The sequence below is a fragment of the Amycolatopsis sp. PS_44_ISF1 genome (assembly GCF_032335455.1).
Classification (GTDB): domain Bacteria; phylum Actinomycetota; class Actinomycetes; order Mycobacteriales; family Pseudonocardiaceae; genus Amycolatopsis.
On sequence record NZ_JANUXO010000003.1, the window covers coordinates 1 to 56,404 of the forward strand.

Consider the following 56,404-nt stretch of genomic DNA (forward strand, 5'->3'; position numbering starts at 1 on the left):
GTGAGAGTGTGGCAGTGAGACGGCGGGGGATAAGCTTCGTCGTCGAGAGGGAAACAGCCCAGAACACCAGCTAAGGCCCCTAAGTGTGTGCTCAGTGGGAAAGGATGTGGGATTGCCCAGACAACCAGGAGGTTGGCTTAGAAGCAGCCACCCTTGAAAGAGTGCGTAATAGCTCACTGGTCAAGTGGTCCTGCGCCGACAATGTAGCGGGGCTTAAGCACACCGCCGAAGCTGTGTCATTGACACAGGAGATCCGCGACCTTCCTTGAGGGGGTTGTGTAGTCGTGTTGATGGGTAGGGGAGCGTCCTGCATCCAGGGAAGCGGCCGTGTGAACGAGTCGTGGAGGGTGTGGGAGTGAGAATGCAGGCATGAGTAGCGAATGCAGAGTGAGAAACTCTGCCGCCGGATGACCAAGGGTTCCTGGGCCAGGCTAATCCGCCCAGGGTAAGTCGGGACCTAAGGCGAGGCCGACAGGCGTAGTCGATGGACAACGGGTTGATATTCCCGTACCCGAGCATGTGCGCCCATGACGAGGCGTTTGATACTAACCACCCGAAGCCGGCGCTGATGTCTTCGGACGGAGGTGTCGTGTGGAGCGTGGGACCTGATTTCGTAGTAGTCAAGCGATGGGGTGACGCAGGAAGGTAGCTCCGCCAGGCGTTGGTTGTCCTGGTGTAAGCGTGTAGGAGAAAGCATAGGCAAATCCGTGCTTTAGATACTCTGAGACGTGATGCGTAGCCGTTTGAGGTGAAGTAGAGTGATCCTATGCTGCCGAGAAAAGCCTCTAGTGAGTGCATGCACGGCCCGTACCCCAAACCAACACAGGTGGTCAGGTAGAGAATACTAAGGCGATCGGGTGAACTGTGGTTAAGGAACTCGGCAAAATGCCCCCGTAACTTCGGGAGAAGGGGGGCCAAACATCCTGAAGCTCTTGACGGGCTAGGGGTGGGTGGCCGCAGAGACCAGCGGAAAGCGACTGTTTACTAAAAACACAGGTCCATGCGAAGTCGCAAGACGATGTATATGGACTGACGCCTGCCCGGTGCTGGAACGTTAAGAGGACCGGTTAACTCCTTTCGGGGGGTGAAGCTGAGAATTTAAGCGCCAGTAAACGGCGGTGGTAACTATAACCATCCTAAGGTAGCGAAATTCCTTGTCGGGTAAGTTCCGACCTGCACGAATGGCGTAACGACTTTCCGGCTGTCTCAACCACAGGCCCGGCGAAATTGCACTACGAGTAAAGATGCTCGTTACGCGCGGCAGGACGGAAAGACCCCGGGACCTTTACTATAGTTTGGTATTGGTTTTCGGTTCGGCTTGTGTAGGATAGGTGGGAGACTGTGAAGCTGTCACGCTAGTGGTGGTGGAGTCGTTGTTGAAATACCACTCTGGTCGAATTGGGAATCTCAACCTCGGACCATGATCTGGTTCAGGGACAGTGCCTGATGGGTAGTTTAACTGGGGCGGTTGCCTCCTAAAGAGTAACGGAGGCGCCCAAAGGTTCCCTCAGCCTGGTTGGCAATCAGGTGTTGAGTGCAAGTGCACAAGGGAGCTTGACTGTGAGACAGACATGTCGAGCAGGGACGAAAGTCGGGACTAGTGATCCGGCACCACCTGGTGGAAGGGGTGTCGCTCAACGGATAAAAGGTACCCCGGGGATAACAGGCTGATCTTGCCCAAGAGTCCATATCGACGGCATGGTTTGGCACCTCGATGTCGGCTCGTCGCATCCTGGGGCCGGAGTAGGTCCCAAGGGTTGGGCTGTTCGCCCATTAAAGCGGCACGCGAGCTGGGTTTAGAACGTCGTGAGACAGTTCGGTCCCTATCCGCCGCGCGCGTAGGATACTTGAGGAAGGCTGTCCCTAGTACGAGAGGACCGGGACGGACGAACCTCTGGTGTGCCAGTTGTCCCGCCAGGGGCATGGCTGGTTGGCCACGTTCGGAAGGGATAACCGCTGAAGGCATCTAAGCGGGAAGCCTGTTCCAAGATGAGGTATCCCACCCCGTGTGGGTTAAGGCCCCCAACAGACCATTGGGTTGATAGGCCAGAAATGGAAGCACAGTAATGTGTTGTCGAGTTGACTGGTACTAATAGGCCGAGGACTTGCCCACGAAGATGTTACGCATCCACTCTACAGCTCTGAAACACCACACCCGACACCACCACACAACACGGTGGTGAGTGTGTGTTGTTTTACAGTGTTTCGGTGGTCATAGCCCCAGGGAAACGCCCGGTCCCATTCCGAACCCGGAAGCTAAGCCTGGAAGCGCCGATGGTACTGCAACCGAAGGGTTGTGGGAGAGTAGGACACCGCCGAACTCAACCAACCAGCAGGGCCCCGGTCGAGGACACCGTCCTCCCGGGGCCCTGCTGCCATTTCTGGACCCTCCCGCGAAACCGGCTCAGGCCGGCCGCCGCAGGAGATAGGTGTCCATGATCCACCCGTGCCGTTCCCGCGCTTCCGCCCGCACCGAGCGGATCTCGGCCGCGAGCGCTTCGTCGAGCGGTCCGGAACGCAGGATCTCGTCCGGCGTCCCGACATACGCGCCCCAGTAGATCTCCAGACCCGCACCCGCGAACCGGTCGAACGTCGTGTGCGCGTCGAGCAGCACGAAAACGTCGTCGACCCCATCAGGCCAGCCCGAGGCCAGCCGCCGCCCGGTGGTCAGGTGCACGGCGCGGCCGATCTGGTTCATCGTGGTGCGGTGCCGGGCGACCAGCGCGGAGATGCTGCTCACCCCCGGCACCACCTCGTAGCCGAACGAGACGTTCCCGCGGGCGAGCACCGCCTCGATCAGCGCGATGGTGCTGTCGTACAGCGAAGGGTCACCCCAGACGAGGAACGCGCCCGTCTGATCGTCGGCCAGTTCATCGAGGATCAGGCGTTCGTAGACCTCGGCTCGCTGGCGGTGCCAGTCGGCGACCGCGGCCCGGTAGTCCTGAGGCGTGCGGTCGCGCTCCGGGTCTTTCGCACTCACCACGCGGTAGTCCGAGCCCGTCACGAAGCGGTCCAGGATCTCCTGACGGAGCCGCACCAGATCGGCCTTCGCGTCGCCCTTGTCGAGCACGAAGAAGACATCGACCCGGTTGAGCCGGTCGATGGCCTGGACGGTCAGGTGCTCGGGATCGCCGGCGCCGATCCCGATCGCGTAGATCTTCCGCATCCCCGCAGTCTGCCGGGGCGGGTAACCAGGCCCACAGCCGGGCCGGATGGTGAACCCCTACCCCGGAGGGGTATAAAGAAATCAGGGGGGCCGATCGAAGCCGAAGGAGCCGGACCGATGACCGAAGCGACCTACACCGTCGAGGGCATGACCTGCGCGCACTGCGTCGGAGCGGTGCGGGAAGAGGTCGGTGAGCTCGCCGGCGTGCACCAGGTTGACGTCGACCTGGAGTCGGGTCGCGTGAAGGTCACCAGTGAGACCCCGCTCGCCGCGGACGCCGTCTCGGCGGCCGTCACCGAGGCCGGCTACCGGCTCGTGGCGTAATCACCCGAGGCGTCGAGGAGGCAGTATGAGCACGGCAGCGCACACCGAAGCCCGGACGGTCGAACTCGTCATCGGCGGGATGACGTGCGCCTCGTGCGCGGCCCGGGTGGAGCGCAAGCTCAACAAGGTCGACGGGGTCACCGCAAGCGTCAACTACGCCACTGAGAAGGCCCACGTCGAGTTCCCGGGCACCGTCTCCGTGGACGAACTGGTCGGCGTGGTCGAGGCCACCGGTTACACCGCGCAGAAGCCCGAGCCGGTGAGTCCCGAAGCATCGCAGGACGAGACCCGCCCGCTGCGTGAGCGGCTGATCTACTCCGCCGTGCTCGCGGTCCCGGTGATCCTCCTGTCGATGATCCCGGCCCTGCAGTTCGACAACTGGCAGTGGCTCTGCCTCACCCTGGCCGCCCCGGTGGTCGTGTGGGGCGCCTGGCCGTTCCACCGCGCCGCCTGGACGAACCTGCGTCACGGGGCCGTGACGATGGACACGCTCGTCTCGCTCGGCGTGGCCGCGGCCACCCTGTGGTCGTTGTACGCGCTGTTCTTCGGCGCGGCCGGGATGACCGGGCTGCGGCACGGGTTCGAGTTCACGGTCACCCCGGGCTCGGGTACCGGCAACAGCTACCTCGAGGTCGCCGCCGGCGTCACCACGTTCATCCTGGCCGGTCGCTATTTCGAAGCTCGGTCGAAGCGTCGTTCGGGCGCCGCGCTGCGAGCGTTGTTCGAGCTGGGCGCGAAGGACGTCGCCGTGCTTCGTGACGGCCGGGAGGTCCGGGTACCGGTCGGTGAACTGCGGGTCGGCGATTCCTTCGTGGTGCGGCCCGGGGAAAAGATCGCCACCGACGGGGTGGTCGCCGAGGGCGGCTCAGCGGTCGACGTCAGCATGATCACCGGCGAGTCCGTGCCGGTCGAGGTCGCGGTGGGCGACGCGGTGACCGGGGCGACGGTGAACGTCGGCGGCCGGCTCGTGGTGCGGGCGAGCCGGATCGGCGCAGACACCCGGCTGGCGCAGCTGGCCCGGCTGGTCGAGGCGGCGCAGACCGGCAAGGCGGCCGTGCAGCGGCTCGCGGACCGCGTTTCGGCGGTGTTCGTGCCGATCGTGCTGGTGCTGTCCCTGGTCACGCTGCTCGCCTGGCTGGCGAGCGGGGCCGACGCGAACGAGTCGTTCACCGCGGCCGTGGCCGTGCTGATCATCGCCTGTCCCTGCGCGCTGGGGCTGGCCACACCGACCGCGCTGCTGGTCGGCACCGGTCGCGGCGCTCAGCTGGGCATCCTGATCAAGGGCCCCGAGGTGCTCGAGTCCACCCGCCGCGTCGACACCGTGGTGCTCGACAAGACCGGCACGGTCACGACCGGGCGGATGACCCTGATCGAGGTCCACGTCGGGAGCGGGACCACCGAAGCCGAGGTGCTGCGCTTCGCCGGCGCCGTGGAGCACTCCTCGGAGCACCCCATCGCCAGGGCCATCGCCGACGGCGCGCGGGAGCGGGCCGGTGAGCTACCGGGCGTCGAAGGGTTCCGGAACAGCGAAGGACTGGGCGTCACCGGCGTGGTCGAAGGCCGCGCCGTGCTGGCCGGGCGAGCGGCTTTCCTCGCCGGCTGGAGCGTGACCATCGACGAAACGCTGGCCGAGGCCAAGTCCGCGGCGGAAGCCCGGGGCGCGACGGCGGTGTTCGTCGCCTGGGACGGCGTGGCCCGAGCGGTGCTGGTGGTGGCGGACACGATCAAGCCGACCTCGGCCGGGGCCGTCGCCGGGCTGCGCGCCCTGGGCCTGCGCCCGGTCCTGCTGACCGGGGACAACGCGGGCGCCGCGCGGGCGATCGCCGACGCCGCGGGCATCACCGAGGTGGTGGCCGAGGTGCTGCCCGAGGAGAAGGTGGCCGTGGTCGAGCGGTTGCAGGGTGAGGGCCGGGTGGTCGCGATGGTCGGCGACGGGGTGAACGACGCCGCCGCGCTGGCCCAGGCCGACCTCGGGCTCTCGATGGGCACCGGCACCGACGCGGCCATCGAAGCTGGCGACCTCACGCTGGTGCGCGGGGACCTCCGCTCGGCCGTCGACGCGATCCGGCTGGCCCGGCGCACGCTCGGCACGATCAAGGGCAACCTGTTCTGGGCGTTCGCCTACAACGTGGCGGCGCTGCCGCTGGCGGCGTTCGGGCTGCTCAACCCGATGATCGCGGGCGCGGCGATGGCGGCCTCCTCGGTGTTCGTGGTGTCGAACAGCCTGCGCCTGCGTAGGTTCCGCACGGCTCGCTGAACGCACGCGAAGAGGGCCTTCCCGGCTGGGGGAAGGCCCTCTTCGCGTGGGCGGGCTAGGAGCGGACCAGCCGGGCGATCGCGTCGGAGGCCTCACGGACCTTCAGATCGGCTTCCTCACCGCCGGCCGCCGCGGCCTGGACCACGCAGGTGGCCAGGTGCTCGTCGAGCAGCTCCAGCGAGAAGGACTGGAGAGCCTTCGTCGCCGCGGACACCTGCGTCAGGATGTCGATGCAGTACTTGTCCTGCTCGACCATCCGCTGCAGTCCGCGGATCTGCCCCTCGATACGGCGCAGGCGCTTGAGGTAGGCATCCCGCTCACTCCCGTAGCCCGTCATCGCGCACCGTCCCCTTCGTGTTCGCCCTGTGCGGGCTCCACCATACCCTCCCGGTGTATCAGTTCCGGGCCACGGCGGCGCGGGCCGGCTCACCGGCTGAAGTGCCGCCAGGCGTGTGGCCGGCAGCGCGCGGCACCGGCTCGACCAGGGCGAGCACCGGCTGGAATAGCGGCTGTAGCTCTCGGAGCCCGGACTCAACCGCACCGAGACCGGCCCAGCGTTCGAGCGAGGCCGTGAAGGCGCTGTAGACCGGATGGGTCACGCGGTCGGCCAGCGTGGGACAGGCAACCGCCGCCGTCACACCTCTGGTGCTCGTCACCCGGTTCGCCGGGTCACGAGTTCGCGGGCTCCGCCGCGGTTCAGCCCGCCGGGGCCTCGGTCAGGGTGCGTTTCTGGCGCTGGAAGGGAACGGTGCCGGCATCGGGGTCGACCACCGGGTCGCCACCCGGGTCCAGCGCGGCGTTCGCCGTGGCCAGCAGCTCACGGCAGCCGGACAGACTGGCCTTGAGCCGGTCGTGGACCGCGGCCAGCTCGGCCACCCGGTGTTCGGCCTCGGTGGTGACCCGGGCGGCGTGCTGATCGGCTGCGGTCTTCACGCGGTCCGCGTGCTCGTCGGCCTGGGCGGTGACCCGGGCGGCGCGAGCGTCGGTTTGTTCCGTGAGCCGAGCGGCCTGGTCCCGAGCCTTCTCGGTGACCCGGCCGGCGTGCTGCTCGGCGTCGGTGATCACGCGGCTCGCGCGGGTCTCGGCTTCGGTGGCGAGCTGCGCGCCGCGCCGTTGGGCCTCGGTGGTGACACGGGTGGCCTGTTCGTTCGCCTCGGTCCTGACCCGGGTGACCCAGCGCTCGGTCTCGGCGGTGAGCTGGACGGCCTCGGTGGTCACCTGGGCCGCGTGCTCGTCGGCCGCGGTCCGGACCTGCTCGGCCCGCGACTTCGCCTCGGCGGTCACCCGTGCGGCGTGCTCGTCCGCCTCGGTCTTGACCCGTTCGGCCTGCGATTGGGCTTCGGCGGTCATCCGCTCGGCGTGCGCTTCGGCTTCGACGGTCAGCTTCTCCGCCCGCGCCTGGGCCTCGGTGGTCAGTTTCCGCGCGTGCTGCTCGGCCTCGGTGGTCACCTGGGCCGCGTGCTCTTCGGCGGCCTTCGTGACTTCGGCGGCGTGCCGGTCGGCTTCGGTGCGCAGGCGGGTGGACTCGGCGGTCGCGCACCGGACCAGCGCCTCGGCCTCGGCCTTGGCCTTGGCGGCCTGGTCGGCCAGCGTCTTCAGCGCCTGCGTGCGGCGGATGCTCAAGGCTCGGGTGAAGTCGTCCTCCAGCCGGTGGCGGCGCTCTTGCGCGGCGGCGTCCGCCTCGGCGCGCTCGGCGGCCGCGGCGCGCATGAAGTCCTCGTGCTCACGGCGCTGCTGCTCGCGCTCGGCCTTGCGCGCCGCGACGAGCGCGCGCCCTTCCTCGGTGAGGCGCTCGGCCTCGGCCACGGCGGCAGCCCGTGAGCGTTCCTCGTTCTCCTTGGCGCGCGTGGCGATCTCCGCGGCTTCTTCACGAGTCAGCTCGATCATCCGCCGTGAACGTTCCTGTAGCGCGTCCGGCTCGATCGGGACGCGGCTGATCCGGTCGACCTTCGCCCGCAGTTCGCGGTTCTGCTCGGCCAGCCGCGCCAGCCGCCGCTCCACTGCTTCGCGTTCGCCGGCCATCCGGTGGAGCTCGTCCTGCGCCCAGGTCACGAATTCCCCGACCTGGCCGCGGTGATAGCCGCGCCAGCTCGGGTCGAAGCTCGGCCGGACGGACGTCAGGTCCACCGCAGCGCCGGGGGCCATAGCCTCACCTCCCATTTGGATGGTTTCTCCCCGCCGCGTGAATCCATTGCGGTGCGGGGGTTTTCCGTGTGCCATCCATAGTGCCCCAAGATCGCGCGGTTGTGGGGCCCGGGAGCCCGATCAATCTTCGAGCGGGTCGTCCCCGCCCGTGGTGGTGCTCCGGACGCCGGGCAGCTCGGCCAGTTCCGCGGTCAGATCGGTGAGGTCGCCGCGGCCCTGCAGGCTCAGCGTGACGACCGCGATCCGTTGCCCCTCCTCGGAAACCGTCTCCCGGTCGACCGCGACCTGGTGCACCACCCAGCCCCGTCCGGTGCAGGCGGTGAGCACGTTCCGCAGAACTCCGTGACCATCGGCATAGCTCAACCGCAGAATGGGCAGCGAGCGCCGATGCCGGTCGATGAACCGCGAAAGCGGCGGAAAACCGCGGGTGATCACCATCAGCCCGATCGTCGTCGCGACGGCCAGCACCGGCAGCCCGGCCCCGCAGGCCATGCCGACCGCCGCGGCCAGCCACACCGTCGCGGCCGTGGTGAGCCCGCGCACGGCGTCGCGGCGGACGAAGATCAGCCCGCCGCCCACGAAGCCGATGCCGGAGACGATCTGCGCCGCGATCCTCGACGGGTCGAGCGCCACGTGGTCGGTGTGCAGCAGATCGGCGAACCCGTACTTCGACACGAGCATGATCACCGCGGCCCCGACGCCGACCAGGGTGTGCGTCCGCAGGCCCGCGGCCTTGTTGCCGACCTCGCGTTCCAGGCCGATGGCGGTGCTCAGCACCAGGGCGAGCAGGACCGGGGGCAGCAGCGACCACTGCGCTCCGGTCGACCAGAGTGCGTCCACGGGGAACCTCCTTCCCGCGTCACTGTGCCGCGCCGCCGCAGCGGCGGCCCTCCCGCCCCCCGCGCCGGTCGAGAGGATCACCCCTAAGCTCCCCAGCATGGCCCGGTACTTCGACTTGCACCCGCAGAACCCGCAGCGACGGTCACTGGGACAGGTGGTCGACCTGCTCCGCGAAGACGGCCTCATCGCGTACCCGACCGACTCCTGCTTCGCGCTCGGCTGCCGGCTGGGCAACCAGCGGGGCATGGAGCGGATCCGGGCGATCCGCAAGCTGGACCACCGGCACCACTTCACCCTGGTCTGCCAGGACTTCGCCCAGCTCGGGCAGTTCGTGATCGTGGACAACGCCGTGTTCCGCGCGATCAAGGCGACCACGCCGGGCCCGTACACCTTCATCCTGCCGGCCACCAAGGAGGTGCCCCGGCGGCTGATGCACGAGAAGAAGAAGACCGTCGGGGTGCGCATCCCGGACCACGTCGTGACGCAGGCGCTGGTCGCGGAGCTGGGGGAGCCGTTGCTGTCGAGCACCCTGCTGCTGCCCGACTCCGGCGCCCCGCTCACCCAGGGCTGGGAGATCAAGGAGGAGCTCGACCACGTCCTGGACGCCGTGCTCGACTCCGGTGACTGCGGGGTCGAGCCGACCACGGTGATCGACTTCTCCTCGGGTGAGGCCGAGGTCGTGCGCTACGGCGCCGGGGACGCCTCGCGGTTCGAGTGACCGGTCAGTCACCCGGCCGGTCCGGTCGCTCGGCACCGAAGCCCCTGGTGCCCTCCGACGACGCCTGAGGGCGTTGACCTCGGCCGGCCAGGTGGGGTCGCTCACGCGGGCCAGCCGGAGGCCGAGCGCTCGGCTTCGCCCGTCCACCGGTGCTCGTCCGGACCGGTCAGCAGGACGAGGCCAGATCCACAGTGGACACGAGGGCGGTGGTCGGGGCGGACGAGCCGAGCCAGGCGCCCGGCACCCGGGCCGGTCGGCGGGGTCGTAGTGGTCGACCGGGGCCGGTCCGCGGCCGTCCGGGACGAAGGCGCCCGCCTCGTACTGCACGCCGAACATCGCCGCCGTCGGGTCGAAGCGCGGGCGAGCTGCTCGACGGCATCGCCGACCGGTTGTGACGGTCCCTTCCGCTAGGTTGATCCGCGGTACCGGTGACACGGAGGAAAACGTGAAGTTCCTGCTGACGATGCACATGAATCCCGAGGTCTGGGCCGCGCTCTCCGAGGAGACCCGCGAGTCCGTGATGGCCGGGCACGGCGAATTCATCGCCAAGATCCGCGCCTCGGGCGAGATGATCAGCACCCAGGCGCTGGGCGCGCCGGCCGACAGCGCCGTGGTCCGCGTTCGCGGCGGGGTGCCGGTGGTGACGGACGGGCCGTACCTGGAGTCGAAGGAGTTCCTGGCCGGCTTCTACCTGGTCGAGTGCGAGAGCCGGGACCGGGCGCTGGAGGTCGCGGCGATGATCCCGGACGCGGGCGTCGAGGGCATGGGGATCGAGGTCCGCCCGGTGGTGTTCTTCGCCGGCGCCGAGCCCGGGACCGAACCCGGCTGATGACCGGCCCGGTGACGCCCGACGCCGTGGCCCAGCTGCTGCGGCCGCTGGTGCCCCGGGTGCTCGGCCCGCTCGTGCGCCGGTACGGGCAGTTCGAAGCATGTGAAGACGCGGTCCAGGAGGCGCTGCTCGCAGCCGTCGAGCAGTGGTCCGAGCTGCCGGACGACCCGAGGGCCTGGCTGCTCACCGTCGCGACCCGCAGGCTGACCGACCAGTGGCGCAGTGAGAGCGCGCGCCGTCGCCGGGAGGAGGCAGTGGCGGTCCGGGAGCCGGTGGGGATCGTGCCCGGACCGGGCGAGGACCGGCCGCCGGACCGGGACGACACCCTGGCGCTGCTGTTCCTCTGCTGTCACCCGGCCGTGACCCCGAGCTCCCAGGTCGCGCTGACGTTGCGCGCGGTTGGTGGCCTGAGCACGGCGGAGATCGCCAGCGCGTTCCTCGTGCCGGAGCCGACGATGACCCGGCGGATCACCCGCGCGAAGGAAAGCATCGCCGCGGCCGGTTCGACCTTCGGCGAGCCGTCCGCCGAGGACCGGCCCGAACGGCTGCGCGTAGTGCTGCACGTGCTGTACTTGATCTTCAACGAGGGTTACACGGCGTCTTCGGGTGAAAGGCTGCACCGCGTCGAGCTGACCGCTGAGGCGATCCGGCTGACCCGCGCGGTTCGGGCCCGGTTTCCGGCCGACGGTGAGATCGCGGGCCTGCTCGCGCTGATGCTGCTCACCGACGCCCGACGCCCGGCCCGCACCCGGCCCGACGGCGCGCTGGTACCGCTGGCCGAGCAGGACCGCCGCCGGTGGACGGTGCCGATGATCGCCGAAGGGGTGGAGCTGGTCAGCCGCGCGCTCGGCCGCGGACCGATCGGCCCGTACCAGGTGCAGGCCGCGATCGCCGCGTTGCACGACCAGGCGGCGAGTACCGGGAGCACGGACTGGCCGCAGATCCTCGAGCTGTACGGCGTGCTGGAGGAGCTGGCGCCGAGCCCGGTGGTGACGCTGAACCGCGCGATCGCCGTGGCCATGGTCCACGGCCCGGCCGCGGGCCTCGCGCTGCTGGCCACCGTCGAGGGGGACAGCCGGCTGCGGCGGGGTCACCGGCTCGACGCCGTCCGCGCGCACCTGCTGGAACTCGCCGGCGACCGGCCCGCGGCCTGCGAGCACTACCTGCGCGCGGCCCAGCGGACCACGAACCTGCCCGAACGCCGTTACCTCCAGGGCCGGGCCGCGAACTCCGCGCCCGCCGGGTGCGGTCCGGGATCAGCCGCCGAGCAGCGGCCGGACCTCGACCCCGCCGTCCAGCACCGGCACGAACCCGCCGATCTCCACCGCGTGGCCGAGGTCCCGGGCCTCGACCACGAGGAAACCGGCCATCGCCTGCTCGCCCGTCACGAACGGGCCGTCGGTGACGACCGGGCCACGCCGTGAGCGGGTCATCGAGTCCGGCTCGGTGGCGTAGCCCGCGATCAGCGTGCCGCCCGAGGCGGTGATGAGGGCTTCGACGCGACCGTGCGCCGCCAGCACCTCGGGCGGGAGGTCGGCCATACCGCCGGGGGTCTCGCGTTCGTAGATCAGGATCGCGTAGTGCGGCATGCCCTCTCCTTCGGGTTACTGCCGGGGCTCGAGCAGGAACACGCGGATGTCGCGGTGCGCGGCCCGGACCGCGTAACGGTCGTAGGCCGGCCAGTACGCGGCCACCGCGTCCCACATCTCCTGGCGTTCGGCGCCTTCGAGCCGCCGTCCTCGCACGAGCTCGGTGCCGCCGCCGACCGAGACCGTCGCGTCCGGCCGGGCGATCAGGTTCGCCGACCACGCGGGGTGCTGCTCGCCGCCCCAGTTCGAGGCGATGACGACGTAACCGCCGGCGCGCTCGAGGTAGAGCAGCGGCACCTGGCGCGGCTCGCCGCTGGTGCGGCCGATCGTGGTGAGCAGCAGCGTCCGCAGCCCCAGCGCCGTGCCGAGGCCGAACCGCCCGCCACTGACCCGCACCAGCACCCGGTCGGCCGGCACCAGCGCCCGGCCGATCACGGCGAACGCCCGGCTCCGGCCGAGTCCGGCGAACACCCTTCGCAGTTGCACGCGCCAGACCCTACGACGCCGCGGCCAGGACGGTCCGCAGAGCCGCGATGACCGCGGGCGCCTGCGCGGTCAGGTAGAAGTGGCCGCCCGGGTACGTCGTGAGGCTGAAGGCGCCGGTGGTGTGCGCGGACCAGTCGCGGGCCTCCTCGACGCTCACCCGCGGGTCCTCGACCCCGGTGTGCGCGTGGAGCGGCACGGTCAGCTTGGCGTCGGCGGCCGGCCGGTGCGTCTCGATCGCGGTGTAGTCGGCCCGCAGGGCGGGCAGGATCATCGCGCGCAGCTCCGGGTCGTTCAGCACGCGCGAGTCGGTGCCGTCCAGCCGCGCGACGTCGGTGAGCAGGCCGTCGTCGTCGCGCTGGTGCACGGTTTCCTCGCGATGGTGGGACGGCGCGCGCCGGCCGGAGACGACCACGGCGGCCGGCGGGGTGCCCCGGGCTTCCAGCCGCAGCCCGACCTCGAAGGCGAGCACCGCGCCCATGCTGTGGCCGAACAGCACCACGGGCCGGTCGAGCCAGGGCAGCAACGCTCGCGTGACCTCGTCGGCCAGCTCCGGCACCGACCGCAGCGGAGGTTCGCCCAGCCGGTCCTGCCGGCCCGGGTACTGCACCGCGAGCACGTCCGCGGCCGGGGCGAGCGCCTGGGAGACGGGGTGGAAGTAGGAGGCCGCGCCGCCCGCGTGCGGCAGGCACACCAGCCGGACCGGGGCGTTCTCCGCCGGGTGGTAGCGCCGGATCCACTGGTCTTCGGCCATCTGCCTCTTCCCCCTCCGTGGTGCTCACCCCCGATCCTGCCGGAGGGCGCTCCCGGGTGTTCGGCTGGGCGGGGATTGCCGCTCACCGAGACCGGCGGTCACCGGTGGGCGTGACGGTGATCACGGGGAGTCACCGCGGCCGCGAGGTACCGGGGCGTGGCTGGTGTTCCGGCACTCACGGGGTCGACCGGCTCAGCCGGGGCAGGAGCGTTTCGGCGTTGCCATGCATGATTCGCGCGTGCAGCTCGGGCCGGCCGGCGAAGTAGCTGTCCACGTTCTTCGTGTACCAGCCGGTCATTTCCGGACTGGCCGCGGGAAAATCGGTGCCGAACAGGATCTGCTCGGGCGGCACGAAGTCCTCCAGCGCGGTCAGGTTCGTGGTGAAACCGGAAAGCGCGGTCTCGAAGTAGAACGTGCGGAAATCCTCGAGGATCTCGTCCGGGCTCAGCTCGCAGCCGAGGTGGGGCGACAGCACGGCCACCCGCGCCGCGAGGAACGGGGTGCTCCCGCCGGAGTGCGAAAGGATGATCCGGGCGTGGGGGTACCGGCGTTTGCGCCCTCTGGTGACGAGGTCGGCCGCGCCCTTGTAGGTTTCGTTCGGCACCTCGCTGACCGGGGTCGGCAGGAACCGGTTCGGCCTCCGGTTGCGGCCTTGCGTCTGCTCGCCGTGCAGGAACACGAGCGCGCGACGGCGGTCGAGCTCGGCCCACAGCGGCTCGAAGACCTCGTCGCCGATGGAGAGGGCGTCTTCGCCTGTGCCGTAGACGTTCGTGAGGGTGACGCCGTCCGCGCCCAACTCGTCGAGGGCGTATCGGAGTTCGGCGAGCGCGGCATCGACGTCGGTCGGGCACGGCAGGTGCGCGAAGAAGCCGAACCGCCCGGGGTGGTCGAGGACGGCTTGGTGCGCCAGGTCGTTGACCTCGCGGGCGAAGGACTGGCGCTGCTCCGGGGCCAGGTCGTGCTCCAGGTCGTTCGGCAGGGACAGGACCGCGGTCCGGATGCCGTGCCCGTCCATGAACGCGAGGCTGGCCTCGGGCGTCCACCGGGGCGCGCCGCCGGGGAACTCCCAGCCGGTGGCGTCGACCAGCTTGCGCCGCAGCAGCGTGGCCTGCGCCCCGCCGGGGAACACGTGGTGGTGGAAGTCGACCCGGTCCGGGCCGGAGAGGGGGTTGATCATGGATCGAGGGAAAGCCGTTAATTGACTTCCGTCAATAGTTTCATCTTGATAGGTTGGGCGGCATGAGCGACCCGGGTCCTGCCCCTGAGCTGCGCCTGCTCGACGCCTTGTTCCGGCTGAACCGTTCGGTGCTGGCCGACGCCCGGACCCACGTCGCCGCCGCGGCCGACCTGGATCTGGCCGATTTCCTCACGCTGCGCAGCATCACCCTCGGCGCCACCACCCCGGGCGGCCTGGCCCGCGACCTGGGCCTGAATCCGGCCGTGGTGAGCCGCGCCCTGACCCGCCTGGCCCAGGCGGGCCTGATCGAGCGCCGCATCGACCCGGCGGACTCCCGCCGCTCCCTGGTCACCCTCACCACCGGGGGCGAACACGCCACGGAGGCGATCGCCGCCCGGGTGCGCCCCGGACTGGCGCAGCGTCTACGGAAGCTCACCCCGGAGCAGGCCGACGCTCTCCTGACCGCTTTGGAACTGCTGTGAGTCCTTTTCGGACTCTCGCTTTTCCGGGCGCCGGCAGTTAATGCCCGCTGTGGGACTGGTTGTGTCTGCACCCGGACTGTGGTGACGAGCTTGGGCCCGCGCGTGCGCTACGTCGACGAGGCGTTCGCCGGTCTGCCCGCGGCCAATTTTCGGCGAGGGACGCACTACTGGTGGTCGTCGGTGATCCGCTCGTCCGGCCATTCGGCCCTGGGACTTCCCCAGCGTCAGGCGGCCGCACGGAGCGACCGGCTAGCTCGGGGCCTGGCGCTACCCGGGGGAACGAGCCCGGGTGACCTGATCTTGACCTGAGCCGATGTGGCACCACCCGTCCCCGGCGGCGGCGGGCTGGCCGAAACTGAGCGGGCGGGAGCGCTCTCCCGGACGTACCGGAGCGGTCTCCGAACTGGTCTGACGTCGCCTGCTGTCAGCCGCTCAAGCGCTGGCCTCGTGGGGTGGGCTGAGCGGGCAGGAGGCGGACGCGCTGCCGAGTGGCTGTACGTCCCGGCTACCTGAGACTAAGTCGGCTCCGGGCGGGTGGTGATACCGCCGCTCCCGCCCCTGGACATGGCACCACCGCGCAGCCGGATCTCCTGCGCGGTGGGGTTTCGAGAGGTGGATCCTGGCCCGGCCCGGGTGGCCTGCGAAGCGCTACCCGGTACTGGTGGCCAGCCGGGAAGGCCTTCGCCCTCGAGGAGTGAAGGCCTTCCCGTTTTTCGCCAGTGGAATCAGATGGCGACGACGCGCTGAGCCTGCGGGCCCTTCTGGCCCTGGCCGATTTCGAACTCCACGCGCTGCCCCTCGTCCAGGGACTTGAAGCCGCTGCCCTGGATCTCGGAGTAGTGCACGAAGACGTCCGGTCCGCCGCCGTCCTGGGCGATGAAGCCGAAGCCCTTTTCGCCGTTGAACCACTTGACGCTGCCCTGAGCCATGCTTTTACCTGTTTTCTCATCTGTGAGCCGGGTGTCCCGTACGAACATCCCGGTCTCGGGGTCCATCTTGCCAGTCCTGTCCAGACGTGGCCCGCTTACCCGGCTTTTAGGGCCTGGTCAGGCCACCCGATGGGGTTGTCGCCGGCCGTTCCGCTCGCGCGTTTGAGGGCCTGGACCTGCGGGGTTTCCGATCCGGTTGGGCCAATGGAGTGATGATTGCGCCGCTCGTGTTCATTTCGTGACCTGTGCCGCCCTGTCGGGGCAGGTGTCCTGCCTCACATCTCGGCAGCTCCACGCTGTCATCGTTGTCAGGCCGCTTCCGCGTCTGATGTGGACTGCTCCGTCGCCGACGCAGCGGGAAAGTCGAAGGTCAGCTGCACGGGACCCTGCCGCCGGGAAGCCCTCCTCGACCGTCGCGAGGCCGTCGGGCCGGGCTCGACGCGCGTGTCGTCGCGGTCATCCGCCGACAGGTCGTGCCCGGCCGCCTGGGGATGGTCGGCGAGGTAACGGAGCTTCAGCGAGTGCCGTCGAACCAACCCAGCCCGCCGAGCTTCCTGAAAGACCGCCCGCGCGGCCTGATTGGCAGCGCGACGACGTGGTCTGGGCGGTCGTTGCTCCACGGTGGGGTCCTTCGCTCGGATGATCGTCAGGGGTGGTTGTCGTGGATGGGTCGGTCGGCGCCCAGTCCGTCTGTGCAAGCCCGGTCACAGCGGGCGGTGGCGGTGGTCGGGCCTGGGGCATCGGCGGGGGCCGGGCCGTTCGGACCGACGGGGCGCTGGGTGACGTGAAGGGCTGACAGTCCGTCTGCGGCGGCTGCATGGGCGTTCGGCGCGGTTGTGATGGCGGGCGGAGGCGACGGAACGGGGGCCGAAGGTGCCGGATGGCCGCCGGAGGTGGCGGGTCGGTTGGTAGCGGTTCATCGCCAGGCGGCAGCGGGCCGGCGGATGGCGGTCGGCGAGGACGCATCGAGTGGATGACCGGGCCGGTGGTGGCTCGGTGTGATCGAGCGGTCGCGCGCGGGTGATCATGGTGGCTGGACGGGCCTTCCGACCATGAGCGCCCGTGAGATAACAGAGTTGTCTCAAGTGGAACTCGGGCCGGGGTGATTGGACCATTCGGCCGCTTCGCCGGGCCGCGTTCCGGGACGGGTGCAGCGAACGGTCGTCCATTGTGGGCGGCCGCGAGCGCGGGCCGGGCTGGTGGCACGGCGCGGGACATCCGGCTGCGGGAACGCTGTGCGCACGGTCCGCGCACAGCGTTTTCCCTGGTGGTGCCCCCGGCAGGACTCGAACCTGCGACCTAGAGATTAGAAGGCTCTTGCTCTATCCAGCTGAGCTACGAGGGCCCGAGCGACGACGGTTGCCGATCTCCAGCACCGGCAGCTTAGTCATCACCATCCTCTCGATCGTTCGACGTCGCCGAATCGTTTCAGGACTTCGATGACGGATTTGCGGGGTTCCGGGGACGCCGCTGGCCGGGGCCGAACCTGCGACCTGAGGATCGGGCGGCTCGAGCTGTCCGGCACTGAGGCGGCGGTCGGGGGAGGCTCAGATCACAGGTTCGTCCCTGGTGTCGGAGTAGTGGCCGGGCGCCGGGTTCGAAGGGGGTGTCGGTTGGTTGGCGATGCGATGCACTGGTGTGACGGGCTCGAGGTGCTTGGGGGAGAGGGCAGTTGTGGGCCGGTACGAGGCGAGGGCGTCCGATCTGGGCTGCGGGCGAGTGGGAAGGGACCGTGGGACGGGTAGCTGGATGGGCCTGTCGAAGGCAGAGGTGGAGACGTAGTGGCTGGACCGAACGGTGGGACACCTGTCCTTGGGCTTGGGCTGGCGGGGAACGGCGCTCGGCCTGGAACGGTGTGGCGGGAGAAGCCGGGGCGGCCTGGTTTTCGGCGGGGTGACGATCTCAGGCTTGGTCTGGACTCGGGGGTGCTAAGGGGCTGGAGGTTCGGTCCGGTCGGCGGTGGGGAAGGGCTCCCGGGGCGGCTTGGCCGGTCAGGAGGGGGTGGCGCCGCAGGAGGGCCGGGGGTGCCGGGGACGGCGAAAGCCTTGGGGCGGGGGCGGGGGCGGGGGCGGGGTCGGCGGGTGGGGGAGCCCGTGGACGCACCGGGCGGGGGAACCCGTGGATGCACCGGGCGGGAGCCCGTGGACGCACCGGGTGCGGGTGCGTCCACGGGCCGGGGCCGCTGGGGGTGCGGCCCCTGGGTCCGTCGATCGGCAGCGAGTCGACTCGGCCCGGAGCTAGCCGGTTCGGCGGGCCCGGTCAGGGGGCTATTCCCAGATCTTGATGGCGCGCACCACGAACGGGGACCGCGGAACGTAAGTGCCATCGCCTGGATAGGTGCGGAAATCTGCTTCGGTCGAGCAATCTCCGCCCTGGTAGATGGTTACGTCGCGGGTCAGGTGATTGACGAAGGAATGCGACTCGAATCCCTCGGGCAGGGGAATGCAGTCGCTCGGGTTGGCTGTGCGGAGGTCGAAATGCCGGGTGCCGCCGGTGTAGGACTCCTGGGACCAGAGGCAGAATTCACCGGCGGTGCAGGACGATTCGGCTGGAGGAGCGCCGGTCGCCGAGGACGGTGCGGGCGCGGTCGGCCGGGAGAGGTGGGTGGCAGTGAGTGCGGTGCCGGAAGGGGTGGTGCCGGCAGAAGAAACTGCGCCAGCGGGTGCACCGTCGGTAAAGGACACTGTGGTGACCGAAGGCGTGCTGCCGCTGAGGTGAGCCGGGTCGGCTTGGGCACTGTGGACCGGGGCCACCGGAGTGGCGGCCTGGGCGATGCCCGAGCCCGCCAGTACCCCGGCCGCGGCCAGCAGCAGCACGCGGGGCAAGCGGGACGGCAGGTGCGGCCGGCGGGAAGGCAGCAGCGGCGTGAGTGCGCCCGGCGTGTTCGGCCGGGCCGGAAGCGTGGTCACCAATCGGCGGAACATCATGGGAAATCCCCCTCTTCGGGCGGCCCGGTGCGGGGCCGCCGTGGAATGTGTGGTTTCCACGATGGCGGGTGGTGGGGAATTTGTCTGCCCGCATTCCTACTTCTGTGGACAAGTAGTTCTGCGTCGCCCGAATGGGAGGCGGTTGTCCACAGATCGGTCAACGGTATTGCTCAAACAGGTGCGGTGCTGTCCCGGCGAATCAGTGAGACCGGTAGCTGCACGGGCGAGGGGCCACCATCTAAGCCGCCAGCGCCAGCAGGGCCATTCAGCAGACGCAGGACCAGCTCGCCCGCGATGCGGCCCTTGCCGGCCAGGTCCTGGCGGACCGTGGTGAGGGGCGGATCGGCCCAGGCCGCCTGCGGGATGTCGTCGAAACCCACCACCGAGACGTCTTCCGGCACGCGCAGGCCCAGCTGACGGGCCGCGGCGACGGCCGCCAGGGCCAGCTGGTCGGACATGCACAGCAGGGCCGTCGGCCGCGGCGAGCCGCGCAACAGCGACGCGGCGCTGGCTCCCGCGTTGTCCGGCGACAGCCACGGCGTCTCCGAGACGGCCACGTCCGTCACCCCGGCCTCGGCCAGCGTCTCCAGGTAGCCCGCCAGCCGTTCGCGCGTGCCGTGGAACGAGCTGGCCCGCGCGGCCTCCAATCCCGACAGCTCGCCGGAGGACAGCCGCGGTGCGGACAGGACCGCGAACCGGCGGTGGCCCAGCTCCAGCAGGTGGCGGGCGGCCAGCGCGGCACCGCCCCGGTCGTCGCAGCCCACGCGCGCCGTCGCGGGCAGCAGGGGCTGGTCGATCACCACCAGGGGCAGGCCACGGTCGTGCAAGGCGTCGAGCGCGGGGGTCCCGTCGGCCAGCGAATAGGCCACGGCGATGTCCGCCTGCGCCGCCAGCACCCGTTCGGCGGGCGGGCCGCTCTGGGCCTCGGCGCCGGGCAGGAGCAGCAGGGCGTGCCCGGCCGGGTCGACGGCCTTGGCCAGCGCGTCCAGGGTGACCGACAGGGCCGGGTCCGAGAACGCCGCCGAGAGCGAGGTGTCCAGCAGGAAGGCGATCGCGCCGGTCCGGCTGGTGGCGAGGCTGCGCGCCGTGGGGTTCGGACCCGGGTAGCCCAGTTCCTTGGCCGCGCGCAGCACCTGCTCCCGCAGCTGCGAGGAGAGCTGGTCGGGCCGGTTGTAGGCGTTGGACACGGTCGCGCGCGACACCCCGACCGCCTCCGCGACGTCGTCCAGCGTCGGCCGCCGTCGCCGGGTGCTCGTCATCGGCGGAGCATAGCGCGACCTGGACATTCTGAAGCGCTTAAGTCATTCTGGGCCAACGGCTCTCCGGCAGGAAGGACGACGTGGTGCGCGATCGCACGGCGGTGTTCGCGGTCTTCGCGCTCAACGGTGCCGCGCTCGGCTCCTGGGCCCCGCGCACGCCCGCTCTCGCCGAGCACGTGCACGCCCGGCCCGGGGTGTTCGGGCTCGCGCTGCTCGGCGCCAGCGTCGGAATGCTGTGCGGCGCTCCTCTGGCCGGCCGGCTGACCGAACGCCACGGCGCCCGCGCGGCCGTCGCGGGCAGCACCCTGGTCGCCGCCGCGGCCCTCGTCTTGGTCGGCTTCGCCCCGTCGGTCGTGCTGCTCGGCGGCGCGCTTTTCGTGTTGGGCGCGGGAGTCGGCGCGCTGGACGTCGCCATGAACATCGCCGGGGTGGCCGTGGAACGCCGTACCGGCAAGGCGGTGATGCCCACGCTGCACGCCGGGTTCAGCTTCGGCGCGCTCGCCGGCTCGCTGCTGGCCGGGCTGGCCGCCGGGCACGGCTGGTCGCCCGCACGGCACCTGAGCGTGGCCGCGGTCGGTGCGCTGGTGCTGCTGGCCGTGGTGCTCAAGGCGGTGCCGGGGGACCGGCCGCCGCGCGAGACCAGGGCGACGGCGCCGGTGAAAGCCCCGATCCGCCGTCCCGCGCTGTGGCTGCTCGCCGCCGTCGCGCTGTGCTCGGCGATCGCCGAGGGCGGCAGTTCCGACTGGTCCGCTCTGCTGATGGTCACCGCTCACGGCGTCGGCCAGGGCGCGGCCGCGTTGGCCTTCTCGGGTTTCTCGCTGGCTATGGCCCTCGCCCGGCTGGGCGGCGCGTGGAGCCAGGAGCGCTTCGGTGCCACGCGCTCCCTCGCGGCCGGGGCCGGAGTCGCCGCGCTCGGCCTGGTCTGTGCGGCCGTCTCCACTTCCGCCGCGCTCGCCTACGCCGGCTTCGCGCTTGCCGGAGCCGGGCTCGCCGCGGCCTTCCCGCTGGCGCTCAGCCTGGCCGGCCACGCCGGGAAACGGGCCGACGGTGGCGGCGGCGAGCGGGAGCTGGCCTTTGTCTCCACGGTGGCCTACTCCGGGTTCCTCGCCGGTCCGCCGCTGATCGGCGGGATCGCCCAGGCGACATCGCTGCGCGTGTCGTTCGTGGTGGTCGCCGTGATCGCGGCGCTGATCGTCCCGGCGGCGCTGGCGGCGGTGCGCGCCCGGCGCCACGAAGCGGCCACCGCCTCCGGCTGACCCCGTTGACACCCCATGCGCGCCGGGGCAAGCTGGCCCTGTCGTAAACTGAAATGAATGCACAGACGGCGCCATTTCAAGCTGGTTTGGCATGGGAGGGACTTGTGACGGTGACCATCGCGGCCGCGGCCGGGCTCGTCCTGCTCGGCGGGGCCGCCTGGTTCGCCCTCGGCGTCGGCGAGCGCCGCGGCCGGGCGGCGGAGCGCGAACGGCACCGGCGCGCCGTCCACGACACCGTGCTGCCGGTGATGGAGTCGCTCGCGCTGCCCGCGCCCGCGGACTTCGTCGACCCCGTCGGCAGCCTCGACCGGGTGCGCCGGACCGCGCGCGAGCACGCGCTGCGCCTGCGCCTCAGCCTCGACCGCCTGGACCGCGCCGATTCGGCCCCCGGACTCGTCCAACGGCTGCGCACGCTGGCCGCGGAACTGGCGGCGGACGGCCTGACCGCGGAGGTCGTCGAACTCTCGGAGCTCGGCGACCTGCCGGAGGCCACCGTGGACACGCTGCACGGCGCGTCCCGCGAAGCCCTGCGCAACACGCTCAAGCACTCCGGCACGCGCCGGGCGATCATCTCCGTCGAGGCGGGACGCGACGGGGTCAGCGTCACGATTCGCGACCACGGCAAGGGTTTCCGCCCGGACAGCCGTCGCCGCGGCTTCGGCATCGAGCACTCGATCGTCGGGCGGCTCACCGAAATCGGCGGCGACGCCACGATCGACTCGGCCCCCGGTGAGGGCACCCGGGTCCGGCTGCGCGCGCCGTCAACCCTGCGTCTGGCCGTCGGGTGATTCGCGCCACTGCGCGAACGGCCGGTCCAGCCGCCACTCGGCGCCCTCGCCCTCCAGCACGCGGTGCTCGCAGGTGCGCGGGTTCGACAGCGACTCGAACAGCTCGATGCTCCAGCCGAACAGGCGCCGGCACAGCAGCCGCATCGTGAGGCCGTGGGACACGATCAGCACCGTCTCGGGGTGATCTCCGCCGCGGGCGGACAGCTCGGCCAGGAACGCGGCGACGCGGTCGTCGACGTCCGCGCCCGACTCGCCGTGAGGGAGGCGGTAGAAGAAGTGCCCGAACTCGTCCCTGCGCTGCCGCTGCACCTGCTGCTCCCGCGGGTCCTGCAGGTTGCCCCAGTCCTGCTCGCGCAGCCGCGGCTCCTGGGTCACGCGTTCGCACGCACCCTCGATCTCCAGCAGCGCGAACGTTTCCCGAGTACGCAGGTACGGGCTCAGGTAGACGGCCGGGCGTCGTCCGCGCAGCAGTTCACGGATCGCCGGGCCGGCCTCGCGGGCCTGCTCACGGCCCGCGCCGGTGAGCGGGATGGCGTGGTCGGGAACGCGGGTGTAGGTCAGTTCGTCCACGTTGCCGAGCGACTCGGCGTGCCGCAGCAGGATGATCCGCACCGCGCCCATCATGCCCCCGTTCCGCGCCCGCGCGGCCCGGCCTAGTCTCGTGAGGTGCCCTCGGATGCCCTGACGAAACCGGAATCGCCGGCCCAGCGCCGGGCCAGCGTGCTGCCGCTGCTGTCGGTCGGGGTGCTCCTCGCCGCGCTCATCGCGGTGGGGCTGGTCGCCCTGACCGGAGGGGCCGGCTATCTCATCGCCGGGCTGCCCGACCCGGGGCTCGTCACGCGCTACGGCATCACCGTCGTGCGGGTGCTCTCGGAAGCGGCGTCGGTGGTCTGCATCGGCGCGCTGCTGCTGGCCGCGTTCCTGGTCCCCCCGCAGAAGTCCGGCACGCTCGGGCCCGAGGGCTACGCCGCGGTGCGCACGGCGGGCGTCGCCGCGTGGGTCTGGTTCGCCGCCGCGCTGCTCTCGGTGGCGTTCACCGCGGCCGACGGCGCGGGCAAGCCGTTCGGGGAAGTCCTTTCGCCCCAGACCCTCCTGGACCTCATCGACGCGATCGAGCAGCCGAAGGCGTGGCTGTGGACGGCGCTGATCGCGGTGCTGCTGGCGCTGGGCTGCCGGCTGGCGCTGACCTGGGGCTGGACCGCGGTGCTGTTCTTCGTGGCCGTCGGCGGGCTGATCCCGGTCGCGGTCACCGGCCACTCGGCCAGCGGCGGCTCGCACGACCTGGCCACCAACAGCCTGCTGTACCACCTGGTCGCCGCCTCGCTGTGGGTCGGCGGCCTGGTGGCGTTGCTGGCCCTGGGCTGGCGACGCGGCAACCACTTGACGCTGGCCGCGAAGCGGTTCTCCCGGATGGCGCTGGTCTGCTGGATCGTGATGGCGATCTCCGGCGTGGTCAACGCGCTGGTGCGGATCAACCTCGGCGACCTGCTGACCACCGACTACGGCCTGCTCGTGGTGGCCAAGACGGTGGCCTTGCTGCTGCTCGGGGTGTTCGGCCACCAGCAGCGCCGCCGGGGCGTCGCCGGTCTGGTCAACGGCGAGGGCGGCGGGCAGTTGCTGCGGCTGGCCGCGGTCGAGGTGCTGATCATGTTCGTCACGATCGGCCTGGCCTCCGGACTGGCCCGCACACCGCCGCCGGCCGACGCGGTCACCCAGCCCTCCACCACCGAGCTGCTGATCGGCTACAACCTCGACGGCGCGCCGACGTTCTGGCGGCTGCTCACCGACTGGCGGTTCGACCTGGTCTACGGGACCGCCGCGCTCGTGCTGGCCGGGCTCTACCTGGCCGGGGTGCGGCGGCTGCGCCAGCGCGGCGACCGCTGGCCGGCCGGCCGGGTCGTCGCCTGGCTGGCCGGTTGCCTGGTGATCCTGATCGCCACGTCCTCGGGCACCGGGCGCTACTCCCCGGCCATGTTCAGCGTGCACATGGGCAGCCACATGATGCTGTCGATGGTCGCGCCGGTCCTGCTGGTCCTGGGCGGCCCGGTGACACTCGCGCTCCGCGCCCTTCCCGCCGCAGGCCGCGAAGCACCTCCGGGGCCGCGGGAGTGGCTCCTGGCGGCCGTGCACTCGCCCGTCTCGCGGTTCCTGACCCACCCGATCGTCGCGCTGCTGCTGTTCGTCGGCTCGTTCTACGGGCTGTACTTCTCCGGCCTGTTCGACTCGGCTCTGAACTACCACTGGGCGCACCTGGCGATGAACGCGCACTTCCTGCTCGCCGGCTACGTCTTCTACTGGCCGGTGATCGGGGTCGACCAGGCGCCGCGGCGGATCCCGCCGATCGGGCGGCTCGGGATGATGTTCGCCGCCATGCCGTTCCACGCCTTCTTCGGCGTGATCCTGATGAACATGCAGACGGTGATCGGCCAGACCTTCTACTCGCAGCTGCGCCTGCCGTGGGTCGGCGACCTGCTCACCGACCAGCGCCTCGGCGGCGGCATCGCGTGGGCCTCGGGCGAGATCCCGGTGCTGCTGGTGCTGATCGCCCTGCTGGTGCAGTGGGCCCGCGCGGACGAGCGCGAGGCCAGGCGCAAGGACCGGCGCGAGGAGAACACCGGGGGCGAGGAGCTGGCGGCGTACAACGCGATGCTCAAGAACCTCGCCGACGGCAAACGCGCCGAGTGAGACACGCCGGGCGATGATGCCGTCCGCGTGATCTGGGTGTGACCGTCGGTAGTACCACGGTGACCGCCGTCGGGCCGCGGAACGGGCCACTCTACGATCGCTGGCATGGCCGAGTTCATCTACACCATGAAGAAGGTGCGCAAGACCGTCGGGGACAAGGTCATCCTCGACGACGTCAGCACCGCGTTCTACCCCGGCGCCAAGATCGGCGTGGTGGGGCCGAACGGTGCCGGTAAGTCCACCGTTCTCAAGATCATGGCGGGGATCGAGCAGGCCAGCAACGGCGAAGCCTTCCTCCAGCCGGGCGCCACCGTCGGCATCCTCATGCAGGAGCCGGAGCTGAACGAAGAGAAGACGGTCCGGCAGAACGTCGAGGAGGGGCTCGGCGACGTCAAGGTCAAGCTCGACCGCTACAACGAGATCGCCGAGCTGATGGCCACCGACTACAGCGACGCGCTGATGGAGGAGATGGGCCAGCTCCAGGAGGAGCTGGACCACGCGGACGCCTGGGAGCTCGACTCGACCGTCGAGCAGGCCATGGACGCCCTCCGCTGCCCGCCGGCCGACGAGGCGGTCACCCACCTCTCCGGGGGTGAGCGCCGCCGGGTCGCGCTGTGCAAGCTGCTGCTGTCCGCGCCCGACCTGCTGCTGCTCGACGAGCCCACCAACCACCTGGACGCCGAAAGCGTGCTGTGGCTGGAGCAGTTCCTGATGAAGTACGCCGGCGCCGTGCTGGCCGTGACCCACGACCGGTACTTCCTGGACAACGTGGCCGAGTGGATCATGGAGCTCGACCGCGGCCGCGTCGTCGGCTACGAGGGCAACTACTCCACCTACCTGGAGAAGAAGCGCGAGCGCCTCGAGGTCCAGGGCAAGAAGGACGCCAAGCTGGCCAAGCGGCTGCGCACCGAGCTGGAGTGGGTGCGGTCCAACGCCAAGGCCCGCCAGACCAAGTCCCGCTCGCGGCTCGACCGCTACGAGGAAATGGCGGCGGAGGCCGACAAGCACCGCAAGCTCGACTTCGAAGAGATCCAGATCCCGCCGGGCCCGCGGCTGGGCAGCATCGTGGTCGACGTCGACAAGCTGAGCAAGGGCTTCGACGGCCGGGTGCTCATCGACGGGCTGTCGTTCGACCTGCCGCGCAACGGCATCGTCGGGGTGATCGGCCCGAACGGCGTCGGCAAGACCACGCTGTTCAAGACCATCGTCGGGCTGGAGCAGCCGGACGGCGGCACGGTCAAGATCGGCGAGACGGTCAAGCTGTCCTATGTGGACCAGAACCGCGCCGGGATCGACCCGAAGAAGACGGTGTGGGAGGTCGTGTCGGACAAGCTCGACTACATCCACGTCGGGCAGACCGAAATGCCTTCGCGCGCCTACGTCAGCGCGTTCGGCTTCAAGGGCCCGGACCAGCAGAAGCCGGCGGGCGTGCTCTCCGGCGGCGAGCGCAACCGGCTGAACCTGGCGCTGACGCTCAAGCAGGGCGGGAACCTGATCCTGCTGGACGAGCCGACGAACGACCTGGACGTGGAAACGCTGGGCTCGCTGGAGAACGCGCTGGAGCAGTTCCCGGGTTGCGCCGTGGTCATCTCGCACGACCGGTGGTTCCTCGACCGGGTCGTGACGCACATCCTGGCCTGGGAGGGCACGGACGAGAACCCGGCGGCGTGGTTCTGGTTCGAGGGCAACTTCGAGGGCTACGAGAAGAACAAGATCGAACGCCTCGGTGCCGAGGCCGCCCGCCCGCACCGGGTCACCCACCGCAAGCTGACCCGCGACTGAGGGAAGGCGGGTCCCGCGTGGAAGCCAGCAGGCACAACCGGTCGAGCTCGCCCGCAGTCGCGGGCGGGCGCTCCGTCGTGGCCCCGGGTGGGACCCTGTCCGCGGTCGGGCGGCTGATCGAGCGGGCGGACGCGCTGCACCTGCGTGCGCCGGAGCTCGCACTGGTGCTCGGGGAGCGCGCCGCCGCGCTCGCCGAGGCCGCCGGGGCGGACGAGCAGTGGATCCGCGCCGAGAGCCTGGTGGTTTCGGCGCGGGTGCGCGTGGGTTCCCGGCCTTCGACGGTCGGGCGCGCGGTCGCGGCCCTGCGTGCGGCTGAGCACGCCGGGTACGGCGACATCGCCGCCCGCCTGCGGATCGACCTCGCGGTGTGCGCGCGCAGCCTCGGCACGCCGCTGACCGGGATCGCCGCGCTGCGCCCGGTGCTGTCGGACCCGGCGGTCTCGCCGGTGCACCGCGCGGAGGCGTTGTGCCACCTGGTCGGCTGCCTGGCGCAGTTCGGCCGCAAGACGGAGCTGGACCGGGTGCTGATCGAGGCCGACCGCCTCGTGCAGGACGACGATTCGCTCGACGCCGACACCCGGCTGCTCGTCCGGGCCTTGCTGCGCAACGGAACCGCGGCGCACCGGCGCCGGCACGGCGACCTCACCGCGGCCGCCGACGCCGCCCGTACCGGGCTCGGTCTCCTGGAGAAGATGGACCGGCCCGAGGACGACGGCGGACTGGTCCGCGTCCGGCTCGTGCTGCAACTGGTGAGCACGCTGCTGGACCGCGGCGACGCCGAGATGGCGCTGGAGATCGCGCAGCCGACGCTGGCGCAGCCGGTGCGCGCCGCCGGGGTCGGCCCCGCGAGCTGGCTCCGCCTGGCCGTGGCGACCCGCATCCACCTGCCGGCCGGTGCGGGCGAGGCGGCGACGGAACTCGTGCGCGAGGCCGTGGCGAGCACCGAGCGGCACGGGCTGCACTCCGTCACCGCAAGGCTGTGGCTGGAGCTGTCGCAGATCGAGGAGCGCTTCGGCCGGGCGGAAGAGGCCATCGCGTGCCTGCACCGTTCGCGGGCCGCGGAGCACCTGCACTCCCGTTCGCGGCGGCAGGCCTGTGGTCTGCTCGCGGGCGAGTTCGGCGCCGGTACCCTGGCCGCGGTGGACCTCGACGACGTGCTCGCCGTGGCGCCGCCGCGCCCGGTGCCGATCGCGGTCGAACCCTTGCGGGAGGACGATTCCACGACGTTCATGCGCCCGGCCGAGCTGACCCGCCACGACCGCGCCCGCCCGGCCGACGAGACGGCCTACTTCACCGCCGAGGGATCGGTACCGGAGCCGGAACCCGCTTCCGCCACTCCGTCCTGGTCGTTCGGGCGGACGGGTGCGGAGACCGAGCAGACCGCGATCTTCCCCGCGATCCGCGATCGGGCGGACGCGCCGGTGTCGCCGCGGCAGGCGGAGCCCGTCGCGCGGAAGCCGGAACAAGTTGCCGAGAACCCGGTGGTGGCCAAGGAATCCGCGCCACGGCCGGAGGTGGCCCCGTCCGGCGGCAAGCGGCGTCAGGAGGACGCCGACCGGCGAGCCGCGAGCCCGCAGCAGGCAGAGGGCTCGGGACGACGTGCGGCCGAGAGCGGTGCCGGGCGCTCCGAACGGGTGGGACGGCGTGCCGCGGAGAGCCCCGGGCAACCCGGAAGCGTCGAACGCCGTGACGCCGTCGCGAAGAGCGGTGGCGGGCGGCGTCGGCAGGAGGATGTGGACGCCCGGCGTGCGGCCGAGGCCCAGCCCGCCGCGCTGCCGGGCTGGGTGAAGCCGTTCCGGCGGCCCGAAACGGCCGCCGCGCCGGAGCCTGCCGAGGCTGCGCGGGAGAAGACCGAGACCCGGCGGCAAAAGCCGGCACCCGAGCCGGTCGCCGCACCGCCGGTCGCCGAGACCCCCCGTGTCGAGAGCCGCGGCGCCGAGAACCCGAGTCCTGAGACCCCCGGCCCCGGGACCCCCAGCCTCGGGACCTCGGCGGCCGAGGCCCCGGTGGTGGAGAGCCCGGTCGGGGAAAGCCCGGTGGCCCAGTCCCCGGTTTCCGAGGCTCCGGTCGCGCGGCCGGAACCGGCGCGGTTGTCGTTGGCCATGCCGGACCTCTCCGACATCCTGCCCGAGCTGGCCCTGGCCCCGTCGCCTGCGGAGGAGACCGCCGCGCCGCTCTGGGAGAGCGACGAGTGGGCCCGTGAGGAACGCGCCCGCCGGGAAGTCCAGGGCGGCCGCAAGACCCGGCACGACTCCGAGCACGGGTCCGTGGCCGCACGCTCGGTGCTCGACCGGCTCGGGATCTCCGGCGGCGGCGGTTCCGGCGGAGGCCGTCGCCGGGCGGACGAGTCCGGGTCCGAGCCGGTGTCAGCCGAGTCCTGGCCGCACGAGTCCGGGTCCCCTGCGTCTGGACCCCCTGTGTCTGGGGCGAATGAGTCTGGATTGACTGAGTCCGGGTTGACTGAGCCTGGGACCCCCGAGTCCGGCCCGCGAGCAGCCGGGACGCCCGGGGAGCCCGCCCGGACGCCGGAGCCCGCCGCCGAGTCCGACCCGCCGTGGAAGCGTGAATCGGCCTCGCCGCGCCGGCCCGAGCTGACCGAGGAAGAGACCGCAGCCGAGCCGTGGCTGCCCCGGCTGCGGATGCCGCCGTCACTCGATCCGCTCGAAGACTTCGACAGCTGGACGCCCACCTCCCAGCCCTTCCCGGAGAGCTACGCCCGTGCGATCGCCGAGGAGGAGCCGCCGCCGGACGCCGGGCTGGCGGAACTGCTCGCCCGCGCACTGGCCGAGCACCAGGCCGGCACGGCCAGCGCGGCCGCCCTGGTGAAGAAACTGGGCTCGAAGGACGAGCAACCCGGGCACCGCCGTTCGGTGAACGGCCACTCGGCCGGGCGCGACGGACGGCGCAACGGGTCGGTCGACTGACCTCCGGCGGGAGCACTCCGGCCGTTTTCCCTGCCCCCGTCGGCGATTGCCGGCCGGCGCCGAGGGCAGACCCGAGTGCCCGTACGGGTCAATCCGGTGTGGCAATCCTCGCAGCTTTCCCAGGCAACCTTTTGGGTTTCCGGTGGCCTGGCTGCGCTGTCCGGTTTTGACTGAACCGATCATGAGCACCACCGTTCACCCGTTGCGGGGGTCCGGCGCCGGACAGGCCAAGGGGTTCACCGCCGGACGCGGGTCACCGACTCGCCGGTAGCTTGACCGATCCCGGGTTGTCCCCAGCCCGAGCCGGTTTTCGGCTGGGTGTGGACAACCCGCCGGTCTTTGCGAGGCGGCCGATCGGGGCGGATTAGGGTGGGCAGGGTCCGGCACGGTGTGGTGACGGACTGGTCTCGATCTCGCGCAGTCTTGATCTCGTAACAGTGGAGAGTTGCCTCAATGAGCTCGACGGGAGTCTCGTCCCCGACCGGAACCGATGCCGGCCCCGAGCCGGGCGGCCAGCGCCGCTCGACCAGCCCCGAGCAGAGCCGCGACGAGCTGATCGCCGCGGCGGCCGAGCAGGCGCCGGAGATCGGTGACCTCATCCGGCTCTACTACCGGCACATCCCGCCGGAGGAGATCGTCGGGGACGACCCGGTCGCGCTGGTCGGCGCGGTGCGCTCGCACCTGCAGCTCGCGAAGCAGCGCATCCCCGGGCGCCCGGCCGTGCGGCTGCTCAACCCGTCCACGGCCGAGGACGGCTGGACGCGCGAGGCGACCGTGGTCCAGGTGGTCACCGACGACATGCCGTACCTGGTCGACAGCGTCGCCGCCGAGTTCGCCCGCGACGGCGTGCAGGTCCAGCGCATCGTCCACCCGATCGTCGTGGTCAGCCGGGACGTCACCGGCGAGCTGACCGGCCTGCACCCGGAGGCCGACCCGGCCGATCCGCCCGCGAGGTCGGCCGCCGAATCCTGGATGTACGTCGAGATCGACCTGGTCACCGACCCGAACCGGGCGCGGGAGCTGGACAACCGGCTGTCCTCGGTGCTGGGCGACGTCCGCGAGGTCGTCGAAGACGCCGCCAAGATGGCCCAGACCGCCTGCATCGTGGCCGGCTCGCTGGACGAAGCGCCGCCGAAGCTGCCCGCGGACGAGGTCGAAGAGGGCTCCCGGCTGCTGCGCTGGCTGGCCGACGGCCACTTCACCTTCCTCGGCTACCGCCGGTACGAGCTGGTCGACAACCCGAGCCCGGATTCCGACGAGCCCGCCCTGCGCGCCGTGCTGGCCTCGGGTCTCGGCGTGCTGCGCCAGGACAGCCTGGCCGCCCGCAGCCTCACCGCGGGCCCGGACAACTCGGTGAACGCGCTCTCCCCGTCGCTGCTGGTGCTCACCCAGGCCAGCGCGCCTTCGACCGTGCACCGTCCGGTGTACCCGTACTACGTCGGCGTGAAGACGTTCGACGAGCAGGGCACCGTGACCGGCGAGCACCGGTTCCTCGGCATGTTCACCACCACCGCGCTGCACGAGAACGTGCTCGACATCCCGGTGGTGTCCAAGCGGGTGCGCGAGGTGATCCACCGCGCGGGCTTCCCGATGGCGTCCTTCTCCGGCCAGCGCATGCTGGAGGTGCTGCAGAACTGGCCGCGCGCGGACCTGTTCTCGGCCGACACCGACTCGCTGTACGCGACCACCACGGGCGCGATCACGCTGTCGGACCGTCGCCGGCTGCGGCTGTTCCTGCGCCGCGACCCGTACGGCCGCTTCTACTCCTGCCTGGTCTACCTGCCGCTGGACCGCTACACCACGCGGTCGCGGCTGGCGATGCAGGAGGTGCTGCTCGAAGAGCTCGAAGGCACCCAGCTCGAGTACAGCGCCCGGATCGGCGAGTTCGTGCTGGCCCAGGTCCACTTCATCGTCCACACCGATCCCGCGCACCGCATCGAGCCGGACACCACCCGCATCCAGGAGCGGCTGAACTCGGTGATGCGCGGCTGGGACGACCGGATGGTCGAGGCCATCCTGGCCGAGCGGCGCGAGCGCGCGGGCGACGGCCAGCCGATCGGCATGATGGGCGAGGAGTCCGCGGTCGACCAGGGCCAGCGGTTCGCCGCGGTGTTCCCGGAGGCGTACAAGGAGGACTTCACCGCGGCCGAGGCGCTGGCCGACCTGCGCCGCCTCGACACGCTGAACGACGACGGCGACCTGGCGCTGTCGTTCTACCTGTCGGCGGACGCCGAGCCCGGGGAGCGGCGCTTCAAGCTCTACCTGCGCGGCGAGGGCGTCACGCTGTCGAAGGTCTTGCCGGTGCTGCAGGTGATGGGCGTCGAGGTGGTCGACGAACGCCCGTACGAGCTGTTCCGCGAGGACGGCGGCGCGAGCTGGATCTACGACTTCGGCCTGCGCATCGAGCCGGAAGCGCTCGGGGAATCCGACGACGTGGCCGTCGCCGATCTGCGCGAGCGGTTCGAGGACGCCTTCCACGCGGCGTGGCAGGGCGAAGCCGAGGTGGACAGCTTCAACGGGTTGGTGCTGCGCGCCGGGCTCACCTGGCGCCAGGCCGCCGTGCTGCGCGCCTACTCGCGGTACCTGCAGCAGGCGCGCAGCCCGTTCTCCCAGTCCTACATCCAGAACACGGTGCTCAAGCACACCGAGGTGGCCACCCGGCTGGTGCAGCTGTTCGAGACGCGCTGCGATCCGCAGCTGTCCGACGCGAACCGCTCCGCGCGCGAGGAGACGCTGGCCGGAGAGATCACCTCGATGGTCGACGAGGTCACCAGCCTCGACGAGGACCGGATCCTGCGGCGGCTGATGTCGGTCATCAACGCGACGCAGCGCACCAACTACCACGTGAGCGACCCCGACGGCGGCCCGCGGCCGTACCTGGCGATCAAGCTCGACCCGAGCGGGGTGCCGGAGCTGCCGGAGCCGCGGCCGAAGTTCGAGATCTTCGTGTACTCGCCCCGGGTCGAGGGTGTGCACCTGCGCTTCGGCGAGGTCGCGCGCGGCGGGCTGCGCTGGTCCGACCGCCAGGAGGACTTCCGCACGGAGGTGCTCGGGCTGGTCAAGGCGCAGGCGGTGAAGAACGCCGTGATCGTGCCGGTGGGCGCGAAGGGCGGCTTCGTGGTGAAGCGGCCGCCGGCCCCGACCGGTGACGCCGGGCTGGACCGCGACGCGCAGCTGGCCGAGGGCATCGCCTGCTACCGGATGTTCATCTCCGGACTGCTCGACCTCACCGACAACCGGGTCGAAGGCCGCGAGGTCCCGGCCCCGGACGTGGTGCGCCACGACGCGGACGACAGCTACCTGGTGGTGGCGGCGGACAAGGGCACGGCGAAGTTCTCCGACATCGCCAACGAGGTGTCGGCGCAGTACGGCTTCTGGCTGGGCGACGCGTTCGCCTCCGGCGGCTCGGTCGGCTACGACCACAAGGCCATGGGCATCACCGCCAAGGGCGCGTGGGAGAGCGTGAAGCGGCACTTCCGCGAGCTGGGCAAGGACACCCAGACCGAGGACTTCACCGTGGTCGGCATCGGCGACATGATGGGCGACGTCTTCGGCAACGGAATGCTGCTCTCGGAGCACATCCGCCTGGTCGCCGCGTTCAACCACCTGCACGTGTTCCTGGACCCGGACCCCGACCCGGCCACCTCCTTCGCCGAGCGCCGCCGGATGTTCGACCTGCCGCGCAGCTCCTGGGACGACTACGACCGCTCGCTGATCAGCGAGGGCGGCGGCATCTACCTGCGCTCGGCCAAGACGATCCCGGTCAGCCCGCAGGTGCGGGCCGCGCTCGGGCTGGCCGAGGGTGTCACGGCGATGGCTCCGATGGACCTGATCCAGGCCATCCTGCTGGCCCCGGTGGAACTGCTCTGGAACGGCGGCATCGGCACCTACGTCAAGGCGGAGTCCGAACCGCAGTCGGCGGCCGGCGACAAGGCCAACGACGCGCTGCGCGTGAACGGCAACCAGCTTCGGGCCAAGGTGGTCGGCGAGGGCGGTAACCTGGGCCTGACCCAGCTCGGCCGGATCGAGTTCGCCCGGTCCGGGGGCAAGATCAACACCGACGCGCTGGACAACTCGGCCGGTGTCGACTGCTCCGACCACGAGGTCAACATCAAGGTCCTGCTCGATCACCTGGTCGTCACCGGCGGGCTGGAGCAGCAGCAGCGCAACGCGCTGCTGGAGGAGATGACCGACGAGGTCTCCGACCTGGTGCTGGCCGACAACTACCGGCAGAACGCGGTGCTCGGCGTCAGCCGGGCGCACGCCGCGCCGATGGTCTCGGTGCACGCGCGCCAGGTCGCGGCGCTGGTCTCGGCCGGCGCGTTCGACCGCAAGCTCGAAGCCCTGCCCAGCGGTTCGGAGTTCCGCGCGCTGGAAAAGGCGGGCGAGGGCCTCAGCTCGCCGGAGCTGGCCACGCTGCTCGCCCACGTGAAGCTGGACCTGAAGGACGAGCTGCTGGCCAGCGAGCTGCCCGATTCCGAGGTGTTCGCGCGCCGGCTGCCGGAGTACTTCCCGAAGCCGCTGCGCGAGCGGTTCACCGAGGCGATCGACCAGCACCCGCTGCGCCGCCAGATCATCACCACGCTGGTGACCAACGAGCTGGTCGACGGGGGCGGCATCTCGTTCGTCTTCCGCCTGATGGAGGAGATGAACGCGACCGCGACCGACGCGGTGCGCGCGTACGCCGTGGTCACGCACGTCTACGACCTGCCGAAGCTGTGGGCCGAGATCGACGCGCTGGACAACGTGGTGTCCACCGAGGTGGCCGACCGTATGGTGCTGGAGACGCGCCGGCTGCTCGACCGGGCCGCGCGCTGGTTCCTGACCAACCGGCCGCAGCCGCTCGCGCCGCTGGCCGAGATCAACCGGTTCGGCCCGGTGCTCGCGGACCTGGTCCCGCGGCTGGGCGAGCTGCTGCGCGGCCGCGAGCTCGAGTCGGTGGAGGCGGGCGCCGCCTCGCTGGTGGACGAGGGTGTGCCGGCGGACCTGGCCCGGCGGATCGCGCTGCTGCTGCACAGCTACGGCCTGCTCGACGTGGTCGAGGTGGCCGAGCTGGCCGAGCAGCAGGTGGGCCTGGACGTGCTGCACCGCCCGGGCGACACCGCGGCTCTGTACTACGCCCTGTCCGACCACCTGGCCATCGACAAGATGCTCACCGAGATCAGCGCGCTGGAGCGTGGCAACCGGTGGCACGCCCTCGCTCGGCTCTCGCTGCGTGACGACGTGTACGGCTCGCTTCGCGCCATCACGCTCGATGCCCTGCGCCACAGCGACGAAGACCTCGCGACGGACGAGAAGATCGCCCAGTGGGAGAAGGCCAACGCGTCGCGGCTGTCGCGGGCGCGCGTGGCGCTCGACGACATCACCCGGTCCGGCCGGCTCGACCTGGCGACCCTGTCGGTGGCGGCCCGCCAGATCCGGAGCACGGTGCGGTGACCTACGTCTCACACGTCCAGCCGCGCTGGTCGGACATGGACGTCTTCGGGCACGTCAACCACGCGAACGTGGTGACGCTGCTCGAAGAGGCCCGGGTCCCGTTGCTGTTCGGCGAGGGGGTGAAGGCCGGGCTGACCGAGCTGCCGAAGGGGCTGGTCGTGGTCGAGCTGACCGTGCGCTATCGGAAGCCGGTCATCGCCCGGCCGGGCATCCCGGTGCGGGTGGAGATCGGCCTGACCAAGCTGCGGGCGGCCAGCGTCACGCTGACCCACCAGGTGCACACCGGGCCCGAGGAGTCGGACCCGGTGGCCGTCACGGCCGAGCTGGTGCTGGCCCCGTACGACACCACCAAGCTGCGGCCCCGCCGGCTGTCCGCACCGGAGACCGAGTTCCTGAAGCGGGTGTTCGCCGATGCCTGAGCTGCGCATCCCCGACGCGGGCGACCGTGACACGCTCGGCGCTTTCGTCGCGCGGGCGGTCCGCCTCGACGGGCAGACTTCGGTGCGGCTGCGCCAGCGCGAGGACGGTGTGGTCGAGGCGTGGACGGCCACCCCGTTCGAGGTGCTCGCCACCCGGGCGGTGGCCGGGACCATCACGCCGTCCGACGTCACGGTGTCGGGCAACGAACTGCTCGCCGCGCTGACCGTGGTGGGCGGCCCGGTGATGGACCCGGGCCCGGCGCGTGACCTGATGTGGCACGCCGAGCTGCCCGCCTCCGGCCGGTGGCGACTGGTGGACGAGCTGCCGGTGGCCGTGGTCTCGGACCTGGCCGACCGCGGGGTCACGCTGGCCCGCGACAACGCCGGTCCGCACGGCACGCCGCCGGCTTCGCTGATGGACCAGGCCGTGCTCACCGTGACCGGGGGCGAGCTGGAGGTGAAGGTCCAGCTGCGGTGCCTGTTCGCGTTGTCCGGCATGGGCTTTCTGGACTCCTCGATCGCCGACGACGTGGTGCGGGTCACGGCCACGGATTCGTGGCTGCGCCTCGACGCGCGGTACGGGGCGGTGCTGAAGCGGCGGCAAGCGTTGCTGCCCCTGCTGTTCTGAGGCCCGCGGCGGCCGGCCGGGGACGGGCGACGCCGGTGCCGCCGATGCGATCTTCCGGCCTCGGCGAGCGTGGCGGCGGACACCTGAGTGGCGGTCAGAGCGGCTGAGATCCTGGTTCCGCCGACGAACACGGGTACAGTCGTAGGGGGTCAGCTGCCGTCCCTCCGATCGGCGTCGCGGCCTTCTACGCCGCTCCTGCCGGTTTTCCTGGCGCGGTGGGACGGTGGAACGGAGATCTGATGCTCCTGTCCAAACCGGAATCTCACGCCTACCTGCCTGATGAAGGTGACGACCACCAGCTGCTGCGGCACGCCCTCGAGGGCTACGTCCGCGCGGTGGCCGCCGCCGTGGGCGTTCCGCGCGAAGGAACGTCGTTCGAAGCGACCGACACGGTCACCGCGTACCTCGGCCTCAGCCGGCGTGCGCCGCAGTACCCGGGCCGCGATCTGATGCTGGTGTGGAGTGCGCGCCAGGGCTGGGCGGTCTCGGTGGAGACCCATCCGGCCGAGGTGCCGCTGGTGCTCTCCCGCCTCGGCGGCGACGTGGTCCCCGCGCCCGAGGCCGTCGGCCGGTTCGTCACCGAGGTGGTCTCCCGGACCGGCGGCGTGCCTCTCGGCGTCCCGCCCGCCCGGGTTGCCGTCGACGACGAGGACCTGGTCGCCCGGATGCTCCTGCGCACCGGGCCGACGTGATGACCTCGGCCCGGTGGTGAGAGAGACCCGGCAGCACTGGCTGCCGGGTCTCTCTCACGTCGGGGTCAGGCGACCGGGCGGAGCTTGCGGGCCAAGCGCTCGGGACGGGGCCAGCGGACCTGCGAGGCCCAGCTCAGCTTCTCGAACACCCAGATCAGCCGGGCGGAGATGTCGAGCTGCCCACGGCCGACGCCGTGCCGGGCGCCGGTCGGGTCGGCGTGGTGGGAGTTGTGCCAGGACTCGCCGAAGGACAGGATCGCGAGCGGCCAGAAGTTGGCCGAGCGGTCACGCGCCTCGTACGGGCGCTCGCCGATCATGTGGCACAGCGAGTTGACCGACCAGGTGACGTGGTGCAGCGCGGCGACCCGGACCAGCCCGGCCCAGAAGAACGCCGTCAGCGCGCCCCACCAGCTCATCGTGATCAGCCCGCCGAGCAGCGCCGGGCCCAGCAGGGTGACGAGGGTGAGCAGGGGGAAGAGCCGGTCGACCCGGCTGATGTCGGGGTCGGCCAGCAGGTCGGGGGCGAACCGGCGCGGGTTGGTCTTGTCGCGGTCGAAGATCCAGCCCATGTGCGCGTGCCAGAACCCCTTGGCCAGCGCCGCGGGGGTGGTGCCGAACCGCCAGGGGGAGTGCGGGTCGCCGTCCCGGTCGGCATACGCGTGGTGGCGCCGGTGGTCGGCCACCCAGGCGACCACCGGCCCCTGCATGGCCATGCTGCCGGCGACGGCCAGCGCGATCCGCAGTCCGCGCCGCGCCCGGAACGAGCCGTGGGTGAAGTACCGGTGGAAGCCGATGGTGACGCCGAGCCCGGTCACGCAGTAGAAGCCGGCCGCGAGCCCGATGTCCAGCCAGCTCAGCCCCCAACCCCAGGCCAACGGCACCGCCGCGGCCACCGCCAGCAGCGGGACCACGGCGAACAGCTTGACCAGGAAGGCCTCGGTGCCGGTCTTCTGCCCGGCCATCACCGGTTCCCCGGTCCGGCCGGGGGTCTTCGGCTCGGGGCTCGGGTTGCCGCCGGGCGGGTTGGTTTCCTGCCGGGAGGGAGCTTCGTCGCCGGGGTGGCCGGTGCTTGCGGGGGCGAGATCGGGGGCCGGGTCAAGGGTGTCGATGCTGGGCTCCTGGGGTTGAGCTGGAACGTTCGCGGATGGGGTACCGCCGCCGGGGCCGGTTTCCCGAGATGGGTCCGCCGGCGGCAGCGCCGGGGGCCGAAGAACACCGCCGGGGGCCTTGGAGCACCGCCGGTACGGCCGGTTCCGCCACGGGCAGAACCTGGCCGGTGTTCCCCGGGTCAACGACCGCCGCTTCCCGATGGTTCCCGGGCACCACGACCGTGCACGGCTGTCCCCCGGCCGGGTCGGAGCGCGGGTGAGGGTTCGCCACGGCCATCCGTGGTCCAGCCCGAGGGAACGAGGCGTCATCAGACCCAATTTCCGGACTCGCTACTTGGGTGTACTCTCGAATCGAGAGTACGAGGGAATCAAGAGTGGGTCGGTTCGGGAAGAGTCCGGATCGGAACGACGCGAGTCGGCGCACGGCGTGGGCCGGAGAGTTCGAGATCGGGGAAGTCCTCGGTATCCGGCGGGCGCACAGGAGCGCCGTGGTCGCGTCACGTTTCCGGGCTCGGGCTGACCAATCCTGGTCGAAGTGCGCTGCCGCCCGGGCTTCCGGTCCAGCCGACTGCCCACAATGGACAACGAGGAGAGGACCTGACGATGACACCGTCGCCTTCGGACGCTCGTGCGACCGGCGCCACGCCATCTCCGGCCGCCCAGTCTCCGGCCACACCATCGCTGGGAACGCCGTCTCCAGCCGACCAGTCGCAGTCCGGCCAGTCTCGGCCGGACCCGTCTCACTACGGCCAGCCCCGGCCTGTCACCTCCCGGGCCGCCTTGCGCTCCACGGTGGCCGCCGTCCTCCGCGATGTGGCGCCGCCGTTGCTGATCTTCTTCGTCCTGCACCTGCTCGGGGTGAACGACGTGATCGCCTACACCGCCGGTTCGATCGTGCCGCTCGGCCGGCTGGCCGCCGATCGGCTGCGGGGGCGGCCGTTCAACGCGATCTCCGGGCTGGTCGTCGTCTTCCTCGTGGTTTCGGTCGTCCTCGCCCTGGTCACCCGGGACGCGCGCACGGTGATGGCGCGCGGCGGCATCATCTACCTGGCCATCGCCCTCGCGGCGGCGGTGTCCGTGCCGACGCGCAGTCCGCTCATGCTGATGCTGGCGCGCTACTTCGCCGTGCGGGCGCGGCCCGACGTGGCCGGGCGGTTCGACGAGGTCTACCGCCGCCCGGCCGGGGTGCGGGCCATGCGCGTGGTCACGGCCGCCTGGGCGGTGGCGTTCGGGGTCTCGGCCCTGGCTTGCGTGGTCTGCGCCTACGCGCTGCCGGTGACGCTGGCGGCCACCGTCACCTCGCTGGTCGAGCCGGTGACCGCCCTGCTGCTGACCGCCGGCACGGCCCGGTACCTCAGCCGCTCGGCGGCCGCGCTCCGGGCCGCCGCCTGAAGGCGGCCCGAGACGCGGCGAAGGGCCGGCGCCTCGACGGCGGCCGGCCCTTCGCGAAAGCCTGGAAAGAAGCTCAGATGACCGTGACCGAGGTGGCCTGCGGTCCCTTCTGGCCCTGCCCGATCTCGAACTCCACGCGCGCGTTCTCCTCGAGGCTGCGGAAACCGTTGCCCTGGATCTCGGAGTAGTGCACGAACACGTCGCCACCGCCGGAATCCGGGGTGATGAAGCCGAAGCCCTTCTCGGCGTTGAACCACTTCACGGTGCCTTGCGTCATAGAAATCTCCACCACTGAACACTGAAATCGAGATGCCACCTCGGCATCCGGGTCCAGCACCGACGGGGTGATCTTCCGTGGAGGAGAACCACTACGCCCGCTGCATCTTGCGAGCGTGGCTGCGGGCGCACCCACCGCACGAACACAAAACAAGACCGCCGACAGTAAAGCACGGCCGGGCCCCCGGACGCCATACCTCTCGCCGATCGGCTGTGCGGGCGGACATCCGGGGATTTCCATCCACAATGTACATCCTTTATGGACAGACGGGGATCCTGTTGCGTGGTCGGCGATGAAGCCACTGGGGGCGGGTGGTCCGTCCCGTTCGGGCCGGGCGGTGGCGACCTCGCGGGGGCATGTCTTCGTCCCCTCGCGCGCTTCGAGTCGTTCGCCCGACGCCGGTTCCGATCCGGGGCGACCGTACCGCACATCGTGCCCCGGAATGCCTGCTCGCTGGTGTCACCGGGTGTGGCTCGTGTAGCGTCAGGCCGGTCGAGAACATCCCGCGCGCCGGCATCAGGGCCGGCGTCGTCGTCGGCCGATCGTCCCGCCCGTGGCGGGTGGACCCCGGCCGCCGGGCCCACTTCGATCTCGGCGAGGAGCCGCATGCGCTCGGAACGACGTCCCCTTTCCCTGGAAACCAGTGAATTCGCCCGGGCCCGCGCTTCGGCCGAAGTGGGTTTGCGAACCCAGCGCGACCTGGCGGTCCGCACGGTGGCGGCCAAGGCCCACGACGCCCAGGACCTGCGCGACATGCTCGCCATGCTGGGTCTGGACGCGGCCGGGCAGCGGGCCGGCACCGCCGGCGTCTGACGATCCGCGGGGACGGGGCCTCGCTCCGGACCGGTGTGCGGCCGGTCCGGCCCCGCTGACTCGGGGGGTCAGACCAGCCAGGCCGCCGCGTCCGGCGGCAGCCGCCCGTCGACCAGCGGGCTGCTGGAGAGCAGCAGCTCGCCGGGCGGCAGCGCGATCGAGCTGGCCGAAGTGTTCAACGCGCAGATCAGCCCGCCCTTGCCGCGGCGGAACGCGAAGCAGCCCGCGGGCGCGCCGTACCACTCCAGTTCGTCGCCGACCCGGAACGCCGGGTGGTGCTTGCGCAGGTCGACCGCCTGCCGGTACAGCGACAGGGTCGATCCCTCTTCCCCCAGCTGCCGCTCGACGGTCTGGTCCGCCCACGCCACCGGCATCGGCAGCCAGGTGCGCGGAGTGCGCGAGAAGCCGAACGGCGGCAGATCGCCCTCCCACGGCATCGGCACGCGGGCGGCGTCGCGGCTGAACTCCGGGCCCTGCGTGCGGGCCCGCGGGTCCTGCATCGCCGCGGGTGGGATCTCGGCGTTTTCGAGCCCCAGCTCTTCGCCGTTGTACAGGTAGACCGCGCCGGGCAGGGCCAGCTCGACCAACGCCATGGCCCGGGCGCGGCGGACCCCGGCCGGTCCGCCGCCGTACCGGCTCGCCGTGCGCCACACGTCGTGGTTGCTCAGCGTCCAGGTCGCGGGGGCGCCGGCCGCGCGCGGCACGGCCAGCGAGCGCTCGATCGAGGTCCGCATCGCGTCGGCGTCGAAGTGGGTGAGCACCAGGCGGAAGTTGAACGCCAGGTGCAGCTCGCCGGGGCGCAGGTAGCGGGCCAGCCGCTCCTCGTCGCTCACCCAGATCTCGCCGACGGCCATGGTGCCCGGGTGCTCGTCGAGCACCCGGCGGATCATCCGGTGGACCTCGTGCACCCCCTCGTTGTCGAAGCGGGGGTCGAACCGGGGGTCGGAACCGGGGCCGGAACCGGAATCGCCGGCCGGGCCGGGTCCGGGACCGGACTGGCCGAGGTCCATGTCTGGCAGTCCGGGCGGCTTCGCCATGCCGTGCGCGACGTCGACGCGGAAGCCGTCGACGCCGCGTTCGAGCCAGAACCGCAGCGTGCGCTCGAAGTCGTGGCGCACCTCGGCGTCGGCCCAGTTGAGGTCGGGTTGCTGGGGCGCGAACAGGTGCAGGTACCACTGCCCGTCCGGCACCCGGGTCCAGGCCGGGCCGCCGAACACGCTGACCCAGTTGTTGGGCGGCTCGGCGCCGTCCGGCCCGCGCCCGTCGCGGAAGAGGTAGCGCTCGCGCTCCCGGCTGCCCGGGGCGGCGGCCATCGCGGACTTGAACCAGGCGTGCTGGTTGCTGGTGTGGTTGGGGACCACGTCCACGGTCACCCGGATGCCGCGCCGGTGCGCCTCGGTCAGCAGCACGTCGAAGTCGCCCAGGGTGCCGAACAGCGGGTCGACGTCCCGCGGGTCGGCCACGTCGTAGCCGTGGTCGGCCATGGGGGAGCGGTAGAACGGCGTGAGCCAGAGCGCGTCGACGCCCAGCCGCTCCAGGTACCCCAGCCGGCTGCGGATGCCTTCGAGGTCGCCCACCCCGTCGGCGTCGGAATCGGCGAAGGAACGCACGTAGATCTGGTAGAAGACGGCGTCCTGCCACCACGAAGACCGCGGTGCCGGCTCGGCCGCCCGGCGCCCGGCCACCCGCCGGGACATCAGACGAAGCTGTTCATCATGCTGTGCGCCGCCATTTCCAGGTACGCCCAGAGCTGCTGGCGGTAGGGCTGTTCGAGATGCTCCTCGTCCACGGCGATCCGGATCGCGCGCAGCCAGGCGTCCCGCTCGATCGGGCCGATCTTGAACGGCGCGTGCCGCATCCGCAGCCGCGGGTGCCCGCGCTGGTCGGAATAGGTGTGCGGGCCGCCCCAGTACTGCATCAGGAACAGCCGGAAACGCTCCTCGGCCGGGCCGAGGTCCTCCTCCGGGTACAGCGGGCGCAGCACCTCGTCGGTCGCCACCTCGGCGTAGAACCGCGCGACGATCCGGCGGAACGTCGGTTCACCGCCCACGGCCTCGTACAGGCTCACCGGATCCGGCCCACTCACAGTCGACACCCCTCCATCTTGCCTTGCCGCGCGCTACTTGTCGGCGGCCGGTACCGAGGACATGAACCGGCCGAGCGGCGGTTCGAAACCCGCCTCCTCCAGCGCGCCGAGCAGTTGTGCCCGCAGCGCGCGCTGCACGGCCCACTGCTTGCCGGGCCGGACCTTCACCGTCAGCCGGAGCTCGATGCCCTCCGGCGTCACCTTCTCCACGCCGAGCAGCTCCGGCGGCTCCAGCACGTTCACGGCGAGCAGTTCGCCGCGGGTGGCCTTGTTCGCGGCCTCGCTGAGCACCGTGGTGGCCAGGTCGACGTCGGCGGAGTAGCCGAGCGGCACGTCCACCACCGCGACGGCGAAGCCCTGGCTGGAGTTGCCGACCCGCAGCACCTCGCCGTTGCGCACGTACCAGACGGTGCCCTTCAGATCGCGAAGCGTGGTGATGCGCAGGCCCACGGCCTCGACCGTGCCGGTGGCGGGGCCGATGTCCACGATGTCGCCGACGCCGTACTGGTCCTCGATCATCATGAACATGCCGGACAGGAAGTCGCGCACCAGGTTCTGCGCGCCGAACCCGATCGCCACGCCGAGGATGCCGGCCGTGGTGATGATCGGCGCGAGGTTCACCCCCAGCTCGCCCAGCACGAGGATGAAGGCCAGTCCGTAGATCAGGAACGTGCTCATCGAGCTGAGCACCGAGCCGATGGTCTTCGCCCGCTGGCGTCGGCGCTCCACCACGGCCGGGCCCAGCACGTCGGGCGCGCGCTCCCGCAGCGGTTTCAGCAGCGCGGGCAGCTTCCCGCCGCTGCGCGGAAGGGTGGTCACGCGGTCGATCAGCCGCCGTGTGAGATACCGCACCAGGAACGCCAGCACCAGGATCAGGATGATCCGCAGCGGTTTGGTCACGAGCCAGTCGGCCGAGCCGGCGAGCCACTGGTTGTGCGTGATCGAAAAGACCTGCGCGCACCAGGTGCTGGGGTCCGAGATGCACACCGGCGGGGCGCTGAGCACGAGATTCACGAGCGGGAACAGTCCTTCCTGAGCTGGTGGTTGCCCCACCCCGGGTGCGGCGGTGAGATGACACGTCATTCAAGACAGGTGCGCTCGGGGGGCGATGTGTGGTCGACTATGCCTGCACCGGTGGAGGTGGTCGAGTGCCAGACCGACAACCCATCCCCTTCGGCGGCCCCGGCCGAGCCACGGCCGAGCAGTCGCCGGAGGCGATTCTGCGGGCCTGCCCGGGGGGCGCCGCGTCCGGCCCGGCCGGCCCGGGGACCCGGCCCGGGGGTGTCTCCCGTCCGCCCGGCCAGCGTAGAGGCCGGGATCCGGCGACCCCCTCGTGGGGCCGCCGTCGCGTGCTCCTGCTGAACGCGACCTTCGAACCCCTGACCGCCCTGCCGCTGCGGCGGGCGGTGGTGCTGGTGCTGTGCGGCAAGGCCGAAGTGGTGCACGGCGACCCGGGCGGCGTCGAACTGCACGCCGCGACCGTCTCGCTGCCCGTGCCCTCGGTCATCCGGCTCAGCACCTACGTGCGGGTGCCCTACCGGGCCAAGGTGCCGCTGACCCGGGCCGGGCTGATGCACCGCGACCGATTCCGCTGCGCCTACTGCGGCGGCCGGGCCGAGACCATCGACCACGTCCTCCCGCGCAGCCGCGGCGGTCCGCACACCTGGACCAACTGCGTCGCCTGCTGCGCCCGGTGCAACCACCGCAAGGCCGACCGGCTGCTCTCGGAGATCGGCTGGCGGCTGCGCGTGGTCCCGCGGGCCCCGCACGGCCCGCACTGGCGCCTGCTGGCGCACTCCACCGAGGCCGACCCGCTCTGGCGGCCGTACCTCGGTTCCGCGGCCTGACCCCGGACACATCGGCGCCCCGGCTGCCTGCTGGCGGCCGGGGCGAGCCGGGTTGCCTCGCGTCGAAGCTCTGGTCGCGCGCCTCAGGCGGCGAGCGTGAAGTCCGCCTGGCTGGTGACGCGGGTGCCCAAGGTGACCCGGGTGCCACGGGTGACCCGGGTGCCCAAGGTGACGCGCGTGCCACGGGTGACCCGGGTGCCACGCGTGACGCGGGTGCCGGCCGTGACGCGGGTGCCGCAGGTGACGCGGGTCCCGGCCGTGACGCGGGTGCCGCGCGTGACCCGGGTGCCGCGGGTCACGCGGGTTCCGCCGGTGACGCGTGTACCGCGAGTGACCCGAGTACCGCGGGTAACCCTTGTGCCTGACGTCACGCGAGTCCCAGGGGTGAATTCGGTGTCGCTGAGTGACGAAACGGTCTCGTTGATCGCCTGAGCGGGGGTCTGGACGCTCTGCATGACGTGGCCTCCTGGGACCGGTGCGTTACCTGCTGGGGCTGAGGAGCGGGGCGCAAGGCCCGTACAGGTGAAAAAGCTACGAGGATTTCAAGGTTCCGACAAGACGGCAGCGGCGGGTACGGCCGCCTGTACGGTGAGTTGCCATCTTTCGGCCCGCCCCGCTTCGGCTCAACGTGCGAGTCCGGGCGGGCCAAGCGGCGGACGGGCGTTGTCCGGCGACGAACGGTCGTCTCCCGGTGCGGCGCCGCGCGGTGGCCGCCAGGGCCATCCGATACGCTCACCGCCGTGAACGTTGTCGAGACGATCCTGGTCTACGCGGTCATCCCCCTGGCCATCTACTTGGTGGTCGGAGCGGCCACCTTGCGCAAGAGGTCCTCGGGGACGTCGCGGTACCGGCCGGGTCAGCCGTGGGAGTACCCCGCGATGTGGTGGAGCGCCAACCCGGACGGCGTCGGTGCCGGGCCCCGGGCGACCGGAGTGGACAGTGCGGCGCCCGCGGGCGCCTCGACCGCGGCCGGAGGCGCTCGTGGCAACTGGTGAACTCGCGCCGTCGGCCACCGCGGTCGATCTGCTGGGACACGAGTCGGAGAAGGACCTGCCGTTCGGCGAGGTCGTGACCGGCAGCGGCCGTCGCTCGGCCGCGAAGATGTACGAGCCGTCCGCCCCGGCCGTCCCGTTCTCGGTGCAGCAGCTCGCGCGCCTGGACGAAGCGCTGACTTTCGCGAGCCGGGAGTCCGGCCTCGACTTCAGCGTGTACCTGGGCGATCTCGAGCAGGACTCCCGGGCCGGCGCGGAGAAGCTGCACGCCGCCACCGACGACCCGTCGAACGCCGTGCTGGTGGCCGTCTCACCGGCCCAGCGGGCGATCGAGATCGTCACCGGGCAGCACGCCTACCAGCGGGTACCCGACCGCGGCGCCAAGCTCGCCGTGGCCAGCATGGTCGCCTCCTTCAAGGAGGGTGACCTGGTCGGCGGTCTGGTGAACGCCCTGCGCATGCTCAGCGACCAGGCCGGGCCCGCGCCGAAGCACTGACGCCGGCACCGGAGAACGATGAAGGGGACCCCCTCGGCCGAGGGGGTCCCCTTCATCGTTTCCCGGACCGCTCGTGAGCGGCCGGGCCGGGCGGAGCCGTCCCGGACCGCTCACGGACCAGGTCAGGACTGGCGGTCGAAGTCCCGGGCGGCCAGCGCGCGGACGATGCCCGCCCGGCCCTCCGAGACCAGGCGGCGCAGCGCGGCCGGGTGCTCGCCCGCGAGCCACTCGTCCGACGCCGTCACCGTCGCCGGCTCCACGGCCCACGACGGGTACAGCCCGATCGCCGTCGGCTGGGCGCGCTCGCTGGAACGCCGCGCCCACACCTCGTCGATCACCTCGAAGTACTTGCCGACGTACTCGCCCAGCAGTCCCTTCTGGCCCGGGTGCGAGAAGCCCGAGATCAGCGAATCGCTGACCGCGTTGGGGATCTCGTCGTCGAAGATCGCCCGCTGCCAGGTGTCGGCCTTGGCCTCCGCCGTCGGCTGCAGGGCGCGCGAGCGCTCCGCGTGCCGCCGTCCCGCCGCGGTGTCGTCCTGAGCCAGCTCCGCGGTGATCTCGTCGGTGGCCGCCCGGCCGTGCGCCACCAGCGCCTGCAGCAGACGCCAGCGCAGGTCGGTGTCGACGGTGAGGCCCGGCAGCGGGGCCGAGCCGTCCAGCCAGCCCGCGACGACGCCCAGCGTCGCCTCGTCGAGCACGCCGCCGGCCAGCGAGTTGACGAACGCCAACTGGTGGTCCGAGCCCGCTTCGGCGGACTGGGCCAGCTCCAGCACCCGGCCGGTGAGCGCGGGCCAGCCCTGCTCGGCGGCCCACTTCTGCTCGGCGTAGGAGTTCAGCGCCGTCTGCGCCTGCAGCAGCAGCCGCTGCACCACGCCGACCTCGCTCTCGGCGTGGATGCCGCGCGCCACCAGCGTCACGAAGTCGCGCGCCTTCAGCTCGGCTTCGCGGGTCATCTCCCACGCCGCCGACCAGCACAGCGTGCGGGGCAGGGATTCCTCGATGTCGGAGATCCGGTCGATCAGCGTGGTCAGCGACGCCGGGTCGAGCCGCATCGTGCAGTAGGTCAGGTCGTCGTCGTTGACCAGCACCAGCCGCCCCGCGGGCCGGCCGACCAGCGCGGGCACCGCGGTGCGCTCGCCGTCGACGTCCAGCTCGACCCGCTCGGTGCGGACGATCCGGCCCTGGTCGTCCTCGTCGTAGACGCCGACCGCGACGCGGTGCGTGCGCAGCTCGCCCGCGCCCGGTTTGGCACCGGACTGCACCACGGCGAACGAGGCGAACGTGCCGTCGGCCGCCACCTCGTACCGCGGGCTCAGCGAGTTCAGCCCGGTGGTCTCGAGCCACTGCGCGCTCCACCACGACAGGTCGCGACCGGACGCCTCCTCCAGCGCCGCCAGCAGGTCGGCCAGGGTGGCGTTGCCCCAGGCGTGCTTGCCGAAGTAGACCTTGAGCCCGTCGAGGAAGTGCTCGATGCCGACGTAGGCGATCAGCTGCTTGAGCACGCTGGCGCCCTTGGCGTAGGTGATGCCGTCGAAGTTCACCTCGACCGCGTGCAGGTCGACGATGTCGGCGGCGATCGGGTGCGTCGAGGGCAGCTGGTCCTGCCGGTAGGCCCACGACTTCTCGATGTTGGCGAAGCTGGTCCAGGCGTTCTTGTACTCGGTCGCCTCGGCCTGGGCGAACACGCTGGCGAAGGTCGCGAACGACTCGTTCAGCCACAGGTCGTCCCACCAGCGCATGGTGACCAGGTCGCCGAACCACATGTGCGCCATCTCGTGCAGCAGGGTCTCGGCGCGGCGCTCGTAGGCGTAGCGCGTGACGCGGCTGCGGAAGACGTAGTCCTCGAGGAAGGTGACCGCGCCGGCGTTCTCCATCGCGCCCGCGTTGAACTCCGGCACGAACAGCTGGTCGTACTTGGAGAACGGGTAGGGCGTGCCGAACTTCTCGTGGTAGAAGCCGAAGCCCTGCTTGGTCTCCACGAACAGCCGGTCCGCGTCCATGTGCTCGGCCAGCGAGGCGCGGCAGTAGATGCCGAGCGGAATGGTGCGGTGGGCGTCGGAGAATTCGTCGCGCCACTCGGCGTACGGGCCGGCGATCAGCGCCACCAGGTAGGTGGAGATCCGCTCGGACACCTTGAACACGGTGTGCCGCGCGCCGTCGGTGGTGTCCTCGGCCGACTCGGCGAGCGCGTTGGACACGATCTTCCAGTCCCGCGGAGCCCGCACCTCGACCCGGTAGACCGACTTGAGGTCGGGCTGGTCGAAGCAGGCGAACATCCGCTTGGCGTCGGCCGTCTCGAACTGCGTGTAGAGGTACACGCCGTCGTCGACCGGGTCGACGAAGCGGTGCAGGCCCTCGCCGGTGTTGGTGTACTGGCAGTCCGCGGTGACCACCAGCTCGTTGTCGGCCTCGAGCGAGGGCAGCGCGATGCCCCGGTCCTCGACGTAGGCGCTCACGTCGAGCTCGGTGCCGTTGAGGACGGCGGACCGGACCCGTTCGGCGATCAGGTCGATCCAGGACGACTCGCCGGGCCGGGCGCTCGAGAATTTCACGGTGGTGGTGGAGAGGAAGGTCTTCTCCCCGGGACCGCCGTGGCCGTCGGTCAGGTCCAGCTCGATGTCGTAGGAGCCGACATCCAGCAGGCCGGAGCGCTGCTTGGCTTCGTCGCGAGTCAGGTTGGGGGCGGGCACTGGCACCTCTGGTCGTCGGTTTCGGTTACGGTTTTCAAGCTGCCGAGCATCCAATCATGCGGGCTGTGCGGCGGGCGAGAAGGGAACAACCGGAGCGATCCCGCGGTTGCGTCTCGGTGTGGGGCCCGGCCCCCGCCGAAGCGGTGAATCCCGCAACCACCCGAGTCACGCTCAGGAGCAAGCCAGATGACCTCGACGTCCCAGCCCACCAGGGTCGACTTCTACTTCGACCCGATCTGCCCGTTCGCCTGGATCACCTCGCGCTGGATCCTCGAGGTGGAGCAGCACCGCGACCTCGACCTGCACTTCCGGATCATGAGCCTGTCGCTGCTGAACTCCGGTCGCGAGGACCTGCCGCAGAACTACCGGGACCTGATGGACGAGGGCTGGGGTCCGGTCCGCGTGGCCACGGCGCTGGCGCAGACCCAGGGCGAGGCGGCGTTGCGCGGCTACTACACCGAGTTCGGCACGCGCTACCACAACCAGGGCAACAAGGACCGCCTCGCCGTGATCAAGGAGTCGCTCGCCGCCATCGGCGCGCCGGCCGAGCTGATCGAGGCCGCCGGGTCCACCGAGTACGACGAGGCGCTGTCCCGGAGCCACCACGAGGGCATGGACCCGGTGGGCATGGACGTCGGCACGCCGACCATCCACATCGACGGCGTCGCCTTCTTCGGCCCGGTGCTCAGCTCGATCCCGCGCGGCGAAGACGCTTTGAAGGTGTTCGACGGCGCCCGCGCGCTGGCCGGCTACCCGGACTTCTTCGAGCTCAAGCGCACCCGTTCCGGTGAGCTGAACTTCGACTGAGGCCCGCTCCGGCCGCCAGCGCGGCCCGGGTGACGTCGGCGGGGTAGGGCGAGGCCGCGAGCGCCTCGTCCGGCCCCGTCTTCCCGGCCTCGACGGCGGCCTTCAGCTCGTTCAGCCGGAGCAGCCCGGCTCGGTGCCGGCGGAGGAATTCGGGCCCGACCGCATCGCCGTGGCCGGGTACCACGATCCGCGGTTCCAGCGCGAGGATCGCCTCCAGGGCGCGCGGCCAGCCGAGCAGATCGCTTTCGCCGCTGAACGAGTCCGCGGTGAAGCCCTCCGGCCCGTGCTCGACCACGTCGCCGGCGAAGACGATCCGCGCGTCCGGCACGTGCACCACCAGATCGTGATCGGTGTGCGCGGGGCCGGGGTGGACCAGCACGGCGGTGCGGCCGCCGAGGTCCAGCTCCTGACGAGTGGTGACGAGCCGGTCCGGCGGCATGATCCCGGTCCGGCCGAGTGCGTCGGCGATCTCGGGCTTCCCGGCTTCGCGGTAGTGCTCGGCCCACTTGACCTTCGCCGCTTCGCCGTGTTCGACCAGCTCGGGTAGGCAGCGCTGGTGCGCCCAGACGTCGCAGGGCAGGAACGCCGTGGTGCCGTAGCTGTGGTCGAAGTGCGCGTGGGTGTAGACGACCGCCCACGGCCGGTCGGTCAGCTCGCGGACCGAGGCGGCCAGCTCCGCGCCCTGATCGACGTCGCCCCGGGTGTCGATCACCAGGCAGCGTTCCGCGCCGGCCACCAGCCCGGTGGTCAGGTCCAGCTCCTGGTGACGGCGCAGGTAGACGCCGTCGGTGAGTTCGGTCCAGGTCATCGGCCCTCCAGGATTCCGTCGACCAGCACGGGTGCGGTCTCACTGACGTCCACCGGCGCGGCCAGGGTGACGTCGTTTTCGTGGCCGGTCGCGGCCAGTTCCCGGCCGGAGGAACAGTTTCGCAGCGCGGCGGCGACATCCGTGGCTTGGTAGGCCGCCGCGGCGAGCGCTGCCTCCGCCGAGGCCGCCCGGCCGAGGCGGAGCAGCGCGGTGACGACCGCGCCCGCCCCCAGCTGGTCCTCGATACACGGCCGCAGCGGGCCGGACCCTTGGCTTTCGCCGAACAGGTTGACCCCCCCAGCGTTCGCCGCCCGGGATGACGCCGATCGCGCCGCCGTCCGCCAGCTCGTGCGCCTTCGCCGCGACGGCGGTGGCGTTGCGCAGGCAGCCGACGAGCACATGCGCGCCGGTGGCAGCGGCTTCGGCGCAGAGCGTGGCGCCATTGGGAGACGGCAGTGCGAGCAGAGTCCCAGGCGGGATCGCCGTCACCGAAGACGGCCGCAGCGTCCACCGGCCCTCGCCTGCGACGACGGCGCCGGCTTCGCGTGCTTCAGCCACTCCGCGCTCGTCGCGCCATCGCACCGGCAGCACGCGGCCACCGCGGGACGTGACGAGATCCGTGGTGGTGCTGAAGGAAAGCACGTCGACCACCACCAGCACGGTGCACGCGCCGCCGAGCGCGGTGACGCCTTCACTGCCCCATTCGAGCCGGACGTCGTGGCCCGGCTGCTCCCAGATGCCCACCCCCGGAGCATGCCGGACGCCGCGGGGGATGGCAGACTTCCGGCTGTGCGTGTCTACTTGGGATCCGACCATGCCGGTTTCGAGCTGAAGAACCACCTGGTGAGCCATCTCGGCGCGCAGGGGCACGAGGTCGTCGATGTCGGTCCGCACGTCTACGACCCGGCCGACGACTACCCGGCGTTCTGCGTGGCCACCGCGCTGCGCGTGGTCGCCGACGAGGGCAGCCTCGGGCTGGTGATCGGCGGCTCCGGCAACGGTGAGCAGATCGCCGCCAACAAGGTGCCCGGCGCCCGCGCGGGGCTGGGCTGGAGCGTCGAGACGGCGAAGCTGTGCCGCGAGCACAACCACGCCCAGCTGCTCGGCGTCGGCGCCCGCATGCACACCACCGAGGAGGCCACGGCGATCGTGGAAGCCTTCCTGGCCACGCCGCCCTCCCCGGACGAGCGCCACGGCCGCCGCATCCGGCAACTGCTCGACTACGAGCGCACCGGCACCCCGCCGGCGCTCCCGGAGGCCTGATGCCCGAGGGGCACACCCTCCACCGGCTGGCCCGCCTGCACCAGCGCCGCTACCACGGCGCGCCGGTCGGGGTGAGCAGCCCCCAGGGCCGGTTCGCCGACGAGGCCGCGCGGCTCGACGGGCAGGTGTTCGTCTCGGCCGAGGCGTACGGCAAGCACCTGCTGCACCACTACGGTCCACAGGGGACGGTGCACGTGCACCTGGGCCTCTACGGCACGTTCTCCGAGACCCCGCTGCCCGTGACCGAGCCCGTGGGCCAGGTGCGGATGCGGCTGACCGGCCGCACGCACTGGGCCGACCTGCGCGGGCCCACCCGCTGCGAGCTGCTGGACGACGCCCAGGTGGACGCGTTGAAGGCGCGGCTGGGGCCGGATCCGCTGCGCCGCGACGCGAAGCCCGAACTCGCGTGGGAGCGGATCTCCCGCTCCCGCACGTCGGTGGCCGCGCTGCTGATGGACCAGGCGGTGCTGGCCGGGGTCGGCAACGTCTACCGCGCCGAGGTGCTCTTCCGCCACGGCCTCGCCCCGATGGTCCCCGGCCGCGCCCTCGACCGCGGCTTGTGGGACGAGATGTGGGCCGACCTGGTCACCCTGATGCGCCACGGCGTGCGCGTCGGGCGGATCGACACGGTGGCGCCGGAGCACATGCCCCTCGCCCAGGGCCGCTCCGCCCGCGAAGACCGCCACGGCGGCGAGGTGTACGTCTACCGCCGCGCCGGGCTGCCGTGCCTGGTGTGCGGAACGCCGGTGGCGCACCAGGAACTGGTGGGGCGCAAGCTGTACTGGTGCCCGAGCTGCCAGCCCGCCTGAGCCGGACCGCGGCGGCGCCGCTGCCGGGCGGACTGGCCGGTGTCGCTCGGCACCGAGGTGCGCCACCGGCCGCCGCGGGCCGGTTCAGCCGGTGGTGAGGCCGTCCATCAGCAGGTCGAGCCGTTCCGCCAGCGCTGCGGCCAGGTCGAACGGCGGCGGCCCCCCGGTCAGCCAGCGGCGCAGGGTGTCGCCGTAGATCGCGGTCACCACCTCGGCCACGGTGCGCGGCGGGAGATCCGCCCGAAGCTCGCCGCGCTCCTGGCCCTGGCTGATCGCTTCGACGGTCGCTTCCGGCACCGGGTGCTGGTGGGCGGCCACCTCGTCCTGGCGCAGGCTCACGTGCAGCATCCGGGTGAGGGTGCGCTCGCGCTCGTTCATGGCCGCCAGCGCGGTGAAGTAGCGGTGCAGCCGGATGCGCGCGGGCTCGTCCGAATCGCTGACGGCGAGCAGCCGGTCGCGGCGGTCCTGGCCCCATTCCCGCAGGAAGTCGCGCTTGTGCGGGTAGTGGTTGAGCACGGTCTGCCGGGCGACGTCCGCCTCCGCGGCGATGTCGTCGATGGTCGTGCCCTCGTAGCCGCGCTCACCGAACAGCTTCAGCGCGGCCGTCAACAGCCGCGCCCGCATCCGGGCCCGGTTCGCCTCCCGCCGTCCTTCCGCCATGGAGTCAGCGTACCCACTTTTAGTCTTTAGGCTAAACTTAGGCTGAAGACCATTAATTTGGAGGAGCACGCCATGCAGGTGGACATTCGCGACCAGGTCATCGTCATCACCGGTGCGGCCCAGGGCCTGGGCCGCACGCTCGCGCTCGGTCTGGCCGCCGAGGGCGCGCGGATCGCGGTGGTGGCCCGCAGCGAGGCCAAGGCCGCGAGCACGGTCGACGAGATCGTCGACCGGGTGCCCGGCGCGCCGAAGCCGCTCGGCGTGGTCGCCGACGTCTCGGACGAGGACCAGGTCCGCGCGGCCGCCGAGACCGTCGACGCGCACTGGGGCCGGGTCGACGCCCTGATCAGCAACGCCGGCTGGATGCCGCCGAGCGGGACCATGCGGGTGCTGGACTTCGAGCTGAGCGACCTGCGCCGCATCATCGACAGCAACCTGGTCGGCTGTTTCCTGGTGACCAAGCACTTCGCGCCGGTGATGATCCGGGGCGGCGGGGGCCGGATCATCTACATCGGCAGCATGATCGGCACCCGGTCCGGCCCCGGCGGCGGCCCGTACGGTGCCACCAAGGCGGGGGTGCACCTGCTGAGCAACGTCGTGCACCAGGAACTGGCCGACCAGGGCATCCGCACGGTCGCACTGGCCCCGGGCCTCACCGACACCCCGGGCATGCGCGTGGCCGCGAGCGAGGAGCACATCGCCCGCGTCAGCGCCCGCTACCCGGGCGGGCGCGTCGGGCAGGCCGACGACATCGTGCCGTTCGCCGCTTTCCTGTGCAGTGCGGGCGCCGCCCACCTTTCCGGGACGCTGCTGGGCATCCGGCCGATCACCGGATGAGTCCGGAATGGACGGTGGCCCCCGCGGCGAAGGAGCTGCGGGGGCCACCGGGTCATCGGGGATCAGAAGTCGAAGTCGCCGCCGCCGTCGAAACCGCCGCCGTCGAAACCGCCGAAGTCGTTGCCGCCGTCGAAGCCGCCGTCGCCGCCGTCGAACCCGCCGCCGGCGTCGAGCGCGTCCTGCTGGCCCGCGTCGAAACCCGACTCCCAAGCCGAGGCGCTGGCGATGCCGCCCATTCCGGAGAACATCGCGCTGAACAGGAACATCGAGCCCAGGCCCCAGGCACCGGCCACCAGCGCGGGCTTCCACCACGGTTCGCTGTACCAGCCCTGCGGCACCGGACGGCCGGCCACGCGGCCGCCGGGGTAGTAGTACGGGGTGTTCTGGCCGGGATCCGGTGAGGCTTCGTAGTGCTCGCCTTCGACCTCCACCGCACGGTGCTCGGTGACCTTGCCCGCGCGCTCGCGTTCGCGTTCCTCCGGCAGCTCGGGACCGGGGTCCAGGCCCATGGCCAGCCGGGCCGCGCGGACGTAGTACAGGCCTTCGACGGCGGTCTCCTTGACCAGCCGGGCCTGCTCGACGGTCTTCGCCTGCTCCATCTGTGATCCGGCCGCGTTGTACCTCTCGCTGGCATCGGCCATCGCCTGCTGCGAAGCGGTGTCGGTGCCACTGAGGTTGAGCACCTGGCCGCCGAGGCGCTCGACCAGGCGGCGCGCGTCGGCCTTGGCGTCGTCCAGCTCGCTCTGCCGCGCGGCGGCCCGCGACCGCGAGAAGTACAGCCCGCCGCCGACCACGACGGCGACGAGCACGATCAGCAGGATCGCGGTGCTCATGGGTCACTCCACGGGTTGAGCGGACGCCGGTGGCCGGGCGGCCACCTGATCAACCGGACAACGCGGACAAGGCCCCGGAGGTTCCCAGTCGGTGACGCGGAGCACTCCGCTCGGGCGATGGCCGGGCAAAGTAGAACAGGTTACGGTCCGGGAATGAAGTTCTCCTTGTCGATCGCGATGAACCCCCTCGATCAGCTCGGCGAACTCGCCCGCGTCGCCGAGGAAGCCGGTTTCTCCTCGATCGTCCTGCCGGACTCGCTGTTCTACTCGGAGCAGGTGTCCGCGGACTACCCGTACACCCCGGACGGCAGCCGGTTCTGGACCGCGGACACGCCCTGGGTCGACCCGCTGGTCGCGACCGCCTCGATGGGCGCGGTGACCGAGCGGATCGGGTTCTACACCTCCGTGCTCAAGCTCGGCTCGCGCAACCCGGTGCTGCTGGCCCGGCAGGTGAACTCGGTCGCGGCGCTGACCGGCGGCCGGTTCGGTCTCGGGCTCGGCGTCGGCTGGTCGCCGGAGGAGTTCGAGTGGTGCGGGGCGCCGTACGAGAAGCGCGGCCGGCGCGTGGACGAGGCGATCGACGTGATGCGGCTGATCCTCGACGGCGGCATGGTCGAGTACCACGGCGAGTACTTCGACTTCGGCAAGCTCCGGATGAGCCCGGCCCCGCCGAAGCGGGTGCCGTTCTACATCGGCGGCCACACCGAAGTCGCCCTGCGCCGCGCCGCGCGGGTCGCCGACGGCTGGTCCTCGGCGATGATGACGTTCGAGGAACTGCGCACCACCGTCGCGCGGCTCAAGGAACTGCTGGCCGAACGCGGCCGGGAGCACGACCCGTTCGAGTACCAGGCCGTGTGCGTCGACCGGTTCGGCCTCGAGGGCTACCACGAGCAGGCCGAGGCGGGAGTCACGGACATCATCACGATGCCGTGGGTGTTCGACGGCATCGGCTTCGACGCCGAGGTGGGCCCGAAGCTCGACTCGATCCGGAAGTTCGGCGCCGAGGTCATCGCGAAGTTCGGCCGGTGAGGTGGGCGTCGAGGTGAGCTGGATGCCGAACCGGCCGGCCCGGTTCGCGCCGGACGCGCCGGTGGCGGACCCGGTCGGCCCCTCGATGCTCGACCCGGCCGGACAGGGCCACCGGGGGCTCGGGGGGCCGGGTGGTCGAACGAGCGATGACCACAGTGGACGGTGCCGGGTCGTTGCGATACCCGTTGCGGGCGAACACCTTGGCCTCGACCGGCGACGGTCGCGCAGCAATGCCGTTGGCCGTGCGGCCGGCCCGATCTCCGGCTGCGGTCACCGGCCGGCACCGCGTCCCCCTTCGCTCCTGAGGAGCACTCCGCGGCTCAGCCGATCGTGCGGGTGAACGCGGCGAGCACGTCGCCGGCCTCGGTGCGGGCCGTGTAGTCGGGGGTGACGTCGATCCACTGGATGGTGCCGTCCGCGTCGACCACGAGCAGCGTCGGCATGGGCAGGGTGGCGGTGCCGTCGGCGTTGCCCGCCGCGACGTCGACCCCGAGCCGGGCCTGCGCCGCGCGGACCGCGTCGGTCGGCGCGGTCAGGATGCCGAGCCGGGCCGCGATCGCGTTGCCGGGGTCCGACAGGACCGGGAAGGTGAGGTCGTTCTTCTCCCGCATGGACAGCGAACCGTCCGGAGCCTGCGGGCTGATCGCGATCAGCACCGCGCCGCGGCGGGTCAGCTCGCCCACCAGGCTCGACTGGTAGACGCGCAGGGCGATGTTGCAGTACGGGCACCAGGCGCCGCGGTAGAAGGCGATCACCGCGGGACGGCCGTCGCGGACCGCGGCCAGGGAAGTGGCCGAGCCGTGGGCGTCGAGCAGCTCACCGTCGGGCAGCTTCGTACCGGCGGTGACGACCCCGCCGGGGACGCCCGCCTGGTCGAGCGCGGACTGCTCGGCCGCGAAGGTGGCCAGCACCTCGGCCGGCAGCCGGCTGGAGATGCCCTGGGCCAGGGCGGCGGTCTCGGTGGCGATGGTCGGGGTGGGGGAGTCGGTGGTCATGCTGTCGCTTTCGTCGCGGAGGGCCGCCGGCCGAGCGGCGGACGGGGTACCCGGTCCACCCTGCCCGGACAAAAATGGAATGTCGAATCCAGAAAATTGAACGGTCTCAGCCCTCCGTGCGGACCGCTACGGTGAAGCTCTCCACGTAGTCGAGCACGCCGTCCAGCGCGAT

48 protein-coding genes, 1 tRNA gene, 2 rRNA genes and 2 pseudogenes (1 of these 53 cut by a window edge) are annotated in these 56,404 nt (G+C 71.4%); 27 read left to right on the forward strand and 26 right to left on the reverse strand.

The window, feature by feature from the left end:
* Both NYF13_RS26380 and rrf read left to right on the forward strand, forming a co-directional pair.
* A 23S ribosomal RNA gene (locus NYF13_RS26380) occupies positions 1–2,113 on the forward strand; the annotation flags it as partial.
* A gap of 91 nt (positions 2,114–2,204) precedes the next feature.
* Positions 2,205–2,321 (forward strand): 5S ribosomal RNA (gene rrf / locus NYF13_RS26385).
* Between the two features lie 83 nt (positions 2,322–2,404).
* On the opposite strand, the gene cobF is transcribed toward rrf, so the two are convergent.
* Positions 2,405–3,166: a precorrin-6A synthase (deacetylating) gene (gene cobF / locus NYF13_RS26390; protein ID WP_315660447.1), complete on the reverse strand. Its 762-nt coding sequence runs from the start codon at positions 3,164–3,166 to the stop codon at positions 2,405–2,407.
* Between the two features lie 117 nt (positions 3,167–3,283).
* Between cobF and NYF13_RS26395 the strand changes: the two genes are divergently transcribed.
* Positions 3,284–3,490, forward strand: coding sequence for a heavy-metal-associated domain-containing protein (locus NYF13_RS26395; protein ID WP_315660448.1), 207 nt, complete (start codon positions 3,284–3,286; stop codon positions 3,488–3,490).
* 25 nt (positions 3,491–3,515) lie between these two features.
* A complete protein-coding gene (locus tag NYF13_RS26400) occupies positions 3,516–5,747 on the forward strand; it encodes a heavy metal translocating P-type ATPase (protein WP_315660449.1) in 2,232 nt (743 codons plus the stop codon).
* Between the two features lie 55 nt (positions 5,748–5,802).
* Here the strand turns inward: NYF13_RS26400 and NYF13_RS26405 are convergent, their stop codons facing one another.
* The 3 genes from NYF13_RS26405 to NYF13_RS26415 all read right to left on the reverse strand — a co-directional run bounded on the left by NYF13_RS26405 (position 5,803) and on the right by NYF13_RS26415 (position 8,732).
* Positions 5,803–6,084, reverse strand: a complete 282-nt coding sequence (locus NYF13_RS26405; protein ID WP_043785431.1) for a metal-sensitive transcriptional regulator — start codon at positions 6,082–6,084, stop codon at positions 5,803–5,805.
* Positions 6,085–6,443: 359 nt separating this feature from the next.
* Complete coding sequence (locus tag NYF13_RS26410; RefSeq protein WP_315660450.1) at positions 6,444–7,892, reverse strand: hypothetical protein; 1,449 nt, start codon at positions 7,890–7,892, stop codon at positions 6,444–6,446.
* Between the two features lie 120 nt (positions 7,893–8,012).
* Entirely contained in the window at positions 8,013–8,732 is a 720-nt protein-coding gene (locus NYF13_RS26415; protein ID WP_315660451.1) for an MgtC/SapB family protein, read from the reverse strand.
* Positions 8,733–8,829: 97 nt separating this feature from the next.
* Between NYF13_RS26415 and NYF13_RS26420 the strand changes: the two genes are divergently transcribed.
* From NYF13_RS26420 to NYF13_RS26430, 3 genes are all read left to right on the forward strand, one after another.
* Positions 8,830–9,450 (forward strand): L-threonylcarbamoyladenylate synthase, encoded by a 621-nt coding sequence (locus tag NYF13_RS26420; RefSeq protein ID WP_315660452.1) that lies wholly within the window; start codon positions 8,830–8,832, stop codon positions 9,448–9,450.
* A gap of 445 nt (positions 9,451–9,895) precedes the next feature.
* Positions 9,896–10,279: a YciI family protein gene (locus NYF13_RS26425; protein WP_315660453.1), complete on the forward strand. Its 384-nt coding sequence runs from the start codon at positions 9,896–9,898 to the stop codon at positions 10,277–10,279.
* Positions 10,279–11,703, forward strand: coding sequence for a DUF6596 domain-containing protein (locus NYF13_RS26430; protein ID WP_315660454.1), 1,425 nt, complete (start codon positions 10,279–10,281; stop codon positions 11,701–11,703). The genes NYF13_RS26425 and NYF13_RS26430 overlap by 1 nt, the downstream gene beginning before the upstream one ends.
* Here NYF13_RS26430 and NYF13_RS26435 read toward each other — a convergent pair.
* From NYF13_RS26435 to NYF13_RS26450, 4 genes and pseudogenes are all read right to left on the reverse strand, one after another.
* Positions 11,611–11,868 (reverse strand): annotated as a pseudogene (locus NYF13_RS26435) (hypothetical protein); the annotation flags it as partial. The gene NYF13_RS26430 and the pseudogene NYF13_RS26435 sit on opposite strands and share 93 nt — an antisense overlap.
* A gap of 15 nt (positions 11,869–11,883) precedes the next feature.
* Positions 11,884–12,348 carry a nitroreductase family deazaflavin-dependent oxidoreductase gene (locus NYF13_RS26440; RefSeq protein WP_315661250.1) on the reverse strand — a complete coding sequence of 155 codons (465 nt, stop codon included), beginning with the start codon at positions 12,346–12,348 and terminating at the stop codon, positions 11,884–11,886.
* 16 nt (positions 12,349–12,364) lie between these two features.
* Positions 12,365–13,105 (reverse strand): alpha/beta fold hydrolase, encoded by a 741-nt coding sequence (locus NYF13_RS26445; protein ID WP_315660455.1) that lies wholly within the window; start codon positions 13,103–13,105, stop codon positions 12,365–12,367.
* A 175-nt stretch (positions 13,106–13,280) separates the two neighbouring features.
* On the reverse strand, positions 13,281–14,282 hold the full coding sequence (locus tag NYF13_RS26450; protein WP_315660456.1) for an amidohydrolase family protein: 1,002 nt from the start codon (positions 14,280–14,282) through the stop codon (positions 13,281–13,283).
* A gap of 62 nt (positions 14,283–14,344) precedes the next feature.
* Between NYF13_RS26450 and NYF13_RS26455 the strand changes: the two genes are divergently transcribed.
* Positions 14,345–14,764, forward strand: a complete 420-nt coding sequence (locus tag NYF13_RS26455) for a MarR family transcriptional regulator (protein ID WP_315660457.1) — start codon at positions 14,345–14,347, stop codon at positions 14,762–14,764.
* Positions 14,765–15,489: 725 nt separating this feature from the next.
* Here NYF13_RS26455 and NYF13_RS26460 read toward each other — a convergent pair.
* From NYF13_RS26460 to NYF13_RS26475, 4 genes are all read right to left on the reverse strand, one after another.
* The gene (locus NYF13_RS26460; RefSeq protein WP_315660458.1) at positions 15,490–15,693 is read right to left on the reverse strand and encodes a cold-shock protein; all 204 of its coding nucleotides are present in this window, start codon (positions 15,691–15,693) and stop codon (positions 15,490–15,492) included.
* A 1,268-nt stretch (positions 15,694–16,961) separates the two neighbouring features.
* Positions 16,962–17,038, reverse strand: a tRNA-Arg gene (locus tag NYF13_RS26465).
* A gap of 922 nt (positions 17,039–17,960) precedes the next feature.
* Positions 17,961–18,620, reverse strand: a complete 660-nt coding sequence (locus NYF13_RS36805) for a peptidase inhibitor family I36 protein (RefSeq protein WP_396287714.1) — start codon at positions 18,618–18,620, stop codon at positions 17,961–17,963.
* Between the two features lie 170 nt (positions 18,621–18,790).
* Positions 18,791–19,879: a LacI family DNA-binding transcriptional regulator gene (locus NYF13_RS26475; RefSeq protein ID WP_315660459.1), complete on the reverse strand. Its 1,089-nt coding sequence runs from the start codon at positions 19,877–19,879 to the stop codon at positions 18,791–18,793.
* Positions 19,880–19,962: 83 nt separating this feature from the next.
* On the opposite strand from NYF13_RS26475, the gene NYF13_RS26480 reads away from it, so the two are divergent.
* Complete coding sequence (locus tag NYF13_RS26480) at positions 19,963–21,135, forward strand: MFS transporter (RefSeq protein WP_315660460.1); 1,173 nt, start codon at positions 19,963–19,965, stop codon at positions 21,133–21,135.
* A 104-nt stretch (positions 21,136–21,239) separates the two neighbouring features.
* Complete coding sequence (locus NYF13_RS26485) at positions 21,240–21,923, forward strand: ATP-binding protein (RefSeq protein WP_315660461.1); 684 nt, start codon at positions 21,240–21,242, stop codon at positions 21,921–21,923.
* On the opposite strand, the gene NYF13_RS26490 is transcribed toward NYF13_RS26485, so the two are convergent.
* A complete protein-coding gene (locus NYF13_RS26490) occupies positions 21,897–22,535 on the reverse strand; it encodes a histidine phosphatase family protein (protein ID WP_315660462.1) in 639 nt (212 codons plus the stop codon). The genes NYF13_RS26485 and NYF13_RS26490 overlap by 27 nt on opposite strands.
* A gap of 54 nt (positions 22,536–22,589) precedes the next feature.
* Between NYF13_RS26490 and NYF13_RS26495 the strand changes: the two genes are divergently transcribed.
* The 7 genes from NYF13_RS26495 to NYF13_RS26525 all read left to right on the forward strand — a co-directional run bounded on the left by NYF13_RS26495 (position 22,590) and on the right by NYF13_RS26525 (position 36,489).
* A complete protein-coding gene (locus tag NYF13_RS26495) occupies positions 22,590–24,608 on the forward strand; it encodes a cytochrome c oxidase assembly protein (RefSeq protein WP_315660463.1) in 2,019 nt (672 codons plus the stop codon).
* 105 nt (positions 24,609–24,713) lie between these two features.
* Positions 24,714–26,390 (forward strand): energy-dependent translational throttle protein EttA, encoded by a 1,677-nt coding sequence (ettA, locus tag NYF13_RS26500; protein WP_315660464.1) that lies wholly within the window; start codon positions 24,714–24,716, stop codon positions 26,388–26,390.
* Positions 26,391–26,407: 17 nt separating this feature from the next.
* Positions 26,408–29,314 (forward strand): hypothetical protein, encoded by a 2,907-nt coding sequence (locus NYF13_RS26505; RefSeq protein WP_315660465.1) that lies wholly within the window; start codon positions 26,408–26,410, stop codon positions 29,312–29,314.
* Positions 29,315–29,767: 453 nt separating this feature from the next.
* Complete coding sequence (locus NYF13_RS26510; RefSeq protein ID WP_315660466.1) at positions 29,768–34,750, forward strand: NAD-glutamate dehydrogenase; 4,983 nt, start codon at positions 29,768–29,770, stop codon at positions 34,748–34,750.
* Positions 34,747–35,169, forward strand: a complete 423-nt coding sequence (locus NYF13_RS26515; protein ID WP_315660467.1) for a thioesterase family protein — start codon at positions 34,747–34,749, stop codon at positions 35,167–35,169. The genes NYF13_RS26510 and NYF13_RS26515 overlap by 4 nt, the downstream gene beginning before the upstream one ends.
* Positions 35,162–35,797 carry a hypothetical protein gene (locus NYF13_RS26520; RefSeq protein ID WP_315660468.1) on the forward strand — a complete coding sequence of 212 codons (636 nt, stop codon included), beginning with the start codon at positions 35,162–35,164 and terminating at the stop codon, positions 35,795–35,797. The genes NYF13_RS26515 and NYF13_RS26520 overlap by 8 nt, the downstream gene beginning before the upstream one ends.
* A 239-nt stretch (positions 35,798–36,036) precedes the next feature.
* Positions 36,037–36,489 carry a DUF6292 family protein gene (locus NYF13_RS26525; RefSeq protein WP_315660469.1) on the forward strand — a complete coding sequence of 151 codons (453 nt, stop codon included), beginning with the start codon at positions 36,037–36,039 and terminating at the stop codon, positions 36,487–36,489.
* Between the two features lie 65 nt (positions 36,490–36,554).
* Here the strand turns inward: NYF13_RS26525 and NYF13_RS26530 are convergent, their stop codons facing one another.
* Positions 36,555–37,451 (reverse strand): acyl-CoA desaturase, encoded by an 897-nt coding sequence (locus NYF13_RS26530; RefSeq protein ID WP_315660470.1) that lies wholly within the window; start codon positions 37,449–37,451, stop codon positions 36,555–36,557.
* 939 nt (positions 37,452–38,390) lie between these two features.
* Between NYF13_RS26530 and NYF13_RS26535 the strand changes: the two genes are divergently transcribed.
* Complete coding sequence (locus tag NYF13_RS26535; RefSeq protein WP_315660471.1) at positions 38,391–38,990, forward strand: VC0807 family protein; 600 nt, start codon at positions 38,391–38,393, stop codon at positions 38,988–38,990.
* A 73-nt stretch (positions 38,991–39,063) separates the two neighbouring features.
* Here the strand turns inward: NYF13_RS26535 and NYF13_RS26540 are convergent, their stop codons facing one another.
* Entirely contained in the window at positions 39,064–39,267 is a 204-nt protein-coding gene (locus NYF13_RS26540; protein ID WP_091619686.1) for a cold-shock protein, read from the reverse strand.
* Between the two features lie 606 nt (positions 39,268–39,873).
* Here NYF13_RS26540 and NYF13_RS26545 point away from each other — a divergent pair.
* Positions 39,874–40,080 carry a hypothetical protein gene (locus tag NYF13_RS26545; protein ID WP_315660472.1) on the forward strand — a complete coding sequence of 69 codons (207 nt, stop codon included), beginning with the start codon at positions 39,874–39,876 and terminating at the stop codon, positions 40,078–40,080.
* A 68-nt stretch (positions 40,081–40,148) separates the two neighbouring features.
* Here the strand turns inward: NYF13_RS26545 and NYF13_RS26550 are convergent, their stop codons facing one another.
* From NYF13_RS26550 to NYF13_RS26560, 3 genes are read right to left on the reverse strand one after another with little or no spacing between them, the layout of a single operon-like run.
* A complete protein-coding gene (locus NYF13_RS26550) occupies positions 40,149–41,777 on the reverse strand; it encodes an alpha-amylase family glycosyl hydrolase (protein ID WP_315660473.1) in 1,629 nt (542 codons plus the stop codon).
* Positions 41,777–42,166, reverse strand: coding sequence for a globin (locus NYF13_RS26555; protein WP_396287750.1), 390 nt, complete (start codon positions 42,164–42,166; stop codon positions 41,777–41,779). Before NYF13_RS26555 ends, NYF13_RS26550 begins: the two co-directional genes overlap by 1 nt.
* A 33-nt stretch (positions 42,167–42,199) precedes the next feature.
* On the reverse strand, positions 42,200–43,180 hold the full coding sequence (locus tag NYF13_RS26560) for a mechanosensitive ion channel family protein (RefSeq protein ID WP_315660475.1): 981 nt from the start codon (positions 43,178–43,180) through the stop codon (positions 42,200–42,202).
* 335 nt (positions 43,181–43,515) lie between these two features.
* On the opposite strand from NYF13_RS26560, the gene NYF13_RS26565 reads away from it, so the two are divergent.
* On the forward strand, positions 43,516–44,013 hold the full coding sequence (locus NYF13_RS26565) for an HNH endonuclease (RefSeq protein ID WP_315660476.1): 498 nt from the start codon (positions 43,516–43,518) through the stop codon (positions 44,011–44,013).
* 83 nt (positions 44,014–44,096) lie between these two features.
* On the opposite strand, the gene NYF13_RS26570 is transcribed toward NYF13_RS26565, so the two are convergent.
* Positions 44,097–44,312, reverse strand: coding sequence for a hypothetical protein (locus NYF13_RS26570; protein ID WP_315660477.1), 216 nt, complete (start codon positions 44,310–44,312; stop codon positions 44,097–44,099).
* Between the two features lie 441 nt (positions 44,313–44,753).
* Here NYF13_RS26570 and NYF13_RS26575 point away from each other — a divergent pair, with 441 nt between their 5' ends.
* Both NYF13_RS26575 and NYF13_RS26580 read left to right on the forward strand, forming a co-directional pair.
* The gene (locus NYF13_RS26575; protein WP_315660478.1) at positions 44,754–45,008 is read left to right on the forward strand and encodes a hypothetical protein; all 255 of its coding nucleotides are present in this window, start codon (positions 44,754–44,756) and stop codon (positions 45,006–45,008) included.
* On the forward strand, positions 44,995–45,501 hold the full coding sequence (locus NYF13_RS26580) for a DUF5130 family protein (protein ID WP_315660479.1): 507 nt from the start codon (positions 44,995–44,997) through the stop codon (positions 45,499–45,501). The genes NYF13_RS26575 and NYF13_RS26580 overlap by 14 nt, the downstream gene beginning before the upstream one ends.
* Before the next feature lie 122 nt (positions 45,502–45,623).
* Here NYF13_RS26580 and pepN read toward each other — a convergent pair whose 3' ends face one another.
* Positions 45,624–48,191: an aminopeptidase N gene (gene pepN / locus NYF13_RS26585; RefSeq protein WP_315660480.1), complete on the reverse strand. Its 2,568-nt coding sequence runs from the start codon at positions 48,189–48,191 to the stop codon at positions 45,624–45,626.
* A 186-nt stretch (positions 48,192–48,377) separates the two neighbouring features.
* On the opposite strand from pepN, the gene NYF13_RS26590 reads away from it, so the two are divergent.
* Positions 48,378–48,998 (forward strand): DsbA family protein, encoded by a 621-nt coding sequence (locus NYF13_RS26590; RefSeq protein ID WP_315660481.1) that lies wholly within the window; start codon positions 48,378–48,380, stop codon positions 48,996–48,998.
* Here the strand turns inward: NYF13_RS26590 and NYF13_RS26595 are convergent.
* Together NYF13_RS26595 and NYF13_RS36810 are read right to left on the reverse strand one after the other, a co-directional pair.
* Positions 48,961–49,806, reverse strand: a complete 846-nt coding sequence (locus NYF13_RS26595; protein WP_315660482.1) for an MBL fold metallo-hydrolase — start codon at positions 49,804–49,806, stop codon at positions 48,961–48,963. The genes NYF13_RS26590 and NYF13_RS26595 overlap by 38 nt on opposite strands.
* Positions 49,803–50,550, reverse strand: a pseudogene (locus NYF13_RS36810) (2-phosphosulfolactate phosphatase). The gene NYF13_RS26595 and the pseudogene NYF13_RS36810 overlap by 4 nt, the downstream one beginning before the upstream one ends.
* A 45-nt stretch (positions 50,551–50,595) precedes the next feature.
* Between NYF13_RS36810 and NYF13_RS26605 the strand changes: the two are divergent.
* A complete protein-coding gene (locus tag NYF13_RS26605; RefSeq protein ID WP_315660484.1) occupies positions 50,596–51,069 on the forward strand; it encodes a ribose-5-phosphate isomerase in 474 nt (157 codons plus the stop codon).
* A complete protein-coding gene (locus NYF13_RS26610) occupies positions 51,069–51,878 on the forward strand; it encodes a DNA-formamidopyrimidine glycosylase family protein (protein ID WP_315660485.1) in 810 nt (269 codons plus the stop codon). Before NYF13_RS26605 ends, NYF13_RS26610 begins: the two co-directional genes overlap by 1 nt.
* An 84-nt stretch (positions 51,879–51,962) precedes the next feature.
* On the opposite strand, the gene NYF13_RS26615 is transcribed toward NYF13_RS26610, so the two are convergent.
* Positions 51,963–52,538, reverse strand: coding sequence for a TetR/AcrR family transcriptional regulator (locus NYF13_RS26615; RefSeq protein ID WP_315660486.1), 576 nt, complete (start codon positions 52,536–52,538; stop codon positions 51,963–51,965).
* A 72-nt stretch (positions 52,539–52,610) separates the two neighbouring features.
* Between NYF13_RS26615 and NYF13_RS26620 the strand changes: the two genes are divergently transcribed.
* The gene (locus tag NYF13_RS26620; protein WP_315660487.1) at positions 52,611–53,375 is read left to right on the forward strand and encodes an SDR family oxidoreductase; all 765 of its coding nucleotides are present in this window, start codon (positions 52,611–52,613) and stop codon (positions 53,373–53,375) included.
* 62 nt (positions 53,376–53,437) lie between these two features.
* Here NYF13_RS26620 and NYF13_RS26625 read toward each other — a convergent pair whose 3' ends face one another.
* Entirely contained in the window at positions 53,438–54,208 is a 771-nt protein-coding gene (locus NYF13_RS26625) for a hypothetical protein (protein ID WP_315660488.1), read from the reverse strand.
* Positions 54,209–54,361: 153 nt separating this feature from the next.
* Here NYF13_RS26625 and NYF13_RS26630 point away from each other — a divergent pair, with 153 nt between their 5' ends.
* Complete coding sequence (locus NYF13_RS26630) at positions 54,362–55,237, forward strand: TIGR03619 family F420-dependent LLM class oxidoreductase (RefSeq protein WP_315660489.1); 876 nt, start codon at positions 54,362–54,364, stop codon at positions 55,235–55,237.
* A 320-nt stretch (positions 55,238–55,557) separates the two neighbouring features.
* Here the strand turns inward: NYF13_RS26630 and NYF13_RS26635 are convergent, their stop codons facing one another.
* Positions 55,558–56,232, reverse strand: a complete 675-nt coding sequence (locus tag NYF13_RS26635; protein ID WP_315660490.1) for a peroxiredoxin-like family protein — start codon at positions 56,230–56,232, stop codon at positions 55,558–55,560.
* Between the two features lie 106 nt (positions 56,233–56,338).
* A protein-coding gene (locus NYF13_RS26640; protein ID WP_315660491.1) for a TetR family transcriptional regulator C-terminal domain-containing protein crosses the window boundary here: on the reverse strand, positions 56,339–56,404 show its 3' portion. Its footprint extends 573 nt past the window's final position; the window shows 66 of its 639 coding nt (coding positions 574–639); its start codon lies beyond the right edge, outside the window; the stop codon is at positions 56,339–56,341.

Bases quoted from the DNA above. Each gene is read 5' to 3' on its own strand.
- cobF (WP_315660447.1), bottom strand. From the start codon at position 3,166: ATGCGGAAGATCTACGCGATCGGGATCGGCGCCGGCGATCCCGAGCAC.
- NYF13_RS26395 (WP_315660448.1), top strand. From the start codon at position 3,284: ATGACCGAAGCGACCTACACCGTCGAGGGCATGACCTGCGCGCACTGC.
- NYF13_RS26400 (WP_315660449.1), top strand. From the start codon at position 3,516: ATGAGCACGGCAGCGCACACCGAAGCCCGGACGGTCGAACTCGTCATC.
- NYF13_RS26405 (WP_043785431.1), bottom strand. From the start codon at position 6,084: ATGACGGGCTACGGGAGTGAGCGGGATGCCTACCTCAAGCGCCTGCGC.
- NYF13_RS26410 (WP_315660450.1), bottom strand. From the start codon at position 7,892: ATGGCCCCCGGCGCTGCGGTGGACCTGACGTCCGTCCGGCCGAGCTTC.
- NYF13_RS26420 (WP_315660452.1), top strand. From the start codon at position 8,830: ATGGCCCGGTACTTCGACTTGCACCCGCAGAACCCGCAGCGACGGTCA.
- NYF13_RS26430 (WP_315660454.1), top strand. From the start codon at position 10,279: ATGACCGGCCCGGTGACGCCCGACGCCGTGGCCCAGCTGCTGCGGCCG.
- NYF13_RS26445 (WP_315660455.1), bottom strand. From the start codon at position 13,105: ATGGCCGAAGACCAGTGGATCCGGCGCTACCACCCGGCGGAGAACGCC.
- NYF13_RS26450 (WP_315660456.1), bottom strand. From the start codon at position 14,282: ATGATCAACCCCCTCTCCGGCCCGGACCGGGTCGACTTCCACCACCAC.
- NYF13_RS26455 (WP_315660457.1), top strand. From the start codon at position 14,345: ATGAGCGACCCGGGTCCTGCCCCTGAGCTGCGCCTGCTCGACGCCTTG.
- NYF13_RS26460 (WP_315660458.1), bottom strand. From the start codon at position 15,693: ATGGCTCAGGGCAGCGTCAAGTGGTTCAACGGCGAAAAGGGCTTCGGC.
- NYF13_RS36805 (WP_396287714.1), bottom strand. From the start codon at position 18,620: ATGATGTTCCGCCGATTGGTGACCACGCTTCCGGCCCGGCCGAACACG.
- NYF13_RS26475 (WP_315660459.1), bottom strand. From the start codon at position 19,879: ATGACGAGCACCCGGCGACGGCGGCCGACGCTGGACGACGTCGCGGAG.
- ettA (WP_315660464.1), top strand. From the start codon at position 24,714: ATGGCCGAGTTCATCTACACCATGAAGAAGGTGCGCAAGACCGTCGGG.
- NYF13_RS26510 (WP_315660466.1), top strand. From the start codon at position 29,768: ATGAGCTCGACGGGAGTCTCGTCCCCGACCGGAACCGATGCCGGCCCC.
- NYF13_RS26520 (WP_315660468.1), top strand. From the start codon at position 35,162: ATGCCTGAGCTGCGCATCCCCGACGCGGGCGACCGTGACACGCTCGGC.
- NYF13_RS26525 (WP_315660469.1), top strand. From the start codon at position 36,037: ATGCTCCTGTCCAAACCGGAATCTCACGCCTACCTGCCTGATGAAGGT.
- NYF13_RS26530 (WP_315660470.1), bottom strand. From the start codon at position 37,451: ATGGCCGGGCAGAAGACCGGCACCGAGGCCTTCCTGGTCAAGCTGTTC.
- NYF13_RS26540 (WP_091619686.1), bottom strand. From the start codon at position 39,267: ATGACGCAAGGCACCGTGAAGTGGTTCAACGCCGAGAAGGGCTTCGGC.
- NYF13_RS26545 (WP_315660472.1), top strand. From the start codon at position 39,874: ATGCGCTCGGAACGACGTCCCCTTTCCCTGGAAACCAGTGAATTCGCC.
- NYF13_RS26550 (WP_315660473.1), bottom strand. From the start codon at position 41,777: ATGTCCCGGCGGGTGGCCGGGCGCCGGGCGGCCGAGCCGGCACCGCGG.
- NYF13_RS26590 (WP_315660481.1), top strand. From the start codon at position 48,378: ATGACCTCGACGTCCCAGCCCACCAGGGTCGACTTCTACTTCGACCCG.
- NYF13_RS26595 (WP_315660482.1), bottom strand. From the start codon at position 49,806: ATGACCTGGACCGAACTCACCGACGGCGTCTACCTGCGCCGTCACCAG.
- NYF13_RS26610 (WP_315660485.1), top strand. From the start codon at position 51,069: ATGCCCGAGGGGCACACCCTCCACCGGCTGGCCCGCCTGCACCAGCGC.
- NYF13_RS26615 (WP_315660486.1), bottom strand. From the start codon at position 52,538: ATGGCGGAAGGACGGCGGGAGGCGAACCGGGCCCGGATGCGGGCGCGG.
- NYF13_RS26620 (WP_315660487.1), top strand. From the start codon at position 52,611: ATGCAGGTGGACATTCGCGACCAGGTCATCGTCATCACCGGTGCGGCC.
- NYF13_RS26625 (WP_315660488.1), bottom strand. From the start codon at position 54,208: ATGAGCACCGCGATCCTGCTGATCGTGCTCGTCGCCGTCGTGGTCGGC.
- NYF13_RS26630 (WP_315660489.1), top strand. From the start codon at position 54,362: ATGAAGTTCTCCTTGTCGATCGCGATGAACCCCCTCGATCAGCTCGGC.
- NYF13_RS26635 (WP_315660490.1), bottom strand. From the start codon at position 56,232: ATGACCACCGACTCCCCCACCCCGACCATCGCCACCGAGACCGCCGCC.